General features: G+C 46.0%; 56 protein-coding genes (2 of these 56 running past the window's edge). 5 read left to right on the top strand and 51 right to left on the bottom strand.

Going from position 1 to position 57,671, the window contains the following annotated elements; translation table 11 throughout:
• The 5 genes in view from KRX19_00735 to KRX19_00755 are tightly spaced (at most 30 nt apart) and all read right to left on the bottom strand, a layout consistent with a single transcriptional unit that may run on beyond the window.
• Positions 1 to 3,886, bottom strand: partial view of a hypothetical protein gene (locus KRX19_00735; GenBank protein MBV7433540.1) — the 5' portion only. 377 nt of this gene lie to the left of the window's left edge; 3,886 of the gene's 4,263 nt are visible here — the first part of the coding sequence; the start codon lies at positions 3,884 to 3,886; its stop codon lies off the left edge, out of view.
• A 30-nt stretch (positions 3,887 to 3,916) separates the two neighbouring features.
• On the bottom strand, positions 3,917 to 4,543 hold the full coding sequence (locus KRX19_00740) for a pilus assembly PilX N-terminal domain-containing protein (GenBank protein MBV7433541.1): 627 nt from the start codon (positions 4,541 to 4,543) through the stop codon (positions 3,917 to 3,919).
• A gap of 11 nt (positions 4,544 to 4,554) precedes the next feature.
• Positions 4,555 to 5,664 (bottom strand): prepilin-type N-terminal cleavage/methylation domain-containing protein, encoded by a 1,110-nt coding sequence (locus tag KRX19_00745; protein ID MBV7433542.1) that lies wholly within the window; start codon positions 5,662 to 5,664, stop codon positions 4,555 to 4,557.
• Positions 5,664 to 6,242, bottom strand: a complete 579-nt coding sequence (locus KRX19_00750; protein ID MBV7433543.1) for a prepilin-type N-terminal cleavage/methylation domain-containing protein — start codon at positions 6,240 to 6,242, stop codon at positions 5,664 to 5,666. The genes KRX19_00745 and KRX19_00750 overlap by 1 nt, the downstream gene beginning before the upstream one ends.
• Positions 6,229 to 6,759: a GspH/FimT family pseudopilin gene (locus KRX19_00755; protein ID MBV7433544.1), complete on the bottom strand. Its 531-nt coding sequence runs from the start codon at positions 6,757 to 6,759 to the stop codon at positions 6,229 to 6,231. The genes KRX19_00750 and KRX19_00755 overlap by 14 nt, the downstream gene beginning before the upstream one ends.
• A gap of 154 nt (positions 6,760 to 6,913) precedes the next feature.
• Here KRX19_00755 and KRX19_00760 point away from each other — a divergent pair, with 154 nt between their 5' ends.
• Positions 6,914 to 7,618, top strand: coding sequence for a 5'-methylthioadenosine/adenosylhomocysteine nucleosidase (locus KRX19_00760; protein ID MBV7433545.1), 705 nt, complete (start codon positions 6,914 to 6,916; stop codon positions 7,616 to 7,618).
• Between the two features lie 167 nt (positions 7,619 to 7,785).
• Here the strand turns inward: KRX19_00760 and KRX19_00765 are convergent, their stop codons facing one another.
• Together KRX19_00765 and KRX19_00770 are read right to left on the bottom strand one after the other, a co-directional pair.
• Positions 7,786 to 9,024: a mechanosensitive ion channel family protein gene (locus KRX19_00765; protein ID MBV7433546.1), complete on the bottom strand. Its 1,239-nt coding sequence runs from the start codon at positions 9,022 to 9,024 to the stop codon at positions 7,786 to 7,788.
• A 45-nt stretch (positions 9,025 to 9,069) separates the two neighbouring features.
• Positions 9,070 to 9,951, bottom strand: a complete 882-nt coding sequence (locus KRX19_00770) for a DUF368 domain-containing protein (GenBank protein MBV7433547.1) — start codon at positions 9,949 to 9,951, stop codon at positions 9,070 to 9,072.
• A gap of 56 nt (positions 9,952 to 10,007) precedes the next feature.
• On the opposite strand from KRX19_00770, the gene KRX19_00775 reads away from it, so the two are divergent.
• Together KRX19_00775 and KRX19_00780 are read left to right on the top strand one after the other, a co-directional pair.
• A complete protein-coding gene (locus tag KRX19_00775) occupies positions 10,008 to 10,313 on the top strand; it encodes a hypothetical protein (protein ID MBV7433548.1) in 306 nt (101 codons plus the stop codon).
• A 599-nt stretch (positions 10,314 to 10,912) separates the two neighbouring features.
• On the top strand, positions 10,913 to 11,983 hold the full coding sequence (locus KRX19_00780) for a TRAP transporter substrate-binding protein (GenBank protein MBV7433549.1): 1,071 nt from the start codon (positions 10,913 to 10,915) through the stop codon (positions 11,981 to 11,983).
• A gap of 182 nt (positions 11,984 to 12,165) precedes the next feature.
• On the opposite strand, the gene KRX19_00785 is transcribed toward KRX19_00780, so the two are convergent.
• The 3 genes from KRX19_00785 to glnE all read right to left on the bottom strand — a co-directional run bounded on the left by KRX19_00785 (position 12,166) and on the right by glnE (position 22,251).
• Positions 12,166 to 12,942, bottom strand: a complete 777-nt coding sequence (locus KRX19_00785) for an OmpA family protein (GenBank protein ID MBV7433550.1) — start codon at positions 12,940 to 12,942, stop codon at positions 12,166 to 12,168.
• A gap of 45 nt (positions 12,943 to 12,987) precedes the next feature.
• Positions 12,988 to 19,257, bottom strand: coding sequence for a YadA-like family protein (locus KRX19_00790; GenBank protein ID MBV7433551.1), 6,270 nt, complete (start codon positions 19,255 to 19,257; stop codon positions 12,988 to 12,990).
• A gap of 183 nt (positions 19,258 to 19,440) precedes the next feature.
• Entirely contained in the window at positions 19,441 to 22,251 is a 2,811-nt protein-coding gene (gene glnE, locus KRX19_00795; protein ID MBV7433552.1) for a bifunctional [glutamate--ammonia ligase]-adenylyl-L-tyrosine phosphorylase/[glutamate--ammonia-ligase] adenylyltransferase, read from the bottom strand.
• 104 nt (positions 22,252 to 22,355) lie between these two features.
• Between glnE and KRX19_00800 the strand changes: the two genes are divergently transcribed.
• Positions 22,356 to 22,916: a DNA-3-methyladenine glycosylase gene (locus KRX19_00800; GenBank protein ID MBV7433553.1), complete on the top strand. Its 561-nt coding sequence runs from the start codon at positions 22,356 to 22,358 to the stop codon at positions 22,914 to 22,916.
• Positions 22,917 to 23,020: 104 nt separating this feature from the next.
• Here KRX19_00800 and KRX19_00805 read toward each other — a convergent pair whose 3' ends face one another.
• Genes KRX19_00805 through lptD form a run of 4 tightly spaced genes read right to left on the bottom strand, consistent with a single transcriptional unit; the run spans position 23,021 to position 28,063 of the window.
• Positions 23,021 to 23,761: an SDR family NAD(P)-dependent oxidoreductase gene (locus KRX19_00805; GenBank protein MBV7433554.1), complete on the bottom strand. Its 741-nt coding sequence runs from the start codon at positions 23,759 to 23,761 to the stop codon at positions 23,021 to 23,023.
• Entirely contained in the window at positions 23,758 to 24,543 is a 786-nt protein-coding gene (gene rsmA / locus KRX19_00810) for a 16S rRNA (adenine(1518)-N(6)/adenine(1519)-N(6))-dimethyltransferase RsmA (GenBank protein MBV7433555.1), read from the bottom strand. Before rsmA ends, KRX19_00805 begins: the two co-directional genes overlap by 4 nt.
• 35 nt (positions 24,544 to 24,578) lie before the next feature.
• Positions 24,579 to 25,862: a peptidylprolyl isomerase gene (locus KRX19_00815; GenBank protein MBV7433556.1), complete on the bottom strand. Its 1,284-nt coding sequence runs from the start codon at positions 25,860 to 25,862 to the stop codon at positions 24,579 to 24,581.
• Positions 25,862 to 28,063, bottom strand: a complete 2,202-nt coding sequence (gene lptD / locus KRX19_00820; GenBank protein MBV7433557.1) for an LPS assembly protein LptD — start codon at positions 28,061 to 28,063, stop codon at positions 25,862 to 25,864. The genes KRX19_00815 and lptD overlap by 1 nt, the downstream gene beginning before the upstream one ends.
• Before the next feature lie 334 nt (positions 28,064 to 28,397).
• Between lptD and purH the strand changes: the two genes are divergently transcribed.
• Positions 28,398 to 29,975, top strand: a complete 1,578-nt coding sequence (purH, locus tag KRX19_00825) for a bifunctional phosphoribosylaminoimidazolecarboxamide formyltransferase/IMP cyclohydrolase (GenBank protein MBV7433558.1) — start codon at positions 28,398 to 28,400, stop codon at positions 29,973 to 29,975.
• A gap of 48 nt (positions 29,976 to 30,023) precedes the next feature.
• Here the strand turns inward: purH and KRX19_00830 are convergent, their stop codons facing one another.
• The 37 genes from KRX19_00830 to rpoB all read right to left on the bottom strand — a co-directional run.
• Positions 30,024 to 31,559: a phospholipase D family protein gene (locus tag KRX19_00830; protein MBV7433559.1), complete on the bottom strand. Its 1,536-nt coding sequence runs from the start codon at positions 31,557 to 31,559 to the stop codon at positions 30,024 to 30,026.
• 43 nt (positions 31,560 to 31,602) lie between these two features.
• Positions 31,603 to 32,484, bottom strand: coding sequence for a DMT family transporter (locus KRX19_00835; GenBank protein ID MBV7433560.1), 882 nt, complete (start codon positions 32,482 to 32,484; stop codon positions 31,603 to 31,605).
• Positions 32,481 to 34,325 (bottom strand): GDYXXLXY domain-containing protein, encoded by a 1,845-nt coding sequence (locus tag KRX19_00840; protein MBV7433561.1) that lies wholly within the window; start codon positions 34,323 to 34,325, stop codon positions 32,481 to 32,483. The genes KRX19_00835 and KRX19_00840 overlap by 4 nt, the downstream gene beginning before the upstream one ends.
• A 415-nt stretch (positions 34,326 to 34,740) precedes the next feature.
• Complete coding sequence (gene rplQ / locus KRX19_00845) at positions 34,741 to 35,127, bottom strand: 50S ribosomal protein L17 (protein ID MBV7433562.1); 387 nt, start codon at positions 35,125 to 35,127, stop codon at positions 34,741 to 34,743.
• A gap of 30 nt (positions 35,128 to 35,157) precedes the next feature.
• Positions 35,158 to 36,120, bottom strand: a complete 963-nt coding sequence (gene rpoA, locus KRX19_00850; protein ID MBV7433563.1) for a DNA-directed RNA polymerase subunit alpha — start codon at positions 36,118 to 36,120, stop codon at positions 35,158 to 35,160.
• A gap of 40 nt (positions 36,121 to 36,160) precedes the next feature.
• Positions 36,161 to 36,781 (bottom strand): 30S ribosomal protein S4, encoded by a 621-nt coding sequence (gene rpsD, locus KRX19_00855; GenBank protein ID MBV7433564.1) that lies wholly within the window; start codon positions 36,779 to 36,781, stop codon positions 36,161 to 36,163.
• Positions 36,782 to 36,804: 23 nt separating this feature from the next.
• Positions 36,805 to 37,203, bottom strand: coding sequence for a 30S ribosomal protein S11 (rpsK, locus tag KRX19_00860; GenBank protein ID MBV7433565.1), 399 nt, complete (start codon positions 37,201 to 37,203; stop codon positions 36,805 to 36,807).
• A 15-nt stretch (positions 37,204 to 37,218) separates the two neighbouring features.
• A complete protein-coding gene (rpsM, locus tag KRX19_00865; GenBank protein ID MBV7433566.1) occupies positions 37,219 to 37,575 on the bottom strand; it encodes a 30S ribosomal protein S13 in 357 nt (118 codons plus the stop codon).
• A 97-nt stretch (positions 37,576 to 37,672) separates the two neighbouring features.
• Positions 37,673 to 37,786 carry a 50S ribosomal protein L36 gene (gene rpmJ, locus KRX19_00870; GenBank protein ID MBV7433567.1) on the bottom strand — a complete coding sequence of 38 codons (114 nt, stop codon included), beginning with the start codon at positions 37,784 to 37,786 and terminating at the stop codon, positions 37,673 to 37,675.
• Positions 37,787 to 37,808: 22 nt separating this feature from the next.
• Positions 37,809 to 39,134, bottom strand: a complete 1,326-nt coding sequence (secY, locus tag KRX19_00875; GenBank protein ID MBV7433568.1) for a preprotein translocase subunit SecY — start codon at positions 39,132 to 39,134, stop codon at positions 37,809 to 37,811.
• A 39-nt stretch (positions 39,135 to 39,173) separates the two neighbouring features.
• A complete protein-coding gene (rplO, locus tag KRX19_00880) occupies positions 39,174 to 39,611 on the bottom strand; it encodes a 50S ribosomal protein L15 (GenBank protein MBV7433569.1) in 438 nt (145 codons plus the stop codon).
• Positions 39,612 to 39,613: 2 nt separating this feature from the next.
• Positions 39,614 to 39,799 (bottom strand): 50S ribosomal protein L30, encoded by a 186-nt coding sequence (rpmD, locus tag KRX19_00885; protein MBV7433570.1) that lies wholly within the window; start codon positions 39,797 to 39,799, stop codon positions 39,614 to 39,616.
• Positions 39,789 to 40,304, bottom strand: a complete 516-nt coding sequence (rpsE, locus tag KRX19_00890; protein MBV7433571.1) for a 30S ribosomal protein S5 — start codon at positions 40,302 to 40,304, stop codon at positions 39,789 to 39,791. Before rpsE ends, rpmD begins: the two co-directional genes overlap by 11 nt.
• A 9-nt stretch (positions 40,305 to 40,313) precedes the next feature.
• Entirely contained in the window at positions 40,314 to 40,670 is a 357-nt protein-coding gene (gene rplR / locus KRX19_00895) for a 50S ribosomal protein L18 (GenBank protein ID MBV7433572.1), read from the bottom strand.
• Between the two features lie 9 nt (positions 40,671 to 40,679).
• Positions 40,680 to 41,213, bottom strand: a complete 534-nt coding sequence (gene rplF / locus KRX19_00900; GenBank protein MBV7433573.1) for a 50S ribosomal protein L6 — start codon at positions 41,211 to 41,213, stop codon at positions 40,680 to 40,682.
• Positions 41,214 to 41,222: 9 nt separating this feature from the next.
• The gene (gene rpsH / locus KRX19_00905; GenBank protein MBV7433574.1) at positions 41,223 to 41,612 is read right to left on the bottom strand and encodes a 30S ribosomal protein S8; all 390 of its coding nucleotides are present in this window, start codon (positions 41,610 to 41,612) and stop codon (positions 41,223 to 41,225) included.
• A gap of 297 nt (positions 41,613 to 41,909) precedes the next feature.
• Positions 41,910 to 42,218 carry a 30S ribosomal protein S14 gene (gene rpsN / locus KRX19_00910; GenBank protein ID MBV7433575.1) on the bottom strand — a complete coding sequence of 103 codons (309 nt, stop codon included), beginning with the start codon at positions 42,216 to 42,218 and terminating at the stop codon, positions 41,910 to 41,912.
• A 2-nt stretch (positions 42,219 to 42,220) separates the two neighbouring features.
• Positions 42,221 to 42,760: a 50S ribosomal protein L5 gene (rplE, locus tag KRX19_00915; protein ID MBV7433576.1), complete on the bottom strand. Its 540-nt coding sequence runs from the start codon at positions 42,758 to 42,760 to the stop codon at positions 42,221 to 42,223.
• A gap of 8 nt (positions 42,761 to 42,768) precedes the next feature.
• On the bottom strand, positions 42,769 to 43,083 hold the full coding sequence (gene rplX, locus KRX19_00920) for a 50S ribosomal protein L24 (protein MBV7433577.1): 315 nt from the start codon (positions 43,081 to 43,083) through the stop codon (positions 42,769 to 42,771).
• Between the two features lie 9 nt (positions 43,084 to 43,092).
• A complete protein-coding gene (gene rplN, locus KRX19_00925) occupies positions 43,093 to 43,461 on the bottom strand; it encodes a 50S ribosomal protein L14 (protein MBV7433578.1) in 369 nt (122 codons plus the stop codon).
• Positions 43,462 to 43,472: 11 nt separating this feature from the next.
• Positions 43,473 to 43,736, bottom strand: a complete 264-nt coding sequence (rpsQ, locus tag KRX19_00930; protein ID MBV7433579.1) for a 30S ribosomal protein S17 — start codon at positions 43,734 to 43,736, stop codon at positions 43,473 to 43,475.
• Between the two features lie 2 nt (positions 43,737 to 43,738).
• Entirely contained in the window at positions 43,739 to 43,933 is a 195-nt protein-coding gene (gene rpmC, locus KRX19_00935) for a 50S ribosomal protein L29 (GenBank protein ID MBV7433580.1), read from the bottom strand.
• Entirely contained in the window at positions 43,933 to 44,346 is a 414-nt protein-coding gene (gene rplP / locus KRX19_00940; protein MBV7433581.1) for a 50S ribosomal protein L16, read from the bottom strand. Before rplP ends, rpmC begins: the two co-directional genes overlap by 1 nt.
• Before the next feature lie 9 nt (positions 44,347 to 44,355).
• A complete protein-coding gene (gene rpsC, locus KRX19_00945; GenBank protein ID MBV7433582.1) occupies positions 44,356 to 45,063 on the bottom strand; it encodes a 30S ribosomal protein S3 in 708 nt (235 codons plus the stop codon).
• 10 nt (positions 45,064 to 45,073) lie between these two features.
• Positions 45,074 to 45,406 (bottom strand): 50S ribosomal protein L22, encoded by a 333-nt coding sequence (rplV, locus tag KRX19_00950; GenBank protein ID MBV7433583.1) that lies wholly within the window; start codon positions 45,404 to 45,406, stop codon positions 45,074 to 45,076.
• 9 nt (positions 45,407 to 45,415) lie between these two features.
• A complete protein-coding gene (gene rpsS, locus KRX19_00955; GenBank protein MBV7433584.1) occupies positions 45,416 to 45,688 on the bottom strand; it encodes a 30S ribosomal protein S19 in 273 nt (90 codons plus the stop codon).
• 2 nt (positions 45,689 to 45,690) lie between these two features.
• The gene (gene rplB, locus KRX19_00960; protein ID MBV7433585.1) at positions 45,691 to 46,524 is read right to left on the bottom strand and encodes a 50S ribosomal protein L2; all 834 of its coding nucleotides are present in this window, start codon (positions 46,522 to 46,524) and stop codon (positions 45,691 to 45,693) included.
• Positions 46,525 to 46,535: 11 nt separating this feature from the next.
• A complete protein-coding gene (gene rplW / locus KRX19_00965) occupies positions 46,536 to 46,838 on the bottom strand; it encodes a 50S ribosomal protein L23 (protein MBV7433586.1) in 303 nt (100 codons plus the stop codon).
• Complete coding sequence (rplD, locus tag KRX19_00970) at positions 46,832 to 47,440, bottom strand: 50S ribosomal protein L4 (protein MBV7433587.1); 609 nt, start codon at positions 47,438 to 47,440, stop codon at positions 46,832 to 46,834. Before rplD ends, rplW begins: the two co-directional genes overlap by 7 nt.
• Positions 47,441 to 47,449: 9 nt before the next feature.
• Positions 47,450 to 48,088 (bottom strand): 50S ribosomal protein L3, encoded by a 639-nt coding sequence (gene rplC / locus KRX19_00975; GenBank protein MBV7433588.1) that lies wholly within the window; start codon positions 48,086 to 48,088, stop codon positions 47,450 to 47,452.
• A 118-nt stretch (positions 48,089 to 48,206) separates the two neighbouring features.
• Positions 48,207 to 48,521, bottom strand: a complete 315-nt coding sequence (gene rpsJ, locus KRX19_00980) for a 30S ribosomal protein S10 (protein ID MBV7433589.1) — start codon at positions 48,519 to 48,521, stop codon at positions 48,207 to 48,209.
• 11 nt (positions 48,522 to 48,532) lie between these two features.
• On the bottom strand, positions 48,533 to 49,723 hold the full coding sequence (gene tuf, locus KRX19_00985; protein ID MBV7433590.1) for an elongation factor Tu: 1,191 nt from the start codon (positions 49,721 to 49,723) through the stop codon (positions 48,533 to 48,535).
• A gap of 20 nt (positions 49,724 to 49,743) precedes the next feature.
• The gene (gene fusA, locus KRX19_00990; protein ID MBV7433591.1) at positions 49,744 to 51,840 is read right to left on the bottom strand and encodes an elongation factor G; all 2,097 of its coding nucleotides are present in this window, start codon (positions 51,838 to 51,840) and stop codon (positions 49,744 to 49,746) included.
• 33 nt (positions 51,841 to 51,873) lie between these two features.
• Entirely contained in the window at positions 51,874 to 52,344 is a 471-nt protein-coding gene (rpsG, locus tag KRX19_00995) for a 30S ribosomal protein S7 (protein MBV7433592.1), read from the bottom strand.
• 19 nt (positions 52,345 to 52,363) lie between these two features.
• Positions 52,364 to 52,738, bottom strand: a complete 375-nt coding sequence (rpsL, locus tag KRX19_01000) for a 30S ribosomal protein S12 (protein ID MBV7433593.1) — start codon at positions 52,736 to 52,738, stop codon at positions 52,364 to 52,366.
• A gap of 125 nt (positions 52,739 to 52,863) precedes the next feature.
• Complete coding sequence (gene rpoC / locus KRX19_01005; protein MBV7433594.1) at positions 52,864 to 57,072, bottom strand: DNA-directed RNA polymerase subunit beta'; 4,209 nt, start codon at positions 57,070 to 57,072, stop codon at positions 52,864 to 52,866.
• Positions 57,073 to 57,093: 21 nt separating this feature from the next.
• Positions 57,094 to 57,671, bottom strand: the final stretch of a protein-coding gene (rpoB, locus tag KRX19_01010; protein MBV7433595.1) for a DNA-directed RNA polymerase subunit beta. 3,496 nt of this gene lie beyond the right edge of the window; the window shows 578 of its 4,074 coding nt (coding positions 3,497–4,074); its start codon lies off the right edge, out of view; it ends in the stop codon at positions 57,094 to 57,096.

Consider the following 57,671-nt stretch of genomic DNA (forward strand, 5'->3'; position numbering starts at 1 on the left):
CAGTGAATCTATCAAGCATATAGAAGCGAGCGATCCCTGTCTCGCCCCCCTGCACTTGAATTTCAGTGCCACCACAACTACTTTGCTTCCTAACTCTTTGCCCTTGTCTTGGGCTAAATGAAATGAAGTAAAGCTCATCATCAATAATTATTGACTGATTGACAACGCGCTCTCTGTAACCATTTTTAGAATGAGAGTTTCCATCAGGATCAGAAACAGTATAGTTCTCCTTCGGAAAATCCAGCACCCATCCAAAATAATTACCTGACTGTCGGCCTCTTAAATCAATATTTGCATAATCTATCCGAGAGAAATCAGAGTTTATTCCATTATCTGTACTTTTCGCATCCCTAATGCCACGAATTTCACCAAAATTAGTGACCAGTTTTTTACGCTCTGAATCATTATCAATATTAGGATTCTCTATATTAAATGCTTCCTTAGCAAAAAGATTTGCACGCTTCAATGGTAATGATGTACTTCCAGTAGTTCCATTCGCCATAGAAGTCATAAATCTAAAATTATCCATTACAACATAAAATGACTGTGGATCAGAATTCAGCGCATCGTCTGTAGAAAATAGCTTACCAGTTCCAAAATAAAGCATAACGCCTTCACCATCAGGACTATCCGCAATAGTTATTTGCGAAGTAATTGGCTGTGCTTTACCATTCACATCCTCAGCTGTAAACAAAGGCGTAGCTTTTGGGATAGCTGCATATGCAGCATCCATAGCTATTTGTGCAGATGCGAGCTCTTGCTCAAGTAATTGTTTTTCTTTTTCAAGGGCTTCTTTTTGAGCCTGTGTTTTAGCGTCTGCTATTTTTAAGCTAATAGCAAATACAGACTCTTGTGCCAATATAAATTCATCTCGCTTTCGATAGAAGTTAGTTAATTTATCTGTATATACCTGATCCTGATAAGACAAAGTAATTTTTTGATCTTTCCATCCGCCAAGATCAAACTTCCAAACATTGCCCTGCAAATCTCCAGCGTAAACGAAATCTGCACCTCCATCAAAATCTACATCTTGCACAGTCAAAGGACCTAAACCGTTGCCTTCTCCTTTTGGCGCAATAGCTTTCGTGTCAACTTGCGAAATCACCCGACCAGTTTCTGCATCAAGTACAAGCAGTGATGCTGAGTTACTACTACTGTTGTAACCATTTGCAATCAACACCACCCACTTTCCATCACTCTTTTCTGGCGTAGAAGTATCCGCTAGCCATACGATCCGTGGTTTGGACATAACATTACCGAGCATTAATGGTAAATCTTCCCCGGTCTTTTCCCAACGAATTAATTCTTGGGGCTTATTTAAGCTATTTTTGTTCAAATCGAAAGCAAATACTGATTCACCACCGGCCCCCATGCTACCGACAGCCAAAGTATGCCAACTGCCATCAGTAAATTGGATGTCTTTCACATCGAATTGCCCACCAACCAAAGTACCACCTTTATATCCAGGTCTAGTGGTAGCTGCTAATTTGGTGAAGGCGCCACGAGGTATATACTGAAAAATAGCATCACCAGTATTACCATTCAATGCGTAGACTTTTCCATCATCACTTCCAAAGAGAACTAATGGTTGCCGGCCACCAGAATAAGTATAGGTAGGGTTATGTTTATCATCTCCAAACTTCCCTGTAACTTCGGCCGTTAAAAAGTTTTTATACCCTTTACTGTTATAGAGCGGATGAAAATTACTTAGTGTTCCTCGATTACCAACAAAAACAGGAGGGCTATAAATAACTTCACCAATAAATCCCGGTACGCTAGATGAAGAACTCTTCTCGCCAAGTTTCCCACGTACACGATAAATAGCTGGATCCAACGTATTGGCAGTTACGGTCTTATCCGGCGTATCTCCAGCTATATCATTATTACTACGGACAAACTTACCACGGATATAATCAACCCTACCTTTCCCGATTCCTTCACCATCTCCATCCTTAAGGGCTTGCTGCTGACCTACGTCAAGATTTTCCCACAAAAATTCTACCGCTTGCTTATTCGCAGACCCGCTTGATGCAAGTGTATATATCTTATTACTAACATCTGCATAGCCTTTGTTGCCATTTTTGGAAAGAAGATCATATCTTTTTTGTGCAGCATTCCACTCAGGATTTTTTTTAGTTGCCCCGCTACAATCAGATTTAGTAAGCCCTTTGGCAGTTGTACTGATCTTTTGGGTGGAATTCGTACATAACTGATAGCCTTCAATATCACCCGTGTGCTTTGAAACATCCACCACAGCAGAATACATCATTGCCCCACCAACTTGAGTACTGGTAATATTAGTATTACTAACCGTTCCAGATATTTTACTTTTCAGTGGCAAAACTGATGCAGCCTTAATCCGAGCAGCTATACGATCTATAACCTTCTGAAACGATGCAGGATCATCAACAGGTAATGCTTCACCTCGACCCATTTTTGCTGCTTTAGCAAAATCTCTTTCTACGCTATTAACCGACCCACTTCGAATAGTTCCATCTTCGACGGCTCTAAAATAGCCTTCAATATTATCTTCATTAGCTAAGTCTGGATATTTTTTATTATACTTGTCTCGTAAACCTTTCCAAGCCGGAAGCCCATCAATTAGACCAATAGAATAAAAGGTTAAATGTTGCCAAGTGGCTGGATCATTCTTCCTGTCCCACATAATAGGGATTTCGGCACCATTTTTCCCTTGGGCACGCGGTATTGGATCCCCATTTTCATCGCGATAAGCGTATTGGTCTGTTTCATTTCCATGAGCATCTTTAATTTTCTCAGCATTCCAAAAAGGTGCAACATCATTTTCCAAATCAGGCCGCAAGTCAGTAACCCAACCATAGAATGCAAAATCAGAAAGCTTTATCCCATATGCTCTATATTTTCCATTTCCTCTAGAATACCTGAAATCATCAGAATAATTATAGCCATACTCCAAGTCTGCCGGGTCATATTCAGTGAATGTTTTATTGTGAATCAATAAAGGTGCACCAAGCTTACGCTTTTTATCTGAAAATTGAGGGGTGTTATTCTGATTATGAGCATCTCGCCCATTATCAATCACGTCCCCATCCACACCTTGAAAACTTGTATAGGCCCCTCCATTATAACCACCATCCGCGATTACAATCGCAAAGTTAGGGCGACAGCTCTTTATGTTACTTCCATCTCTTGCTTTTATTGGATAACCATAATCTTCATTCTTAACAGAAACAAACTCATCTGCAAAAAAATCCAGCTCTTTGCCTAATGGAGATGTTGCCGCTGAGTAGTGAGGCCGGTATTGACCATTAACATTATGGATTACCGATTGAATTAACTCTACCACTGCCTCAGTCAGTGGTGTCCCTCCTGACGGGTGCAACTTAGAAACCCATGAATAAAACTGCTGAGCATAATCATCTGAAAAATCGCGAGGAATTAAATTCAATCGATTTCTTTGGTTTTTAGTCAATGGAGGGTACAAACTATAACCGGGATAGTCATGCTCGTAAGCACTTTGAAGCGATGGATACCCCCCATTCCATTGTGGATTATTTATAGAAGAAAAGCCTAACCTAACCTGCCCTTCGAGCTGCTTTAACCCATTAATGAGGCCTGCAGCAACAACTTGCATTCTGTTAAACCCACCAGGGTCTGTGAAAGTTTTCCCATTAACAGTTAATGATTTTGCACTATTAACTCTCCTTCCCATACTGCCTGAGTTATCCACCACAACAAAAATATTTGGCTTAATCGGCTCAGGAGTCGTATCGTTAATAAATTCACCACCGCCAGTAACAGGAGGATACCGATCAATTTTTACTACCGCGTCTGCTGCAAGCGCATGTTCTATGCTCCATAGCACTAAAACACCTATAACAGCCTGGCTGATTTTATTTCTTAACATATTTCCCCCTACAAAGATCCAATGCAATCTTTAAATATACTGAACACCGGTAACACCTTGCACAATGTTACGCCCCGTCAAAAATCCTTTTCCCAAAATAGTAATGCGGTAAAAGTAAGCACCACGCATACTATCTATATCCGTTACTGTCTGTGATTTTGTTATAAATTCAATAAAGATTTTTGGCTGCTTTTCGATATCTGCTCCAAAAATACCCTCACACGATAAATCTACGCTACTATTATTTCTCTTCAACCAAATACTTAGCTCTGGACACGTCAATGCCTTACTACTTTTCCCATCCCATGGGAAATCTGGCTGCCCGTAAAGTGGCTCATTAATACCACTCTTTACAGTTGCGCCAACAGTTTTAGCAGCCAGTTCAGGGGTTGTCCAAATTACAGTTTCTTGATAGTCAGGTTCTTTACTAATTGCGATACCCGGCGGTAAAGCAACCTGTTCCAAAGCAAAACGGACGCGCCCTAACATAGCTTCAGCCTGATCAAATGCCTCAACTTGTTGTGCCTGAGACAAACCAATAACCATATTATTTTTCGAACGATTCACGCCTACTATAACGAGAATTGACATAATAATCAGGATCATCAATACAACGAATAGAATAGCACCAGTTTGTTTTTGTTTTGATCTATACATTTTATTCTCCATTAATTCCGTGGATCAATGACACGAACGAATGGACGCCGACCATTATCATCAGCCATTATTAAAGTTATTTTTACTGGTAAATTTTTATTCCAATTATTTACCATATTACGCTCATCTGTTGTATGCCAAGCAGTCTCTCCGCTAACGGGATCTTCATATAGATACTCTATATTCATGCTTGCAACTCCATCGATTAGTTCATTTGTTGCATTATTTGTATCATCAGCTAACAAATCTTTCTCATACAACGCCAATCCGTCGCTACCTTTAGCCACAAAATATATTTTAGAAGCCAATCCAGATACTAGCCCAACCTGACCTGTATGGTAATGCTTATGCATAAATTGAGCACTACCACCACGTTTGTTATTTGGAGCAGGCAATATATTCTTACTCAGTTTATCGCTAGACAATACTGGGTAATATACTATCTCTGTATAGTCACAATCTGACACCATCAACCATTGATTTTCACCAGCCACTGACTTTTTGTCACCTGAAGTCGAGCCAGAAACTCCCTTAGTTTCCTTTGTTTTTATAATTGTTGACAATGGACTAGATAAAACCAAATCATGAAAGCGACTAGTCGACATCTCCTCTTGCATCGAACGGTTTTCTTTAGTAGGGATATCTCCTCCTCCCAGTGGATTCGGGCCGCTAACATCCAAGATTTGGAGTGTTGTAGGCAGAGAATATGTCATCAATAATGCTTCAGATCCATTTGGTAACTCTAGCGATGTATTTAAGTCATTATCAGTCATATTTGCAAAAGAACGCAGCCTCATGTCACTATACGTCCTATTATTTTCCAATAATGGTAATTTGCTATACAAATTCTTATCTACCGCGTCAAAACTGGGATTCATTAGCAACTTTTCCCCCACAGGCTTGACACAAAGCCCTGCACCAGACATACGAATTTGCCGCGATAGCTCATTCAACGCAAAATTTGCTTTATCCTGAGTACTACTCAAAATATTTTGCTCTCTATTACTTGAGTAGAAACCAGAATACAAATTCATAATTGCAATCATAATTACACTACTTACTAGCAAGGCAATCAATATTTCAATTAAAGAAAGGCCTTTATAAGAGTTCATTTTTTTCATTAGAATATCCTCGTAACTTCTACTGTATCGATATTCCATTTTGTCGCGAGTGGATCAAGATTTGCACAATCATTTTTACTGAAAGGCATAGTTTGATTATTGTCACCATCATTATCCACACTACCTCTTCCTGCACTGAACCACCACAATTTCACATTCATTGTGATAGAATTGCCAGCTACGGTAGTTGTATCTCCATTGATACAAACAAGACTACTGCCGGCATTTGGCAACGCATCTATCAGTAAGTTGTTAATCATTTTTGCTCGCCAATCACACTTAGCACCCTGTAAGTCACACTCTCCAGATACCAAATTTATCACCCAGCCTTTTTTATTAGCATCCGCTGATATAAGGTCCATAATAGAAAGTGCTATAGCATTATGTTCAGTCTTTGTGTAAGAAGCTATAACGCCTCGATCTGCACGTACTTGCAAAAAAACCAAAGGCAGAACCGCAACTCCGACGATTAGCATCGCAACAATAACTTCTAGCATTGCCATACCTTTATTTTTTAATGCATAAATTGACAGCCCCTTATTTAGCCTATTTTTTAGGCAAATTTTATTTGCATTCATTATAGACAATCCTACCTAATTTATTTATTTTAAAGCATATTTTATAGCCATTCTCTGACTTATCCGCTATCGTAATACTAGGAGGAACCCCTGTAGAAAATAGAACCTTAGACCCACCACCTAGATAACTTATATATTTTATCGGTTTACCATTACCTATCGGACGTATTGTTACAGCACTATCATCTATATCGAAATAAGAGATGAAATCTTTGGCCTCAAAAGTAGCATCACCACTAGAATCTACAAAAGCTACGATCCCATTTCCCCATTTACCTGCTTCACCACAAGAGTCACGTTCATTTTTTTTTGCTGGGCAAATCGTCACACGTATATTACGCTCGATTGCTGTAATGCGCGCCATATTAAGTGCATTCTCAAAACTTGCCACCACTTTCTGTACATTTGCACGCTGAATGCTCCTTTGAAAGGAAGGGTAAGCCATAGCAGATAAAATACCGATCAAAACCAGCACCACCATAGCCTCCAAGAGGGTAAATCCTTTTTTATATTTCACAATTTTATGCCTTAAACACTTCAGCTTTAAATATATAAGCAATAAATGTGCCAAGCAATCAAGAGTACACGTCCGGCTCCATTTAAAATGGCTAATATTTTTGAAAGAAAATTTTCACTGCTACAATATAAAGTTTTGAAAACAATGGATACCCATGAAAAAACAAACATTTGCAGTTATTGCAGCCATGGAACAAGAAATCAAATTACTACAATCAACTCTTAAATGTACCAAAATCCATAATATTGCAGGCATAAACATACACGTTGGCGGTGTGGGAAGCAGAGAAGTACTTTTGATGCAATGTGGTATTGGTAAGGTCAATGCCGCAATTGGCACAACGCTACTGCTTGATCGCTTTGGTGTAAGTGCAATAATCAATACCGGTTCAGCTGGCGCACTAGCCGATCAACTCAATGTTGGCGATGTTGTGATTGCTGAGACCCTTTTGCATCATGATGTAGACGTGACAGCTTTTGGCTATGAAGCAGGACAAATGGCGCAAATGCCAGCACGCTATACCAGCGATACTGGCTTAGTTGCAGCTGCCATGGAAGCGGCGGTTAGCTTTCCGAGCGCAGCGATTAATCGCGGGCTAGTTGTCAGTGGTGATCAATTTGTTCATAGCCAAACCGAGAGAAGCAATATCACGAACATATTTCCAGACGCAATGGCTGTTGAAATGGAAGCAGCTGCGATTGCACAAGTTTGCTATCGCTTTGAGGTGCCGTTTGTGGTCATTCGCGCCATTTCAGATAAAGCCAATGGTGAAGCAGAGACCTCTTTTGATCAGTTTCTAGCTACGGCGGCCAATCATTCAGCACAGATGGTACAAAGCTTACTGAAAAATATTCCTTAATATAGCCACATAACCTTGGCTAGTGCTATAGCCTTGCCAAGGTTTCTCTACTTAGTTCGAAAGAAAAGGCGTTACTTATGAACTTTATGAGATACCAGTTATTTACTCACATAATCAATTAGGTATTACCCCCCTTCATCCGTACTATCCTAGTCTTGCAATTTAACCTAACTACCATCTTGAATATCCAACGCATAGTGCGGCAATGGGTAGCCAATATTCTTCTGATTTAGTGCATTTTTGGCTTGCTCAAGCAGCTCCATTTTCAGGAAAGGGTAGCGCCCAATCTCGTCTTCAGGCAACCATATCCGCATCCAAAATTGCAGAGCATTATTTTGTATTTCGTGTACAACAATCATTGGTGCCGGGCGTGCTAATACAGCATCGTGGCTTTCAACAACACCAAGCAAGATTTCACGCACCTGCGCGATATCAGCATGATACGGTGTCGCTATTTCAATATCGATACGCAAAGGCCCACCATGAGATAGGTTGGTCACAACCGAGCCAGCCAAGTCTTTATTTGGTATCGAGACATACTCATTACTACGAGTACGGATGCGCGTTGTACGTAAAGTAAGGCCTTTTACTCGCCCTTCATGGTCATTGGTTCGTATCCAATCTCCTATTTTAAATGGCCGGTCTATCAGCAATGTAATACCGCTGATAAAATTAGCAAGGATATCCTGCGCAGCAAAACCAACAGCCAAACCAAGGACCCCCAAGCCACCGAGAATAGGCAAAAGGTTTACTCCAAACTGCCTGAAGATTAGATAAATACCAACCAAAAGCAAAAGAATACGTACGATATTTTTCATTAACAAAGTCAGGCTTTCATCAAGCTCTCTACGCCGCGCTTGCACTCGAATGAAGTAATGCACGCTTGCCCAAGTAACAAGCAAGATCAGCAACAAAATGTAAGCACGCACAATTGCGCCTATATAGCCTTCAATAAAAGGCATAAAAGCCAATATCGTCACGGCACAAACCATTAGCCACGTCAGCCGAACAAGAAGTTTTACCACTTGCTTGGCGACTTTACGTTTATCACGATCATTAATCACGCGCTTCATGACTGCATTCAAGCCATGGCGAATAACCCAAAAGACGACTGAGTACACAAGTACCAGAATGACAGATGCAATCATAAAAGGCAGATAGGACCAAAAATGATCAATTAACGGCTGTATCTGCTCGGACCATAAGCGGTTAAGCGTATCAATACCAAGGATCTGATCTACATCAGTAAAATCAATCTCTCTAACGACACTTTCGGCGCTGGTTGTGCTGTTATCCAAGTCAGCAGAGACTTCCTGCATTTGCACACCAGCATCAGTTGCACTACCGGGAGCGGCATCTACTTGATTATTTTCTGTGGATGCTTGAGGAACCAAACTACCAGCCATAACCTACCTCTATCGTTTTTAATACCTTAATCTCTGATCTATTATTCAGGATTCATGCTTCGCATTTCGGCCTAACCAGGTCATCACCAAAACTAAAGCAATACCGGCACCAATCAAAAGTAAGCCTAGGCCGACATACTCAGATGCATCAGCCCACGGTGCAAGATGGGCACCATTCACTTGCCATGGCCAGATTTTATACAGCGAACCGGCGACGAACCCGGTAAGTAATGCCATCATCGCACCATAATAATGCGCAAACAGCCATTTGAGTACATGGGTAAAGGTCAGTAAGCCGACAACTGCACCAGCACCAGTCACAGCAAGAACAGCTAGATCAAATTCATGCACCGCAGCAAGCACCTGATGATAAGCACCCAACAGCAGTAGAATAAAAGCACCGGAAATACCAGGCAGAATCATGGCACAAATAGCCAATGCACCGGCAAAGAACATAAACCAGAGACCATGCGAACCTTGCAAGCCCGGAGCTATCGAAATCAGCACTGTGGCAATAATACCGATGATCAGCAATATATACGATGCGATATTCCAACGCGGCACTTCTCGCAATAGAATGACGACGCTCGCAGCCACCAAGCCAAAGAAGAAACTGCCAATCAGCACCGGCTGGTTCTCAAGCAGATATTTCAGAATACCGGCCAAAGTGACGACGCTGGTCAAAATACCGGCAAATAACGTCACAAGAAATGTGCCATCAATCCTGCGCCATACACCTGCCATACCCTGCTCACGCCACACACGCAATAAATCAGGGCCGATTGAGCCAAGTGCATTAATCAAGCGAGTATAGACGCCAGTAATAAACGCAATGGTACCACCCGAGACCCCCGGCACGACATCAGCCGCGCCCATCGCCATACCTTTAAAGAAAACCATCGCATATGCCTGCCAATTTTTTATCATGCTTTTTCCCTGCATTGATTGTGCTAAGATTCGGCATTTTAGACTAAAGCAAAATCATGAGTGACTTTAATAATATTGAGCAGATAAATGGCGCAGAAATAATTGAAGAGCATCAATTTCCGCTCTATGAGTTAACTGGCCTTTTCCAGCGCTTACGCGTTGCTGAAAAAGGCATCACAGTAGAAAGTATTGTTGTCAATCTGGCTGAAGCCAAAGGCAAGAGTGATGAAGAAATACTCAATCTCGTTGCCGCATCAGGCTACGTCAAGGAAGACAGCGACATCACCTTCCGCAGCTCAACCGGACACGGGTATTTTTATACTTATTTCAATTTTGTTGAATCCACAGAACATTCTGACTAACACAAGCAGCAAGATAATCGTAGAGCGGCTACGACAACGTAGCCCGCCAAGCGGCCAGCAAGCATAAAGTACTCAAGGTATCCAAAGTACAACTCGCAGCGCTGTTAGCTCAGAAAATATACCTTAAAAATAGAGCTTTCCAAATTGAATTCAGTAACTGCGGTAGATGCCATCCACATGTTCTTTACCCCCTTGCGAGTACAAATGTACTTTGGATGAGTGCGGTCTGGACTCTTCTGAATTTGCTAAGTATGAACCACTATTACTCAAAACGCCCCAAATAAACGGCTGACGCTCGGCTATATGTATTCAGCAAAAACAAATCCACCTGTAAAAATCAGCAGGAGCTGACCTACTCCCAGTTCTCAAGAGACACATGCGGCTGGAGGAAACTTACAATACATATATTTTCATGCACGCAAAAATAATTACAGCATTTATTGCCATTTCCCGCCTCCCCTCCATATGCCACACCGCAATCTATACCATTACTGAACACCGCTACCACTAAATAAATAAAATACTTGTACATCACCCGTCAATTTTGTAAGCTGAGATAATATTAACTAATCACAACAAAAGAAGGATAGGACATTTCAATGAAAAGAAGACATCTCATCAAGGCTGGAGGAGCTAGCGCGCTGGCATTAGGGGCTGCTGGAGTCGCACATGCCGAAGAGAAAAAACAATACAACTGGAAAATGGTCATGTCCTGGCCTAAAGGTTTTCCCGGTCTTGGCACTGGAGCACAATGGTTTGCCGATGAACTTCGCCGCGTTACTGATGGCCAAATTAATCTCACTATTTATGGTGGCGGGGAACTCGTTCCTGCACTGGAAGTGTTTAATGCCGTAAGCGATGGTACTGCTGAAATAGGCCATGGTGCTAGTTACTACTGGAAAGGAACCGTTCCCGAGGCTGAACTGTTCTGCTCCGTACCATTCGGTATGATTCCAATTGAGCATACTGCTTGGTATAACAATGGGGGTGGTCGTGAATTACAGGCCGAGCTCTACAAGCCATTTGGTGTGATCCCGATGCTGGGAGGAAACAGTGATTCACAAATGGGTGGGTGGTTCAATAAAGAAATTAATTCAATTGACGATTTCAAAGGCCTAAAAATCCGCATCCCAGGTATTGGCGGTGAAGTATTACAACGTGCTGGCGCTACCACTGTCACTATGCCGGGTAGCGAAATTTTTACTTCCATGCAAAATGGTGTCATTGATGCAGCTGACTGGGTTGGACCTTGGAATGACCTTGCCTTTGGTCTACACAAAACAGCAAAATACTATTACGGTGGCTGGCATGAGCCAAGTGCTGGTATCGACTTACTCATCAATGAAAAAGCGTGGAATGAACTAACACCTGAATTACAAGCGCAAGTAGAAGCTGTAGCCCAAGCCATGAACCAAAACATGATCAGTGAATTCCGCATCAACAACGGCAAGTCACTTGATACACTGGTTAATGAAAATGGCGTAGAAGTACGCTACTTCGATAAAGAAACGCTCAAGCATCTTCAGGACATCACAGATGAATACTTGGAAGAATACGCACAACAAAGTGATATCGCCAAACGCATCAAAGAGTCCTACCAAACATTTTTGAAACAGCAAATAGCCGTATCAAAAAACAACCAACAGATTCTGGACGCTCGTGCTGAATAGCCCAGAACCTTTAAGATGAAAAGAAGCCGCATTTATGCGGCTTCTTTTCTATCTTGCCCCAAAAACTAAGCAATAAAAAGCTCCACTAGTGTTTACTAGCGGAGCTTTTAGCGTTAATCACCTGATAATAATTCTATATAAAATAACCTAAAGTGGTACCTCATATGGAAAATCAGGCATCATCAACGGTTAATCTCAACTTCTACTCGACGGTTAGGCTGTAAACAAGCGATCAGCTCATCACGGCTTCCTTGATCCGAGCATACTTTCACAGGATCAGCCTCACCCTTACCGACTGCTGAAATCAACGAAGCGTTTACACCATGATTAACCAAATAGGCTTTGACCGTCTCAGCGCGCTGCTGAGATAGCTTCTGATTGTAAGCATCCGAACCAAGTCTATCCGTATAGCCATAAATATTCACCGACTGAATACTTTTATCAGTCAGTGTATTTGCTAGCATTTCAAGCTCCGCACGCCCTTTGCTCAACAAATCAGCCATACTGCCACCATCAAATCTGAACAATGCGTCAGCTGAAAGTGTCACATTTTGCTGAGGTGGGCAAGAATAGTCGGCATCTTCAAATGCAGGCTTCCAATAAAATTCACGAGCAATCAAGTTATTGTCAAACAAAATTTTGTATTGACAGGTTTGCTCTGCGCCGTCTTTATTATGGAAATAGAATACATAATCCCATTCACGGACGCGGAAGCCCTCACCAAATTGAGGACGCCCTATAAGTTGATAAATATCATCACGTGTCGCGCCACTACGAATAAGGCTGATACGATTCATATCACCATAAGTACCGCGGTCATTATCCAGCGTAATCGCTCTTCCAACTTCTGGCCAAACCAGTTCACCTTCCGGCTGACCAGCGCTATCTACGCTGGTCAAAGTGGAACAACCACCAAGTGCTATCATCGCCAACCCTATGGCGGCTATTTTCATTTTCATGTTCATTCCTATCTGAATATTCAAATTATTTGTTACTTGGCTTCATTACCATTGGTAACCAACACCAACACTTACACCCAGATCATTTCTGTTAGCGTTAGCTGTGCCTTTCAAGATCCATTTACCATTATCACTGATACTGGAAACCCCGATAGCGATCGCAGTCTCACCACGATAGGTACCCGCACTTGCTGAAATCATGCTCTTGCCTGGGAGGTACGCTTGTGGCAATCCTGCCGAAGCCATCGCAGAAGCAATACCGCCTCTAGCACGATCATCAACTTGATTGATATGGTTATTGATACCATTGGCTAAGTCATAGATTTGCCCACCATTCACAGCGTCTCGACTATTTGGAGCAATAAGCCCGTTAGCTACACCAGTAATACGCTGATTGCCAGCATTAATGCCATTTTTGGTTAAGCTTGGGCCATTATGGATAGAAACGCCTTCATTATTAACCACAGTATCACCGGCTTTTACGCTATCTACCTCGAGGTTATTAGCAAGTTTGATCTTGATCGTACTACCAGAAACTTGGGTCTGGATATTTTTATCCGCACCTTTAATTTGGACGGTAGAACCAAGCTGAGCATTATGAGTCGAGCCTGTATCGCCACTAAAGTTAAGACCTTCATTGACCTTACTGATACTTGCATTCAAGCGTTGGTTTGTTTCGTACAACTGGCTGCCATTAACTGCATCTGTGCTGCCTGCCGCTACGTTACCACGAGCCACATTGGTGATTTTCTCACCACCGGCATCAAAGCCTTTAGCTGTTACTTTACCCTTAAATTCCGGAGCATCTGCGAGTAATATCTCAATATTGCCTTGATCATCTGCTTCTGTGCGAATATTACTGCTTGAAGCCTTTTCACCATCAGCTAAGCTTCCCTTGATGGTGACTTTATCACCAAGCTTACGGTTAAACTCGCCTTTATTACCGGCGAAGTCCATACCTTTATTTAAGGTAGTTGTATTATTAGCAATGTTACCTGCGTTAGTGGTTACACGCTCGTTAGTTTCATGCAACTGACTGCCATTGACCGCATCTGTACTTGAAGATGAAATATCTCCATCTTCCAGATTGGTAATCTTACCACCAGAGGAAGAAGTCCCACTAGAGATTTGGACACCACCGATATTGGCACTGTTAAATGTAACATCGTCTTTTATTTTCACAGTGTAGATAGTATGGCCATCACTTGCAGTAGTAGTATCAGGAGTAACAGTGATGTTTCCCTCTCCCTTCACTTCCGTTTTAGCTGCCGCCGCACTCGTTTTTACTGCAGCAATTGCATCATTAATGTTACTTTCACCAGTACCACCAATATCAGTATTTTCGTATTCACCGGTTAGTGGATTATACGTAGTACTACCACCAATGATATTTTGAACGCCTACACCTTGAGCGTGGAGCTGGCTACCATTGATCGCATCCGTACTTGTAGCTGACACCTCGCCGTTTTTGACATTAGTAATCGTTACAGGGCTTGCACCTGCACCACCCAAGGTTATCTTGTCTTTAGCATCACTATCATAAGCAACAACGTTATCAGCCTGAATAGTAATCTCTGTACCATTTTGGATCAACTTGATGTTGTCCCCAGCGATGTACTTAACTTCAGCATCTGGGCCGACTTTAGTTGAGGCATTGCCTTCAACTTTACCGGTACCAGTACTACCGGTATTTAGCTTCCAGCCTTTATTTACAGTCGTATTTACATCTTCAAGCTTATTAGCTACTGCTTTTAGCTGGGCTACGTTAACTGCATCAGTATCGTCTGAACCTGCGGCCAAGCCAGTAATTTGACGTGTCTTCCACTGAGTCTTATCTGAACTAGAAGTATCACCAACAGAAACTGCGGCCAACTCACCTTTTACAGTATCAACAATAGCCTGCTTATCACCATCAGTTGCAGTACCAAGAGCATATACTTGATTGATCGCAGAGCTGGCATTAGATACTACAGCTGATATATCAGTTACGCTCAATGCTGCACGATTCACCACAGATTCAGCACCAAGTGCTATAGCACCGGTAAGTGCTTTATCATCCTTATCTTTAGTAATCTTCGCATTATCACCTAGCAAAACACCTTTGGTTGTGCCTTCGGCTACAGTGACATTTGAACCAATGATTTGGTTATTACTGATATTTTTGCCAATGAGGTTTGCATCTTTATCCTGGAAGCCCAAGACGACGTTGCGCTTCGCGTCGCTGCGGTCTTCAGCATCCCCGGCCAGCTCATTATAGTTACCCATAATGATGTTCTCTTCGCCATTGGTTACCTTGTTGAAGCTACCAAAGTTCATCAAGTGCTGAACATTTTTTAGCTGGTTACGATAACCATCAATCGATACATACTGGCTGGCACTATTTGCCCCCCCTTTCAAAGCATTATCGATACCCTGAACGTTAGAATAGTACGCGTAATCTACTTCGTTCCCCCCACCAAAGATACCTACTGAGCCTAGCTCCGGCTTTTTACCGTTAGTGTCACGTTTATTGAGGATTTCATTTAGTTTGTTAGGGTCTGTAATATTACCAAATGTCGGTATATCGTTTAATACAAGCTCTTTACGAGAGTTAGAAATTTTGTTACCGGCCCCCATGATCAAAGCACCATTACTGTGCTCAATTACGTTAGCCGTACCGGTTATAGCATTAGCTACACCATCATACAAAACACCGTCACCTGAATCACCATCAGCAATGATACTGTTCAAGCTACCATTGATGGTCGATGCAAATCCCTGAGTTTGCAAGCCTCCACTAATGGTTTTTTTAGCATCACTAACAATGGTTGAGTACGATCCGGTGATCGTTGAGAAGTGCGCAGCCGCAAATGCATCGGCGCCAACAGAGGTCACACCTCTGCGGTTCGCACCTTTAGTCTGGTTATTGACCGATTTAGCACCAATATCAACAGTACTTTCATTGGCATAGGTATCTTTACCAATCGCAATCCCTTTGGTGCTACCAGGTATATATCTTCCAAGGAGGGTTTGGACGAATCCTCGTCTGCCCCCTTGTACTGAGCGAGCATTCGATCCAATTGCAATACCATCAGAGCTTTCACCAAGGTAATTTTCAACATACGCACCTTTACCAATGGCTAGAGCATTAGGGTCATAGGCTACTGCTCCATTACCAAGTGCAATACCACTTTCTCCATTAGCTCTTGCTCTACCAATCGCCATGGCATTTACACCAGTTGCACCATTATTATTATAGTTAATGCCGCCAGATGAATTGACATGGAAGTAATGCGTTTTTTGTGCATTTAACTTGCTGTTAAGCTGACCAAGATTAACTGCATCACTATTTGCTGTACCATCTACCAAACCAGTTATTTTTGTATTACCCATACTAATGCCACTAGCATTAATGGTAGGCCCATTGGTGACAGCTACGCTTGTCAATCCAGTAAGTGCTTTATTTAGGGTAACTTGTACTCCGTCTGTCGTAGCTTTGGTTGTGATATTGCTATCGCCCGTAACCGCAACTTCACTACCTAGCTTTTTAATACCTGTACTTGTACCACCATCTGCATTAAAGGTCAGGCCTTTATTGTCAACGGTATCTTTAGCTGCTGCGCCTTTTGCAATCTTATCTTTAGTTGTCTGACTTAAATCAACTACATAGTCAGTTGTATCGTTAGTTTCTGCACCTGGTGTGACATCTACATCAGTTGAACCCGCTGATACTGTGCTCTTCTTAGCATTGACGGTATATTTCTTATGACCATCGTTCGAGTCATCTTCTTCATCAATAGTAACATTATTACCAGCTATAACTTCCGTCTTAGCTGCTTTAATTTCGTCAGTTAATTTATAAGCTACATGATAAAGCTGGCTACCATTAATCGCATCTGTACTATCATCACTGATTTTACCAGCCGCAACATTGATGATTTGACGTTCACCACCAGCGTTACCAACACTGACTACACCATTTTCCGAAGAACCGAGCCCTACAAAGCCACTATAAGTAATGCCATTAACTGTTGCATCATTCTCTGGTGTCGCCTCACGATCAGTAGACTCATTACCAAGTATGACACTATTTTTTTGGCTAGTAGTTACGCTATTACCCAAAACAAAAGTATTATCTTGAGCAATTTTGTTGTTATTACCGAAAGCATAAGAGTTACTACCGCTAATAATCGTTGGGTCACCAAAAGCACCTGAATGCTCACCACTTACACGGTGACCTTTACCAACAGCAATAGATTCTGTGCCACTAACAATGTTCTCGTTACCAAAAACAAAGCTATCTATAGCATTTTTCTGGATATTATTTTTATATCCAACTGCAACTGATTTACCTGCATAAACTCTATTCGACTCACCTATTCCTACAGCATAATGAGCATTATTATCTATTTTTAGTACTTTTTTTCTTCCAACAGTCTCGTATACAGAAGCATCACCAATCTTGTTTGTATGTCCCAATGATACACTGCCTTTCCCCCAAGCACTGTTACCACTTCCAATAGCAACAGAATCAAAACTATTAGCTTGAGAAGAAAAGCCAACAGCTGTTGCTCTCATTGACGCCTCAGTCTTATACCCTACTGCTGTACTAGCAATTCCGATAGCTTGTGCACTGTCACCAATTGCAACTGCTTCATGGTCACGTGCAAATGCAGCCCTACCAATTGCAATTGCGTTAGCACCATTATTATGAACTTCCGCTTCGTCACCAATTGCAATGCTGGACTGTTGTCTTGCAATCGCACCATTACCAATAGCTACTGCATTATCATGAGTAGGATAAGGAGTAGTCTTGTCACTCCCATACGCATTTACACCAAGACCAATACCAGCAACGCTACCATTACCGATAGCCACATTGTTACTGCCATAAGATTTGGTGCCATAACCTAATGTCGTATTGTATTGTTTCTTAACCGCTGTGTCATTAGGGTCTTTTGGAAGCTGACCTGCTTTCAAGACAACACCAGACTCTGCACCAAGGCTTACATTTCCGGTTAAATCATAATTTGCAACATTGGCTTCTGCGGAAGTCCGAGTTTCTTTAAAAATCCCAGTACCTCGACCAATAGTAATGGTGTCTGTCCCGTATGCTTTTGCACCCACACCAGCAGCAAGAGCATTAGCACCGATAGCTCCTTTATTTGACTTGTTATGATCAGTATCACTGCCAAGTGAGCCTTCTGTGCCATCATTCACGCTATAATACTTAACTGTACTATTAGCTACGCTACGCAACTGTGCCACGTTAACGGCGTCCGTATCTAAAGAGCCTGCAGCAAGATTAGTAATTTGACGAGTTTGTTTTTCATTACCTACTGAAAATTCACCCAGATAGTTACCGTTATCGTCTTTTTTCAGAGTTTTCAGTACATCATCAGCATTGCCTACTGCATAAACCCTATTTGCATTTTCGTGCGCTTTTTCTGTAGTGATTTTCTCATCACTGCTTGTAACAGTACTATTAAATAAGCCACGTCTAGCTTCTGATTTAGCACCAACTGCTGCTGAACTATCAATAACTGCGAATGAATCCCTACCAAAAGCGAGGCTATCGTCAGACAGCGCATAAGCTAACGTACCAATTGCTATAGTATTATCGCCTGAACGACTATTGAATTTTTCTACTCCTTTAATACGTTCTAGTGGCTGTGATCCATACAACTCAAAACTCGCATCGCCAGCCGTTGCAGTTAATCCCATAGCAATCGAGTTATTACCCAACGACTGAGCATGTGTACCCCATGACTGAGAATTATGACCTATAGCGGCATTACGACGGAATGCTTCACTACCATATTGTGCATAAACACCAACTGCTGTTTTTGTACCATCACCATTTATATCTTTCGTTGGTGCTGAGTATTCGGGATCATAGGCGGGTGCTGTATCACCAAATTTATTATAATAAGGTGCATCAGTACCTCCCGAGCGATTACCACCGTTGGACATCGATGCATAACCATAAGCTAATGAATCATTACCCAAAGCCGTAGATTGCGATCCTTGAGCTGTTGCTCGTAGACCTACTGCGACTGACTCTGATGTTATTGCTGTAGCATCTGGGCCACACTGAAAGGCATTTCCTGATACAACTTGACATTCAGTAGGAGCAGCAAATGCCTGCATGCTAAGCACATTCATCAATGCAATTGTCAGCCCTGACAGCATTAATTTAGGTAAAGAAGTTGTAGAAGTCGCTTCAACTAACTTTCGCCCCCCTGATGAAGACTTCCCTCTTCCCTTGGCAATCTCAGGTACGGCTACCCACGCTCCAAGTGACTCATTGTATTTCGTTTTATAAATATTATTCATAGATCCATCCGATTATGTCTTTGCAAACTAACTCACAACCTTTGTGAGTAAACTTGTTTGTAAAGCATTAATCATGCCATTATAAATAGAATGTAATCAAAAACAATACTTAAATCAGGCTGGATTCATAATATTTTCTATTATATTCAAAATAATAAAAAATTATTTAACAGGAATATTAGCTCAAAAAACATTACGCCATAGTATTTTTACTCTATTTGCAGTACGTGCCCAATCTTCATTGGGTATAACACTGTTGCTATTATTAAGGTATTGACGATGCGCTTCCCCCCGTAGCTTACGATACGCATCACGCAATGTCATAGCCATAGATGAAGTGATAATGCCAGTCGCCTCTAATGCTGCCAACTGACGAATATTGTCACTCATTCGAGCAATGACAGGTTCTTCACTGGCATGAGCAAGCAAGAGGTACTGAACGATAAATTCAATATCAACCAACCCACCCGGAGACCGTTTTAAATCAAACAAGCTAGCATCGTGCGGTCTATGATGCTCACGCATTTTAGCGCGCATCTGTGCAACTTCATCACGGAGAGAGTCGTTCCGCGGTTGAGTTAATATATTGAGGCGCAAGCGCTCAAATGCAGCACCTAGTGAATCACTGCCACAAATATAGCGCGAACGGGTGAGTGCTTGGTGTTCCCACGTCCATGCTTCATTTTGCTGGTAGCGGGCAAATGCCTGAATACTGCTGACGACAAGCCCTGATTTTCCACCGGGACGCAATCGCGTATCGACTTCATAGAGTACGCCACTGGTTGAGGGTGCAGAGAGGTAGTTATTAAGCCGCTGCACTAAGCGGGTGAAGAATTGCTCATTGGCGATGGCTTTTTTACCATCGGTTTCCCCTTGCTGCCCTTTTTGATCGTACAGAAATAAGAGGTCAAGGTCTGAGCCATAGCTCAGCTCAAGGCCACCTAACTTACCATAGCCAATAATGGCAAATTCTGCGAGTGTGCCATCCGGCAGCCTGGGTTCTCCGTAGCGTGCACTCAGGGTTGAGTAAGCGCGCTGATAGGCACTACTCAGAACAAGTGTAGCGATGTGGCTTAAATAATCGCTGACTTTCATGAGCGGCAAATCGCCATGAACGTCCGCCCAAGCGATTTTAAAGACTTGCGCGTGCTTGAAGTCACGCAGTGCATGCAGCCAGTCCTCGTCATCTTCACAGCGTTCAAGCCGCGCTGCAAGGTCTTCGGCCAGCTGTGCAGGATCTGAGATAACTGTGCGTTCGCCGAGGACGTCATCAATGACTAATGGATGCGCGCAGATAAATTGCATCAACCAAGTCGAGCTTGCTGCAATGTCGAGCAGGTGACCTATCAAGCGTGGCTGCTCAGCCAGCATGTCGATATAGACGCCTCGACCACAAACGGCCACAATTAGATCCAGCACCCCAGCGATGCCTTTGGTGCGTGACTGTTGAGCTGTGGCAAGCTGCAATACTTGCGGGAGCAGTTTATCGAGGCGCTGCAGCGTGCTTTTGGGCAGCCTTGCCCAAGGCACTTGCCGGGCAAATGCTTCAATTTGCTTACTTAGTGCTTCGGCCTGCTTTTCTTCGCTACCTTGGTTCAGAAACCATGCTGTGGTTTGTTCTGCATCCGGATTTTGCCAATCAAAATACATGGTGTTTTGCTCTTCACAACCATCTTCTTCGGCAAATATTTGGCTGAATATGTTGTAAACCGTTTCGCGTGCCTGATTAAGCTCGGATTGTAATGCCTCAATACTCAGACCTCCGCATGCCAACGCCAGACGTGCCCAGGCTTTTTTGTCCGTACCGTCGGGCAATTGGTGGGTTTGTTGTTCGCGGTCAAACTGCAGTGCATTTTCTACTTCGCGCAAGAAGAGGTAGGCTTGGCACAATGCTTCCGCATCTTGGCGGTTCCAGAGTTCAAGCTTGGCAAGGTCGGACAGGACGTGCAGAAAGTTTTGCTCTTGTAGGCGCGGATACTGCCCACCGTAAATCAATTGCATCGCTTGCACGGAAAATTCTGCTTCACGTATGCCACCACGACCAAGCTTGACGTGATTTTGCAGGCCGTCTTCCCGTATTTGGCGATTGATTTCCTGCTTCATTTCTATGATTGCATGTAGTGCTGCATAGTCCAGATAGCGGCGATACATGAATGGCCGCAATACTTTAAGCAGCTGATAACCTCCTTCAACGTCCCCGGCGACAGGGCGCGCTTTCATCATGGCGTAACGTTCCCAGTCCCGCCCATGCAGTAGGTAATATTGCTCACACGCGTTGTATGAGAGTGCTAATGGGCCCGTCTGCCCAAATGGGCGCAAGCGCATATCCACGCGATAAACCATGCCATCTTCCGTGACGTGATCGAGTAAGTAGATAATTTTTTGCGCCAACTTACGGAAAAACATTTCGTAAGCAATGGATTTACCGCCATCACCACCATCAGTTTCGCCTTGGCAACGATAAGCAAAGATCAGGTCGATGTCCGAAGAGAAATTCAGCTCTCCACCACCAAATTTACCCATTGCAAGAATAGCCATACCAAATGGCTTGCCATACTCATCTTTCGGCTCGCCATAGCGCTTACTCAATTGCTGATAGGCATAACTGTGTGCAGCATCCACCAAGGCTGAGGCCAGCGCCGAGATGGCGATGAGGAAGTCATGCTGTTCGATTTGCGCATTAACTACAGCATGGATTAGTGCAACTTGATGGCAGTGCTTGAAACGACGCAACAGTTGCATAAACTCGGCTCCGCCACACTTTCCACCTGCTGCGGGCTGCTTCCACTGCTCAAAGGCTGCGGCAAAGTCATATTGTGCCCAGCCTTCTTGTGCTGCCAGTAGTTCATAGGCTTGCGGCCTGCGCTGTAGCTGTTGGGCTGCATATTCACTTGCGGTAATGGTTCGCTGTACGGCGGCATCGTTGGCCCATTGCGGCACATCTTCTCCCCAGGCATCTTGCCAACGTGCTACCCTGCTTTCAATACTGGCCATGATTATTCTCCGCAAATGTTAGACTGTTATTTTGCTTATTGTAGCCTATGAAACCTAAATACTGGCCACAAGCCACCGCTGAACTGAGTAGCGCAGATGCTGTTATGGCATCACTTATAGAGGCTTACCCAAATAGTTACGTTAAGAGCCGCGGCCGCCCTTTTGAGACGCTGATCCGCGCTATCGTTGGTCAGCAAATTTCCGTCAAAGCCGCTGATGCTATTTGGGCACGGCTGACGACACATACACCGATCGAGGTGAAGCACATTCAGGCCATCAATGAAGAGCAGCTACGCAGCTTGGGATTGTCACAGCGAAAAGCTGAGTATATTCATGCGGTCTGCGCATATTTTGCCAACAATGACATCCACGATAGCTACTTTACCCAGCGCAGTGATGAGGAGATTATTACCGAGCTTTCTTCCATTCGCGGCATTGGCCGCTGGAGTGCAGAGATGTTTTTGATTTTTACCTTGATGCGCCCCAATGTATTTCCGGTGGATGACATCGGCCTGCTGCGAGCACTTGAGCGCCACTATCATCACGATGAGCACCTGACTCCTGCAAAAGCGCGCAATCTCTATCGCGAGCGATTTGAGCCGTGGTGTAGCGTCGCGACATGGTATCTGTGGCGCAGCCTTGATCCAGCTGAAATCCAGTATTGATGCTTGATGTCATACCTCAGAAGACACATACAATTAAGCCCCGAAAAAATCAATATATGTATTTTGTCGGGGCTTTTGATATAGCGTTCCAATTCGCTATAAACTTAGCTGGAGCTTAAATCACGCAGATCAACGACTGGCTGCTTGCCAAAACGCTCACCCAAGCAATATTGCAAGATAAGAGCCGCAGTTTCAGCAGGGCTTTGGAGCTGCTTTTGCGAATGCAGATCTATAAAGCGCTCCTGATTAGGAAAGTCTTTACTGCTGCGGAGGTGTGCCTGCATGGCAGTATCAACCACACCCGGCGCTATACTGATAACGTCAACGCCATTGCGCTCTGCATTGGCATTGCGTGCATGCTGGTCAAGCGCTGCCTTACATGCACCGTAAACAGACCAACCGGGATAAGGTTTGTGCGCTGCACCACTCGATATATGGACGATATTACAGCCCAATGAAGGTGAACGCTGCGCTGCAACCGCATCGGACAGGATCAGTGGCGCCTGCACGTTCAACGCGACTGCCTTGGCAACAGCTTCGCTACCTTGATTACCGAGCAGCAATGAGGGAGAGACCGTGCCTGCATTATTAAACAACCACAAGATGCTTTGCTCTGCACACCACTCATCCCATGAGGCATCATTTTTTAGCCACTGGCATAGTGCATCGGTATCCATCAGGTTGAGCGAAACTTCAATTAAGTTTTCTGGATACTGGGCACGTAATGCAGTATTACTGCTACGCGATATTCCCACAACGCGAGCCCCTTTGCTCAACCACTGTTCAGCTAGTGCCGCACCAAGGCCTTGGCTATGCCCGGTAATTATTACAGTCGTTTTTTTCATGTTGCCTCCGAGAGATGATTTGCAAGCCGGGCAAAGACTTCACCACCAAGTGATTCCGGGCGTGCAGTTGGGTCAATTTCCAGCGCTACAAAATCTGCAGCACTGAACCATTGGCTCAATGATTTACGCAACATTTTTCGTCGCTGCCCAAATGCCGCACGAACAATTTGATCAAATACAGCAAAATCAGCTACAGGCCAAGCCGGTTCTGCAAGAGGCGTGAGCCGCACGACCGCAGAATCAACTTTTGGCGGAGGATCAAAGGCGTCCGGCGGTATTTCAAATAATGCTTCTGCCTGACACCACAATTGCACCATAATACTGAGCCGCCCATAAGTCTTGCTACCCGGCACAGCACACAAGCGCTCAACGACTTCTTTCTGCAACATAAAATACATGTCTTGAATTAACGTTCGCTGAGCAAGGCAGTGAAAAATGATCGGCGAGGAGAGATTGTAGGGTAAGTTCCCAACAACCTTTAATGGCGATTTCAGATTAAGCGATGCAAAATCAACGCTAAGAATATCTGCATTGATGATTTCAAGCTGACCATATTGCGCAGCATCACGCGCTAGTGGCGACAGCACACGACGATCAAATTCAATTGCCGTGAGTTTAGCGCACTCTTTCAGCAACGGTAGCGTCAGTGCCCCAAGCCCCGGACCAATTTCCACAATATCTACGCCTTGCTGTGGCTGGATGGCTGCAACAAGGCGAGAAATGACTGACTCATCGGTAAGAAAATGTTGCCCAAGATGTTTTGCTGCTTTAACTTCAGCCATGGGTCAACACCACCGTACTGTATTCAATATCAAGATCAACGGAATTCAACATAAGCCTGCTGGCGCAACTGGATAAGGCGCTGTTGCCAAGCATCTTCCAGATATTTATTGAACAGGCTTTCGCGGATACGTGCACGCAATACATCATCTGCACGATCAACTTCTCGACGATCACTGACGCGTACAATATGCCATCCATAAGGGCTCAGGAATGGCTGGGAAATTGTATTCAATGGTACATTGAGCATTGCATTGGCAAAAGCTGGAACGACTTGGTCCGCACTCATCCAGCCTAAATCCCCCTGACGTACGGCTGACCCTGGATCTTGCGAATACTTGCTTGCCAACGCTGAAAAATCAGCACCTTGCTGCAAGAGATGATAAATTTCATCAATCATAACTTTTTGTGCAGCAATATCTTCTTCACCGTTAACCCGCAGGAGAATATGCTCAACTTTTGCTTCCGGAATCAGTAGATTGCCATCACTTTGACGCGTCAGTACTTTGAGGAAGTGCATCCCATCCTGATCAACAACTGGCTCACTAAGCACTTCACCGATAGGTAGCGTGGCGATGGCTTGCGCAAAGCGTGGTGGGATCTGCGCCATACTGACAGTACCAAGGTTAACCAGACGTGCTTCAGGCATTGCAGCGGCAACCTGCTGCAAGTCACTATCAGCATCTTTTAATGCTTGTGATAGTGCGTGCATTTGCTTTCGGACAATTTCTCCACGCTCTTCTGCACTGCCAGAAGGCGTAGGCAACAGTAAATCTTGTAGCTCTATAGCAATATTGCTTTGCCGAGCAATTTGTGCAATTTGTGCATCAATATCCGCAGGCGTGACATTGATATCGCGCCCAACTAATCCTTGTTTAAGCTTATTTTCCACGATGGTACCAGCAATCTGCGCCCGATAAGCTTGCTCATCTAATCCTGTATCACGACGAACGCGATTCAGCAGTTCACTGGGAGAGACGCCGTTCTGTTGAGCAACGCTTGCGATAGCACCTGAGATTTCTTCTTCGCTCGCCGTCACATTCAAGCGCTCTTTGAGCTGCTGAATTAAGTGCGCCATAACGACCCGCTCAGTAAGCTGCTGCTCTAGTGCAGATGCAGGTACGTTAATATCTGCTGGTAATAAACGACGCTCACGTGCGATTTCTGCGGCCAGTTGGCGGCGAGAAATACTCTCGTTATTTACTACTACGGCAGTTTCGTCAATTCCTTGTAAAGGGCTTGTATTTGCAGGTCCAAACTGCTGAGCCGAAGCTCCCATAGAGGTACTTAATAACAAAGTTACCAAAATCCATTGTCGCATTAAAAACTCCTATCTTCTGCCAGTGGTCGATAACCACTGATCTCATTTATGAGCACTGAACCTGAGCCATTCCCGATTCTCCCAAGCCCTTTTAAGACAAATTCCAAGTATAGCGCATTACGCAAATTAGGCTCGGTGGGATCATCTCGATAACGTTTACCTAATAATCTCCATGCCCAGCAACAATCGTTATACTCAATCCCAGCCAAACTATTGATTGAACGATCATGGCGCAGCGAATAATCCTGACGTAAGAAAGCCCGCCAACGGCTATTAAACCGCCACAATGCATACAGTGACAATTGATCATAATCATTTTCTTCATAGCGGTGGCTAAAACCTGCAAACCGGTCTGTATCGAGATTGTAACGTATATCAACAATACTGCGCCGATTTTGTCGCTCATCCATATCCCAGAATGAAAGCCCGCGAATGTTCCAATGGCTATCTACTTGATAGGCTGCATCGATAATCAAATCTGAACGACCACGATTCCGTACTGTCTTCCCGGGCAAAGCCACGCGACGATCGGCAAAATACTGCACTTGCCCTAAAGACAAGTGTAGCTTCTCTTGGCCATCTTCATTATCAAAAAATCTCGTTGTTATTGCCGTCGTCAGCTGGTTAGCATCACCGATTCGGTCTCCGCCCACAAAGCGATTACGTGCGAATAGCCAGTCCCATGATTGTGAACGCAGGCTGCTATCAAAATTAGGCACACTACTTTGGTCTTTATACGGCGTATATAGGTAAAACAAACGTGGTTCAAGCGTCTGCCGCCAGCTTTTATCCAGCATTTCAAATGAACGTTCAAATTCCAACTGCCCATCTAAGCTCAACGTTGGTAATGCGCGTGTAAATGAGTTCTCCGGATAGGCGGCATTGGTATGGTCAAAACTATAGTGCGCCATATTCACACTTATTTTGGGCTCAAAATAGCCATAGTCTCGTGACACTCGATAAGATGCTTCTGCATCGATACTATTGCGCCAACCATCGACGGCTTCACGTTTATCAAAACGGACAGACTCAGCTGTCACACCGTAACGCCAGCCATCTTGCAGCCAGTTCTTGTTGTAGAGTAACTGCGGTTTTCTCGCATACGGCACATCACTTCCCGTAACATTATTACTCACCCGCTCATAATCCTGCACACGCAACATAAGATTGCCATAGCCGGTATTACCAACCAAAGAAGCATTGCGTTCCAGATACCACTGATCGTAGATGGACAAGGTATTGGAAAAATCTTCAATATAGTTTAAGTCCGATACCTCTTGCAGCAAAATATTTGCTTGCCATTGATCATTGAAGCGATAATTGTAATCTGCACGCCACGACCAACGATTGGCATTCTCAGCATTTTTATCATGAGGAAGAAATGCACCACTTAAAACCGCACTTTGTCGCTCGCCAAGATAGCGGTACTCACTACCAAACATAAAGCCGCGCTTAGTCATCGGGCGTAGATTAAATGTTGCATCCTGATTTGGCGCAATGTTCCAGTAATATGGAATGTCCAGCTCTAAGCCACTTCCCTCACTTAAGCGTGCAGATGGTGTCAAGAAACCGCTAGCTCGCCTACTATCAATAGGAAAAGAAAAGTAAGGCACATAAAAGACCGGTACATTTTTGATCCTGAGCGTCGCATTATGCGCAACAGCTCGCCCTACTTTACGATCAATAGAGAGAGTCCCCGCTTTTAACGACCAAACTTGATCATTGCGCGGGCATGTGGACCACGTTGGGTCAGCAAAAGTTGATACATCATTATCCAAATCAAATTTCGCCAATTTAGCCTTACCGACTGCAGCAAGGTTTCCAGATTTTAGATAATATTGTGCTTCTCTTATCGAAACAAAGCGTTGTGTTAAATCATAATCAGCATCGGCACCTGTAACAGCCACTTCTCCATTAGCAAATATAGTGCTTCCCTCTGTCTGAACAGACTCATTCTCACGCTGATAGGTGAGTTTAGGTGAGAATAGATGCTTATCGCCCTGTCGCATCTCTACGCTACCTGTAAATATAGCGCTACCATAATTTGCCTCAGAGTTATCCGCTTCTACATCAACACGCTCATTTTGAGGGTCTCCACCCAAAGTGGTATAGCGATCCAGCTGATCCACCGGACACTGGACACCCGATGCAGTCAATGGGACTAACAGTAAACTTACCCATCCTCGGTGCAATATGGTCAACTTCTATTCCATACGTTACATAAGTAGTCGGCTATTCTAGCAAAGCTGAGTAATAGTCTTGCAAATAAAACTTCTCGCCATAGAATATCGAGCTGCTTTAGAGCTTACCATTGTTTTATACGTGTTTATTCTTTAAACAAGGCCAACCGATGCAGTAAGAAGTTTACACTCAAATCCACCATACTCATTTCATACTTGTCTTTGTTTAGACATGGCTTTCCCCAATATAGGTACAAAAACGACCATAGAGATTTTGCTTACTCAAGATACACACAAATAACCTGCATCTTGTATGATGCACACCTTAACACCTTGAATGAAACTGGAGACCCTCATGACTTCCTCTTCTGCCAAACCACTTCGTGCACTAATTAGTGTTGCCAACAAAAGCGGACTGATCGACTTTGCCAAACGCCTTCAACAAAGCGGCGTGGATATTCTTTCAACCGGTGGTACGGCCAAGGCACTGCGTGAAGCAGGTATTGATGTGACCGACGTCAGTGAGCATACGGGTTTTCCAGAGATCATGGCTGGCCGGGTAAAAACACTGCACCCAAATATTCATGGGGGTATCCTCGCACGCCGTGGTACAGATGAAGCTGTCATGGCCGAGCACGGTATCGCCGCTATTGATTTGGTTGTCGTGAATCTTTACCCATTCCGTGAAACCATCGCTAAACCTGACGTCACTCTTGAAGAGGCGATCGAAAATATTGATATTGGTGGGCCAACCATGGTGAGAGCTGCAGCAAAGAATCACCAGCATGTTGGCATTGTTGTTGACCCAACTGACTATCCGCGTGTCATTAGTGCAATCGAGCAAAATCATTTTGATCTTAATCTGCGCCGTTCATTGGCAGTAAAAGCATTTGCTCATACGGCTGAATATGACAGTGCCATTACTGATTATCTGTCACGTGCTTTTGATTCCAAGGCGGAGGACACAAACGACTTCCCCACTCAGCTACATCTAACCTATACGCTGGTTGATACGCTTCGCTACGGCGAAAACCCTCACCAGAAAGCTGCTTTTTATAAGAGTAACAAGCCTGTTGGCAACAGCCTTGCAACAGCGAAGCAGCATCAGGGCAAAGCACTTTCTTACAACAACATCGCAGATGCAGATGCGGCGTTAACGACAGCACTGCGCTTCACTGAAGACACAGCTTGCGTTATCGTCAAGCATGCAAACCCTTGCGGCGTAGCGACCGGTGAAAGCGTGATGCAGGCATACAATTATGCTCACCGCTGTGATCCAACTTCTGCATTTGGCGGTATTATCGCGTTCAACCGTGGCCTTGACGAAGAAACCGCACAAGAGATTATCAGCCGACAATTCGTCGAGGTAATTCTCGCACCAGCATATAGCGAAGCTGCACTGAAAGTATTAACCCAGAAGCCCAATATCCGTGTGTTGCAAATTGATGGCAGCGGTCACGGTAAAGAGGGGCGGCAACTCAGCAGCGTTCGTGGCGGATTGCTGGTTCAGGACTGGGACAACGGCAGTATCAGCAAAGAAGACTTACAAGTGGTTACAGCTCGTGAGCCTTCACATGATGAACTGGAAAACCTGCTGTTTGCTTGGCGTGTAGTTCAATCAGTTAAATCCAATGCCATCGTGCTTGCCAAAGACAACGCAACCATTGGCATTGGAGCTGGGCAGACTAGCCGGGTTTACTCTTCACAAATTGCTGTACAAAAAGCGGCCGATGAAGGCCTTGATGCAGCTGGCTCAGTACTGGCCAGTGATGCGTTCTTCCCGTTCCGTGATGGCGTCGATGCAGCCGCCAAAGCAGGCGTCAAGGCTATCATTCAGCCAGGTGGCTCAATGCGCGATCAAGAAGTTATTGATGCCGCAAATGAGCATGGTATCGCCATGATCTTTACCGGCATGCGCCATTTCCGCCACTAAGTAACTACTCTTAGATTGCCCCTAACCATTTAGGGGCAATCTAAAGCATCACAGTAGCCATTCAATTGGCAACCACGAAAAGATGGTTACCTGTATTTTTTTCCAAGTACTGCTTTCAGGCTCCTGATCAAAAATAGTCTCCCGGCCATGATCATAGCTGCGCCACACCAATTCACCATCTGAAAAGCCAACTTGATAGGCATGCTGAGATATATTTTCAGCCAATGCTGTTTCCAGCTTTTGCGTCAACTCAGGGCTATCAATCAAAAAGCCCATTTCCGTATTCAAATGTGCCGAGCGTGGATCTAAATTAAACGAGCCAATAAATAAACGTTCTCCATCTATGGCAAACGTTTTAGCGTGTAAGCTTGAGCCACTGTGCCCGGTCAGGCCAGTATCCTGCGCATTTTCAATCGTACTGTCTGATTTCAATTCATAGAGCTTTACACCACCACGCAGCAGTGGTTTGCGGTATTTCGCATAGCCCGCATGAACCACAGCCACATCAGTTGCCGAAAGTGAATTCGTCAGTACTTCGACATTGATATTGTCTTTTATCAAACCAATCAAGGCAGCCGTACCCTCTGCTGTTGGCACAAAATATGGTGATACCAACACTAACCGTTCTCGAATATTCCCAACTTGTTGGCGTAATTTTTCCGATACCGTCCGCCCTTCTTTAGCAGCGCCCAACCCTTTTGCCGGATCATCACTAATCAGGCGTACGGACGTCCATACTAATGGTAAATTTTGTTCGGTCAGGATGTAGCGCATAACGTCTGTATTGGCTATTTCTTCAAGGTACGCCTGTGCTTCTACGGATTCATCTACGCTAGCCAAAGGATCAGCCGACTCTCCCTGATCAGGTATAATTGCTGAAAGTGGATACACGGATTCAGCTGACCAATAACGCTCAAAGTCCTGCTCAACATCATCAACAACCGAGCCAACGGCCAAGACATCCAAATCAGCAAACATCACTCCATCACCAACTTCGAAGTATTCATCACCAATATTACGTCCTCCAATTACGGTCGCAACGTTATCAACGGTGAAGGATTTATTGTGCATGCGGCGATTAAGGCGAAAAAAGTCATTGAGATAGCCCATGGCACGCCACTTGCGGTGCATGAATGGATTAAACAAGCGGATTTCAATCATCTCATGCGCATTTAATGAGGTCAGTAGCTCATCCATACCTCGAGTATTATTATCATCTAGAAGCAGGCGTACACGCACACCTCGATCAGCTGCATCACGCAATGCCGCAAAAAGCAACTGACCGGCTGTATCGTTATGCCAAATATAATATTGTGCATCTATGGTCTGCCCAGCCGAAGCGGCCAATACAGCGCGCATGGCAAATGCCTCACGCCCAGCAGACAATGCTTTGACACCACTTAATCCGTCATGAGCCGTTGTCATCCTGCTGACTAACGCAGACAACGGACTGGCATGATCTGGCACCGGTATATTTTTCCAGTGTAAATGTGCACGCTCCGGTAATGGGCGATAGCTCCCCCACGCTAACAAAGCCACCCCAATTAGCACAGCCAGAAAACCAATACCCAACTTAACCCACATAAGCCCAAATCTTCTCAAAAAATTAGAATTTATACGGACTTTACTAAGCCCAAATAACCAATATTGCACCAATAACGATGAGCAATAAGCCCAGCTTATCGGACAGATGCAATGGCTCTTTAAATAATCGAGCTGAAATCAGTAAGGTAAACCACACTTCAATCTGTCCCAGCGTTTTGACCAAAGCAACTGATTGCATACTCATTGCACTGAACCAGCCCACTGATGCGGCAAACCCGACTATACTCACTGCAAGTACCAGCCCGATACGCTCATACAACCCGCGTAATGACGCACGATCGAACAAAGCCAACCACATCAATAGCACTAAAGATTGCAACAATAGCACCCACATCAGTACCCAAGCAGCACGTAGCATATGCGGTAAAGTGTGCAATAATCCCGTCGCCTCACGCACCAGGAGTGAGGTCAAAGCAAAAAATAGGCCGCACGCCACACCGATTAGTAGCGTTTTAGCATCCAATACAACGCCACGCCGGACGCCACTGAGTAAAAATACTGCGATACCACCAATTAAAACCCCAAGCCAGCCCAACAAAGACAGTGATTCGTGCAATAGCCATACCGCCAGTAAAGCGGCAATAATCGCCTCACTTTTTGCCAATCCAACCCCAACTGCATAATTACGCCGCCGGAACAGCACCACCATCAGTGCCGTGGCAATAATCTGGCTGATAGCCGCAACCATGATGAGCAACGCAAACTGCCATCCAAATGATACAGGTGAAGCCTCATACGTCCATTGTAAATAACTTACATAAAATACAGCCAGAGGCGCGGCAAAGATAAACCTCGCCAGCGTTACGCCCAATGGGCGTACCGATGTACTCAGGGATTTCTGCCATGCATTACGCCAGGACTGCATAAAGGCCGCAAACAGCGTTAGAGTAATCCAGTTAATCACTTACCCACACCAATTTCGAGGTTCTCTGGCACTGCATAATCACCACGGATCCGCACCACCAAATAGCTATTATCACTATGCTCTCGCGCCTGAGCTTCAAGTTCTGGCGCGAGAAGCTCATTGGCATAGAAACGGTGGAATGGCAGGTTGATATAAATACCATCCTGCCCACATTTTATCCCGGCCAAGCGTAGTGCATCTGTACTTTTCGGCTGTTCCATCGTCAACTCTGTGATTGAGGCAATCCCCTCAGCATCACGACTTAGCACGCCATACAAAGCTGGCGCCAATCTCCACTCGGCACATGTTTTACCGTCTGACATGAATAATTCATCTTCTAGCGCAAAATTCAGCCATACATAACGCCCACGAAATGGATCATATGGATCAACTGGCTGTGTTTTAAAGCGGTAAGTAGAACCTTCTGACAGCGTCAACTCAGCCTGGACAATAGTATTCAATACATAACCAACTTGAGCCATACACAATAGCAACATCACAACCCAAAATATGGTGTGATGGCGCACAGTCCGAGGAGGCCTTACAGCAAAAACCGGCTCAATGACCATCTGATGCCGAGCACGACGCCTGAGTAGCAAAATATTGATACCCAACAACATCACACCACAAACAATAAAACCAATACCACGCGACAATAATGACCACTCACTATCAAAAAACCTCATCAAAAAATGGGTTACCAAGAGTATGAGGCCGGCATTGGTGACCAACAAGCGCGATAGTGCCAACCCACCGGCAACCAGAATCAGCCCAGCCAGCAATAAAAAAAGCTGTAGCAAGCCAAAGTTGACGACTGAGTTATATTCAAACAACGTGCTGAATGCCCACATAAAGAACGGCGTTCCCAACAGCACCCATCTATATGGCAAGCGTAACCTTTGCCTTGCATTACGCATCGCCATCCATACAGACATACCAGTAAGCCCGACAGATAATAGTACTTCTTGCCAACTCACCTCAGCCAATTCAAGCTGCAACTCCGGCGCCAATACCACTGCCAATAGGGACGCATAAATCCCCACCCCACCAAGCCAACGCATTGCATTACGCCAACCGTTCTCCCGTTGCGCAAGCCCAGCTGCATAAAGCACAGGAAACGCATAATAAAATGCCTCACCAACACTGTGCGCTAGTAGCCAAATAAAAGTACAAACCAAAAGTGCCAATAAAAATGCCCATCTGCACACAATTTGCCGCATATAAAAAGCATAACTACCAGCACCTAACAACGCCACAGCAGTGCCCCACCAGATCTGAGTAGGAATGAGGATTGTGTTCTCGGTATAAACCCATGGCGCACTGACTAGGACTGAAGGCAATAAAACCATTGCCGCGACAAAAAGGGCTTGTGACTGCAATAGTATCGCCGACGGAAAAACCATCAAAAACCATAATGCAATAAATTGCCACTGCTCACCGTATAAGTGATAGGTTTGGCTCACCAAAGCCAACGCAGCCCCTTGTGCGGCACCCAGTAGCAAGGCAGCCATCTCGCCGGCAAGGCCGGTCGTGCGCCTTCGCCAAAGTAACCATAAGCACCCACCTTGCAATAACAACAACGGCGATACTGCAATACAAGCGCGTGTCAAATGCGTCAATTCATACCAGTTATAAGCCAGCAAAAGTATCACGCCACCGCCAATAAGCATTGCAGCAAGCAAGCCAAGCACCCACCCTAACCACAAGCCATCTTGCTGAGCCATATAGCGCGACTCAAGCCTTGCCGCCTGTGATGCATCGACGATACCTTCACTCAACCAGTCATCAATCGCACCTTGCAACCAAGTAAAAATGCGTGAAGGAATAAAATCTTGTTTCATATTCAGCTCTAAAAGACAATTTCATGCAAAAGCGCCCATCATACGCTCCATGCTTAAAGGTAATACCAAATCTTACGGTGTTACGCGGAGATACATTCTTACGTCAACCCAACCTATTCTATAACTACCAGTCAAAGAAGTACTCGTGGTCATCATCTCATTCGGGATATCATCAAGTAATACAGCAGCAATCGATTGTGCATCTCAATTTGGTTAATTTAATAAAAATCACCCTACCACTGCGGATGATTTAAGATTACAAAATGCTTTTATCAATCGTATTTCAATAATGAGTCCTGCACGACAAAGCACACAGCACCTCAACTCATCCTTAAAAGAAATGGATAAATAAGGTTACATATATTGGAGGCATAAAAAAACCGCCTTACGGCGGTTCTTTTACACAAGATGCTGATTACTCAGCGTCTTGATGATCAGGCAGTGGGCGATCGACCAGTTCAACATACGCCATAGGCGCATTGTCACCAGCACGGAAACCGCACTTAAGGATACGTATGTAGCCACCTGGACGCTCTTTATAACGTGGTGCCAACTCGGCGAACAGCTTTTGTACCGCAGCGCGATCACGCAGGCGAGCAAAAGCCAAACGGCGTGCTGCAACAGTGTCATTGTTCTTAGCGTGAGTAATGATTGGTTCGATTACTCGGCGGAGGTCTTTTGCTTTAGGCAAAGTGGTTTTGATCAGCTCGTGCTCGATCAGTGAAACCGTCATGTTTTGAAACATGGCTTTGCGGTGTGAGCTAGTCCGGTTCAGTTTACGACCGGAAAGTTTGTGTCTCATGGTTATGCTCCCAATTCGTGCCTGACCGGTTTATTGATCTACCGGCCAGTTTTCAATGTCCATTCCCAATTCCAAGCCATGGCTGGCCAGAACTTCTTTAATCTCGTTCAGCGATTTCTTGCCGAGATTTGGTGTTTTAAGCAGTTCAACTTCACTGCGGCGAACCAAATCGCCAATATTGTTGATATTCTCAGCTTTGAGGCAGTTTGCACTACGCACTGTCAGCTCAAGATCATCAACTGGACGAAGCAAAACAGGGTCAACTTGAATTTCTTCAACTTCTTCCTCTTCAACTTCGGTCGACTCAAGGTCAACGAAGAATGCTAACTGCTGATGCAAGATTGTTGCTGCATCACGAATAGCTTGCTCTGGATCGAGTGCACCGTTGGATTCAATATCAATAATCAATTTATCCAAGTCCGTACGCTGCTCAACACGCGCTGCTTCAACACGGTAAGCAATACGCTTGACCGGAGAAAAGCTTGCATCAAGTCGCAGAACGTTCGGTGAGGTGCCTTCCGCTTCTTCTTCCGGATTGACAACCCGGTAGCCACGCCCCTTTTCAACAACAACCGTCATTTTAAGTGGTTGATCTTTAGTCAGGTGTGCAATGACATGCTCAGGATTACAAATCTCTATATTCGAGGGCGCCTGAAAATCTTTGGCCTTCACTTCACCGGCTTTATCGACCGATAAATGCATTTCAGCACGTTCGCCTTCATGCATGATCATCGACAATCCTTTCAGATTGAGCATGACATCAATTACATCTTCACGAACACCTTCGATGCCTGAATATTCATGCAGCACACCCTCAATTTCACATTCCGTTGCTGCTGCACCTTCAATTGAAGAGAGCAGAACACGACGCAATGCTGTACCAAGTGTGTAACCGAATCCACGCTCGAGTGGTTCAAGAGTGACACGCGCCGTATTTGGCGCGATGTCCTTGATTTGCACAATGCGTGGCGTTAAAAGTTCTGTTAATGCCATAGAATAACGCCTCTCGTATATCGTTTATCGCCGTCAAACTTTACTTAGAGTAAAGTTCGACTACCAGTGATTCGTTGATGTCTGCTGACAGATCAATACGCTCTGGAATGCGCTTGAACTGACCGCTCATTTTAGCGGTATCTACTTCAACCCAATCAACAAAACCACGCTGAGCGGCTATTTCCAAAGCACTTTGAATACGAACCTGCTTGCGTGATTTCTCACGAACAGAAACGACATCATCAGCCTTTACTTGGTAAGAAGCGATGGTTACACGCTTGCCATTGACTTCGATTGCACCGTGAGATACCAACTGACGCGCTTCAGCACGAGTAGCACCGTAGCCCATACGGTAAACAACGTTATCGAGACGCTGCTCGAGCAGCTGTAACAGGTTTTCACCAGTTGAGCCTTTCTTCTGTGCAGCTTTTTTGTAGTAGTTGCGGAACTGACGCTCAAGCACACCGTAGATGCGCTTTAGCTTCTGCTTCTCACGCAGCTGACCACCGTAGTCAGACAAACGACCACGACGAGCGCCGTGCTGGCCAGGAGCCGCATTGAGGTTACACTTTGACTCTAATGGGCGCACACCTGATTTCAGTTCGAGGTCTACACCTTCACGACGTGCCAAGCGGCACTTAGGTCCAATATATCTTGCCATAAATTATTTCTCCCAATACTCTCTTAAACGCGACGCTTTTTCGGCGGACGGCAGCCGTTGTGTGGAATAGGTGTCACGTCGGTAATGGAATGAATATTGAAGCCGCTTGCATTCAGTGCACGCACGGCTGATTCACGCCCCGGTCCAGGTCCTTTGATGTTGACATCAAGATTTTGCACACCGTATTCTTTGGCGGCATTTCCTGCACGCTCTGCAGCAACCTGTGCTGCGAAAGGTGTTGATTTTCTTGAGCCACGGAATCCTGAACCACCGGCAGTTGCCCAAGAAAGCGTGTTACCCTGACCATCAGTAATGGTCACGATTGTGTTGTTAAATGACGCGTGGACGTGCGCAACGGCGTCCACCACAACACGCTTTGCTTTTTTTCTAACGTTTTTTTGTTTACCAGTAGCCTTAGCCATAGTTCTCTCTCTTAATTAGCGTTTGATTGGACGGGTAGGACCTTTGCGTGTACGCGCGTTGGTCTTAGTCCGCTGACCGCGTACCGGCAATGAGCGACGGTGACGCAGACCACGGTAGCAACCGAGATCCATCAGACGTTTAATGTTCATGGAAACCTGACGACGCAGATCCCCTTCCACCTGATACTCAGCAACTGCTTGACGCAAAGCGTCAACTTCAGCATCACTAAGATCACGAATTTTTTTGGTTGGTTCGACGCCAGACGCAGCGCAAATATCGCGTGCGCGGTTAGGGCCGATGCCATAAATAGAGGTCAATGCCACAACAGTGTGCTTTTGTGTCGGGACATTAATACCAGCAATACGAGCCATGTCGTTTACTCCTAAAACAAAGGTGCAGGATTCTAGCGAGCTAAGCGCAAAAAGTCAATGACTATCGCAGTTTAGCTTGCTGAATCAATTGCACAGATTAGCCCTGACGCTGCTTGTGACGCGCGTCAGTACAGATTACCCGAACACTACCATTGCGACGAATGATGCGGCAATGACGGCACATTTTTTTAACAGATGCACTTACTTTCATCTTTATAACTCCTAATTTTGGCTTAGCGGCGGTATTGCCCGCCACCGAAGCCTGATAAATTGGCTTTCTTCATCAGTGATTCGTACTGTTTGGACATCACGTGTGACTGAACTTGAGACATAAAATCCATAGCAACCACAACTGCGATCAACAATGACGTACCGCCGAACAAGAACAATATTTGCCCTTGAGCCGAACCGAGGTTCATAATCGACGGAATAATACAGACAAATGCTACATAGAACGCACCGACCAAGGTCAAGCGCTCTTGCACCATATCCAAATAGTCTGCTGTCTGACGCCCAGGTCGGAAGCCTTGAATAAACGCATTGGATTTTTTCAGATTGTCAGCCAATTCACGATTTTCAAACATCATTGCAGTATAGAAAAACGAGAACAAAACGATCAACAAACTGAATGTTGCGATATACAACCAGTTACCGGGCTGGAAAGCGCCAGTTACGTCTGCGATATAGCGACCAACAGTTCCTTCGAAGCCTGACAGCAACGAGAATGCAGAAACCAATAGCGTAATAATTGCCGATGCAAAAATAGCCGGAATAACGCCCGCCATATTGATCTTGAGTGGCAGATGTGACCGCTGCCCCATGGCTTGCTGATTCATGCCCTGGCGTTTTGCATAATGAATTGCAATACGACGCTGAGCACGCTCAACAACCACAATCAGAGCAAAGAGGGCTACAATCACACCGATGATCAAGAAAAACTGACCATACTGATCATTTTCCTTGGTCTGAGCGATCAAACCACCTATGCCAGCAGGCATATTTACTGCGATACCAGCAAAAATCAGCATTGAAATGCCGTTGCCAATACCGCGCTCAGTTATCTGCTCACCCAGCCACATCAAAAAGAGTGCCCCTGCAGCCAAAGCAATCGTACCCGTAAGTAGAAAGCCTGGACCTGTTGTCAGCGACATCCCTTGAGCCATGACGGTTTTTGATATCGCGAAGCCTTGTATTAGCGCCAAAGCCAGAGTCAGATAGCGGGTATAGAAGGTGATCTTCTTCTGCCCACTACTACCCTGTTGGCGCAGTTCTTTCAGCGGCCCATACATATGGGACAACAACTGCATCACAATCGAGGCTGAAATATAAGGTGCGACACCAAGTGCCAGTAGGGAAGCATTACTTAAAGCACCACCAGAGAACATATTGAACAACTGAAAGATTGAACCCTCGCCTTGCTCAAACATTCTTCTAACTTCCGCTAGGTCAACACCCGGCACTGGAATATGTGCACCCACACGGTAAATGACCAATGCGAGAACCAAATACCACAGGCGAGATGTCAGTTCCTTATACGGATTTGCCGTTGGCTTTGCCATCATGCTCCCCTTATTACTGTTACGCTATTTACTATCAGCTTACGCTTCGATTGAGCCACCTGCGGCCTCAATTGCTTCGCGTGCACCTTTAGAAACGCTGATACCTTGAAGTTTTACAGCAGCAGTGACGTCACCGCTAAGGAAAACTTTCGCACTCAATGCTGAGACAGGTACGATGCCAAGCTGCTTGAGCAGAGCCAAATCAACCACCTGCGCATCAGCGAGCTTATTCAACTGAGCTGTGCGGATTTGAGCAGTATCACCTTTGGTGCGGCTACGGAAGCCACGCTTAGGCAAACGACGCTGCAAAGGCATCTGACCGCCTTCGAAACCAACCTTGTGATAGCCGCCTGAACGTGCTTTTTGGCCTTTGTGACCTTTACCACTGGTTTTACCCAAGCCTGAGCCAATACCACGACCCAAACGCTTAGGCGCAGAGCGCGAACCAGCTGCAGGTTTTAAATTATTTAAACGCATTATTACACCTCTTCAACTTTGAGGAGATAGGACACTTTATTAATCATGCCGCGATTCTCCGGTGTATCTTTGACAACACGCGACTGGTGCATACGGCGCAAGCCCAAACCATTCACACATTGCTTGTGGCTTTCGAGACGACCATGCTTGCTCTTAACCAAAGTAACTTTTAATTCTTTAGTGGACATTAGCAACTACCTCTTCGACCGATTTACCGCGCTTGGCAGCAACATATTGCGGGCTGTTCATCGCTTTCAGACCATTGATGGTTGCGCGAATGACGTTACCGGCGTTACGTGTACCCATACACTTGGCCAATACATCCTTGACGCCCAGCACTTCAAATACTGCACGCATCGCACCGCCGGCAATAATACCGGTACCTTCAGATGCAGGCTGCATGTAAACTTTAGCTGCGCCGTGCTTACCAATGATTGGGTGCTGCAAGGTATCCTGGTTCAGATCAATACGAACCAGAGTCTTCTTAGCTTGATCCATCGCTTTTTGGATTGCTACAGGGACTTCTTTAGCCTTACCATAGCCATAACCAACGCGGCCTTTGCCATCGCCAACCACTACCAATGCAGTGAATGCAAACTGGCGACCACCTTTAACAACTTTGGTTACGCGATTAACCGCAACCAGCTTTTCTAAAAATTCGTTGTCTTGCTGACGTTCTCTTTGCTGTGCCATAACTACCTCTTAAAACTTCAAACCAGCTTCGCGCGCAGCATCAGCAAGCGCTTTGACTCGACCGTGGTAGCGGAAGCCACTGCGGTCAAATGCGATATCTTCAAGCCCAAGCTCTTTTGCTTTTTCAGCGATGGCTGTACCAACTTTAGCTGCAGCTTCGATGTTACCGGTAAATGAGAGACCATCACGGACACTTGCCTGTACAGTAGAGGCTGTTGCCAAAACCTGATCACCAGTACCACTGATGATTTGGGCATACATGTGACGAGGTGTCTTGTTGACGACCAGACTTGCTTTGCCTTTGCCGCGGATATTAGCACGGGTCTTCTTGCCACGGCGGATACGATTAATTTTCTTTTGATTCATGATCTCACCTTACTTCTTCTTGGCTTCTTTCATGACCACGCGCTCATCAGCGTAGCGTACACCTTTACCTTTGTAAGGCTCTGGCGGACGATATGCACGGATTTTGGCAGCCACTTCACCGACCAACTGCTTGTCACTGCCTTTAATGTGCAGTTCAGTTTGGCTCGGTGCTTCAATTGTGATCCCTTGAGGAATCGCGAACTCGACCGGGTGTGAGAAACCAAGTGATAAGTTAAGCTTCTGACCTTGCACCTGCGCGCGATAACCGACGCCTACCAGTTGCAATTTTTTGACAAAACCTTCGCTGACGCCAATAACCATATTATTGACCAGTGAACGCATAGTGCCACACATAGCCCAGTGATCACCGCTTTCCTTGACCGGCTTAACGCGAATTTCACCGTCAGCTTCTTCAACTGTGGTATATGGATGCAAATCCATAGTCAATTCGCCTTTGCTACCCTTAACGTTGATGTTTCCACCATTAATAGAAACGTTAACGCCAGAAGGGATGGTGACAGGTTGTTTACCAATTCGTGACATATTCCCCCCTTATGCGACTACGCAAAGAACTTCGCCGCCAACACCAAGCTCGCGTGCTTTGTGATCACTCATCACGCCACGGGAAGTTGAGATAACAGCAATACCCAAGCCGCCTTGGACTCGTGGTAATTCGTTTTTGCCTTTAAAGATACGCAGGCCTGGACGGCTCACACGCTTGATCATCTCAATAACAGGACGACCCTGATAATATTTGAGATGGATAGTCAGTTCAGGCTTAACATCACCTTGAACTTCATAAGACTGGATATACCCTTCTTCTTTAAGCACTTTAGCAATTGCTTCTTTGTGCTTAGAGGCAGGCATAGTCACCAGCGAACGACCGATACGCTGCGCATTACGCACGCGAGTCAGCATATCTGCAACTGGATCAGATAACATAGTTTTACCTCGATAGTCAGTATCAGACCAAAATGGTCCTGGAACTTAAAAACCTGAAAACCATTGGTGGCAATAAAGCCAAATGGGTGATTTTTCAACCAAATTCAGGGAATAAAAATGATGCAAAGCAGCCAAATTCAGCCAACCTCGCAGCAGGGCGAAGTATTCTACCGAAATTTTAGGCAAAGTCAATGCAATTTAGCTGCTTAGCTTATGATCAAGTCACAAGCTAAGCAGCTTTGGTTTGGTAATACAAAAATCGAGCCGTACTGACGTACGGCTCCACTTAAGCAAATATTACCAACTTGCTTTTTTAATACCTGGCACTTCACCACGCATTGCCAGCTCACGCAATTTGATACGTGACAGACCGAACTTGCGGTAAACCGCATGTGGACGACCTGTGATACGGCAACGACGTTGTACGCGTGCAGGTGAAGCGTTACGCGGAAGTTTTTGCAGTTTTTCCTGCGCTTCCAAACGTTCTTCTTCTGAATACTGATCAACCTTACGGATGATCTCTTTCAATTCATGTCGCTTAGCGGCGTATTTTTGAACAGTCTTGATACGCTTCGCTTCGCGATTGATCATGCTTTTTTTAGCCATAATTAACCTCTAAATGGGAAACCGAAGGCTTCGAGCAATGCTTTAGCACTGGCATCATCTTTGGCAGTTGTGGTGAACGTAATGTCCATACCGCGTACCGCGTCGATTTTCTCGTAGTCGATTTCCGGGAAAATGATGTGCTCTTTCACACCAAAGGTGTAGTTACCACGACCATCGAATGACTTCGGGCTAAGGCCGCGGAAGTCACGCGTACGTGGCAATGAAATATTGATCAGGCGATCAAGAAATTCATACATCTGCTCACGGCGCAAAGTGACTTTACAGCCGATTGGCCAGCCGTCACGAATCTTAAAGCCCGCAATAGACTTCTTTGACTTGGTGACGAGTGGCTTTTGACCACTGATCAAAGCCAGGTCACGCACAGCGCTGTCCATGATTTTCTTGTCATTGACCGCTTCGCCCACACCCATGTTAATGGTGATTTTTTCGAGCTTCGGTACTTCCATGACGTTGCTCAGGCCCAGCTTTTCTTTCAGCTTGAGCGCGAGTTCGTCACGATACTGTTGTTGTAATCTTGCCATGTCAGACCTCAATCTACGCGTTCGCCATTGGATTTGAACACGCGGAACTTCTTGCCGTCTTCAATTTTGAAGCCGACACGATCACCTTTACCGGTAGCCGCGTTGAACAACATCACATTGGAAATGTGAACGGCAGCTTCTTTTTTAATGATGCCACCTTCGATACCAGCCTGTGGGTTCGGCTTGACGTGCTTGGAAACTTGGTTGATGCCTTCAACAACAACGCGCTCGCCACGCACTTCTTTGACCGTGCCACGCTGGCCTTTGTCTTCTTTTTTGCCGGCGATGACAATTACTTCATCGCCCTTTTTAATCCGCTTCATTTTTCCTCCTTAAAGCACTTCAGGTGCGAGTGAGATGATCTTCATGAACTTCTCACCACGCAGCTCACGTGCAATGGGGCCAAACACGCGGGTACCGATTGGCTCAAGCTTTTGATTGAGCAAAACCGCAGCGTTGCTGTCAAAGCGAAGTACAGAACCGTCACGACGACGAACACCCTTACGAGTACGTACGATCAGTGCGTTGTATACATCACCTTTCTTAACACGACCACGCGGCATGGCTTCTTTAACTGAAACCTTGACCACATCACCGATACCGGCGTAACGACGGTGTGAACCGCCAAGAACTTTAATACACTGGAGCTCACGAGCACCACTGTTATCCGCCACTGAGAGGCGTGATTGCATTTGAATCATGGATAGCCTCCTTAACCTTCAGCGCGCTCTACGATTTCCACCAAACGCCAGGTTTTGGTTTTGGAAATCGGGCGGCTCTGATTGATGCGCACGGTATCACCGATATTGCACTCGTTGTTTTCATCGTGTGCATGGCACTTCAAAGTGCGCTTAACATACTTACCGTAGACAGGGTGCTTTTCATAACGCACAACATGAACAGTGATTGATTTATCACCTTTGTTGCTCGCTACTGTGCCCTGCAACACGCGTTGAATAGATTTTTGTTCGCTCATATTCACACCTTAACGTTGTGTTGTGCCAGCAGGGTCTTCACACGGGCAATATCACGACGCACTTGACGAATCTGGTGCGTCTGCTCTAGCTGTCCACTGGCTTTTTGCATGGTTAATTTCATCTGAGCCTGACGCAGAGAAAGTAATTCCTCGCGAAGGCCGTCGACGTCTTTTTCACGTAATTCTTTCACACTCATCACATCACCTTGCGGGTTTCAAACACTGTTTGGACCGGCAACTTGGCAGCTGCGAGGCGGAACGCTTCACGCGCCAGCTCTTCACTCACACCTTCCATTTCGTAAAGGACAGTGCCAGGTTGTACCTTGGCTACCCAATACTCAACGTTACCTTTACCTTTACCTTGACGCACTTCCAATGGCTTGTTGGTCACTGGTACATCAGGGAAGATACGGATCCACACTTTACCACCACGCTTGACGTGACGATTAATTGCACGACGTGCAGCTTCAATTTGACGGGCTGTAATACGGCCACGAGTGGTCGCTTTCAAGCCATATTCGCCAAAACTGACGCTGTTACCAGCCTGTGCTAGACCGCGGTTACGGCCTTTATGCTGTTTTCTGAACTTGGTTCTTTTTGGTTGTAACATGACTTCACCTTAATCCTTGCGGCGTCCGCGCGGTTTGCGGCGGCCACGTTTATCGTCTGGCGCTTCGCGAGCGGCATCAGCTTCGATACCTTCGAGGTTTTCACCCTTAAAGATCCATACCTTGACACCGATAACGCCATATGTTGTATGCGCTTCAGCGAGGCCATAATCAATATCAGCACGCAGAGTATGGAGTGGCACACGGCCTTCACGATACCATTCTGTACGGGCAATTTCTGCACCGTTCAGACGACCTGAAATGCTGACCTTGATACCAGCGGCGCCAAGGCGCATGGTTGAAGCGACAGCACGTTTCATCGCGCGACGGAACATGACACGACGCTCTAATTGCTGAGCAATATTCTCGGCAACCAAATACGCATCAAGTTCTGGACGACGAATCTCTTCAATATTGATTGAAGTAGGTACGCCCATCAACTTGCTGACTTCTTTCTTCAGCACTTCAATGTCTTCGCCTTTTTTACCGATCACAATACCCGGACGAGCAGTGAAAATGGTAATTTGCGCACCATTGCGCGGGCGCTCGATTTGAATCTTGCTAACTGAAGCGTGAGCGAGTTTTTTACGGATGAACTCACGGACTTCGTGATCTTTTTCCAGGAAATCTGCATAGTCACGGCCTTCCGCGTACCACTTAGAAACCCAGTCTTTAGAGATCCCAAGTCGAAAACCAATTGGATGTACTTTCTGACCCATAGTATTCTCCTTAGCGCTCTTCTACGCGAATCATAATGTTGCTGGTACGCTTCAAAATGCGCGTACCGCGACCCTTAGCGCGTGCAGCAAAACGCTTCATCGTCATACCTTCACCCACTTGGATTTCAGCGACGGTCAGCTCATCGATATCTGCGCCTTCATTGTTTTCAGCGTTGGCAATTGCTGAGTTGAGCACTTTAAGAATAATGCTCGCGGCTTTTTTCTGGCTAAACGTCAGAATCTCTACCGCTTCATCAACGTGCTTGCCACGGATCTGGTCTGCGACCAGGCGCGCCTTTTGCGCAGAAATGCGCGCAGCGCGTAATTTAGCTATAGCTTGCATCAATAACTCCTATCGACCTTTCTTGTCGGCAGTGTGGCCGCGGTAGTTGCGGGTCGGTGCAAATTCGCCGAGCTTATGACCGATCATGTCTTCGCTGACGAGAATTGGCACGTGCTGCTTGCCGTTGTGCACGGCAATAGTCAGTCCAATCATGTCAGGGGTGATCATAGAACGACGCGACCAGGTTTTAATTGGCTTTTTGCTCTTATTTGCAACCGCTTCGTCAACTTTCTTAGCGAGGTGCAGATCAATAAAAAAGCCTTTTTTCAGTGAACGTGCCATGATTAACCTCTCTTACTACGGCGGCGCGAAACGATCATCTTATCGGTACGCTTGTTCGAACGAGTCTTCTTGCCCTTGGTTGGCTTACCCCATGGGCTGACCGGATGACGGCCACCAGAAGTACGGCCCTCACCACCACCATGTGGGTGATCGACCGGGTTCATTACCACACCGCGAACGGTAGGACGAATACCACGCCAGCGAGTTGCACCAGCTTTACCCAGTGAACGCAGGCTGTGCTCGTGGTTTGATACTTCACCAAGCACCGCACGGCAATCAACGAGTACACGGCGACGCTCGCCAGACTTCAAACGCAGAGTAGCGTACTTACCTTCGCGTGATGCGAGGTAAGCTGAAGTACCAGCACTACGTGCAAGCTGTGCACCTTTGCCAGGCTTAAGTTCAATACAGTGAACTGTTGAACCGACCGGGATGTTACGGATTGGCAGGCAGTTGCCACGCTTGATTGGCGCATCGTCACCATTACGGATGATGTCACCAGCTTCCATACCGCGAGCTGCGATGATGTAAGCACGCTGACCATCGGTATAACGGATCAATGCAATGTAAGCTGTACGGTTTGGATCATACTCAAGACGCTCAACAACAGCATCAATGCCGTCTCTGTTGCGCTTGAAGTCGATGATACGGTATTTGTGTGCATGACCACCACCACGATGACGGGTAGTGATACGGCCCATATTGTTACGGCCGCTGCCACGCTTTTGCTTCTCAACCAAAGCCGCGTAAGGCTGACCTTTGTGCAGGTCAGGACGGGTCACATTGACCACAAAACGGCGGCCAGGAGAGGTAGGTTTATTGGTAATAATAGCCATTATTCAACTCCTCAGGCTTGCTCGGACATGAGCGCTTCCATATCGACGCTCTTATCCAGGCTTACATAAGCCTTTTTGTAATCACTGCGGCGGCCAACACGAGCGCCGAAACGCTTGGTTTTACCCTTGATGTTAACTGTACGTACCGCTTCGACACCGACTTCCATTAACTGTTCGACGGCTTCTTTAATTTCTTGTTTGCTCGCACGGCGATCAACCTTGAAGACCAACTGCGTGTTTTCAGCGGCCAAAGAAGATTTTTCAGTAACGTGCGGGCTTTTAATCACTTGTAACAGACGTTCTTGTTTCATGATAACCACTCGTTGATTTTCTCAATGGCTGCCTTGTCTACAGCGACATGCTCATGGCGCAGCAGCAATGCAGGATTAATGGCCTGTACGTCGACCACAGTGACGCGGGCAATATTGCCAGTCGCTTGATAAGCTTTGTCATTTGCAGACTCGCTAATCACCAGCAGGTCATTACCCAAATTGTTGTCTTTTGCATAAGCAATGAAATCTTTGGTCTTGTTTGACTCAAGCTCGAAAGACTCAATTACTTTCAGACGATCTTGGCGTGCCAATTCAGAAAGAATGCTGCGCAACGCCGCACGATACATTTTCTTGTTAACTTTTTGGCTGTGATCGCGTGGCTTAGCTGCGAAGGTAACGCCACCAGTACGCCAGATTGGCGAACGGATCGTACCAGCACGTGCGCGGCCAGTTCCTTTTTGACGCCAAGGCTTAGCACCGCCACCAGAAACTTCACTACGCGTCTTTTGCGCCTTAGTTCCTGAACGGCCGCCTGCTAAATATGCAGTAACGACTTGGTGTACGAGTGCTTCGTTGTAATCTACGCCGAACACTTCATCAGCAACACTGATTGAACCAGATGCATTTGTCATTTGAATATCCATGCTGCCTCCTTAAGCCTTAACCGACGGACGAATCATCACGAAACCGCCTTTAGCACCAGGTACAGCACCCTTGATCAAAATCAAGTTGCGTTCTGCGTCGACACGTGCAATTTCTAGATTTTGTACGCTGCACATTTTATTACCCATTTGTCCGGACATTTTCTTGCCCTTGAATACGCGACCTGGCGTTTGGTTCTGACCGATTGAACCAGGCACACGGTGTGACAGTGAGTTACCGTGGGTCTTACGCTGACCACGGAAATTGTGACGTTTAATGGTACCGGCAAAGCCTTTACCGATACTGCGTGCACGGACATCTACTTTCTGCCCCTGCTCGAACAGATTAACTTCAACAGCGCCACCAACCTCATAGTTAGCGATTTCTTCACTGTCCAAGCGGAATTCTTTGGTCAGCAAACCAGCTTGTACGTTTGCTTTAGCAAAGTGACCTGCCAAAGGTTTACTGGTACGACTTGCCTTACGCTCGCCCACAGAAACCTGTACAGCATCATAACCGTCTGTTTCGCGTGTTTTAATTTGTGAAATATAGTTTGGCTTAACTTCGATCACCGTTACGGCGCTCGCGTTGCCATCCTCGTCAAAGATACGGGTCATGCCAATCTTCTGACCCACTAGGCCCATTGTCATAAGCTTTCCTCAATAGAAAAAAGACGAGAGGAGGGCGGGTGACCCTCGTCGCCTCGATAAAGACAGCAAAAGCGGGAATGTGAATTCCCGCTTCTACAGTCACGAAAGGTGCGCGATTTTACTGCAATTCGATCTTGACGTCAACACCTGCGGCAAGATCCAGCTTCATCAGTGCATCAACGGTCTTGTCAGTAGGATCGACAATATCCATGATGCGCTTATGAGTTCGCATTTCATATTGGTCTCGCGCGTCTTTGTTAACGTGTGGAGAAATCAATATGGTGTAGCGCTCTTTTTTGACTGGCAAAGGAACCGGGCCCTTAACTTGGGCGCCGGCACGCTTTGCGGTTTCTACGATCTGCTTGGCTGACGCATCAATCAAGCGGTGATCGTAGGACTTCAAACGTATACGAATTTTTTGTGTACTAGCCATAATAAAACCCGTTACTCAATGATGCTGGCAACAACGCCGGCACCAACTGTACGGCCACCTTCACGGATCGCGAAACGCAGACCTTCGTCCATCGCGATTGGGTGAATCAGCTCAACAACTAACTTGACGTTGTCGCCAGGCATAACCATTTCAACACCTTCTGGAAGGATACATTCGCCAGTTACGTCCGTAGTACGGAAGTAGAACTGTGGACGGTAGCCTTTGAAGAATGGAGTGTGACGACCGCCTTCATCTTTAGACAGTACGTATACTTCTGCTTCAAACTTGGTGTGTGGTGTGATTGAACCAGGCTTGGCCAATACTTGACCACGCTCTACGTCTTCACGCTTGGTACCACGCAGCAATACACCGACGTTGTCACCAGCTTGACCTTGGTCGAGCAGCTTGCGGAACATTTCAACACCAGTACAGGTAGTCTTGGTGGTTGGACGGATACCGACGATTTCGATTTCTTCACCAACTTTAACAACACCACGCTCAATACGACCAGTTACTACAGTACCACGGCCAGAGATTGAAAATACGTCTTCGATTGGCATCAGGAATGGGCGGTCAATGTCACGCTCAGGCTCTGGAATGTAAGAATCCAGTGCTTCTACGAGCTTGATGATTGATGGTACGCCGATGTCTGATTCGTCGCCTTCAAGTGCTTTCAGTGCAGAACCAGTGATGATTGGTGTGTCGTCACCTGGGAAGTCATATTCTGACAGCAGGTCACGTACTTCCATTTCTACCAGCTCGAGCAGTTCTTCGTCGTCAACCATGTCTGCTTTGTTCAGGTATACAACGATGTTAGGTACACCAACCTGACGAGACAGAAGGATGTGCTCACGAGTCTGTGGCATTGGGCCATCAGCTGCTGAACATACGAGGATCGCGCCGTCCATCTGTGCAGCACCGGTGATCATGTTCTTAACATAGTCAGCGTGTCCCGGGCAGTCTACGTGTGCGTAGTGACGGTTTTCTGATTCGTATTCTACGTGGGCAGTTGAGATGGTGATACCACGTGCACGCTCTTCTGGTGCGCCGTCAATCTGATCATACGCTGAGAACGAACCACCAAAACGATCTGCGCCAACCTTAGTCAGGGCCGCAGTCAGTGTAGTTTTACCATGGTCAACGTGACCAATTGTGCCCACGTTTACGTGTGGCTTGTTACGGGTAAATTTTTCCTTAGACATAAAAACTCCAATTCACTTAATTAAGACTTATTCTTGACGACTTCTTCTACAATGTTGTTTGGTGCTTCATTGTAGCAGTCGAATTCCATTGAGTAGTTTGCACGACCCTGACTCAGTGAGCGCAGTGAAGTTGCATAACCGAACATGTTGGCCAATGGCACTTGAGCGCGAACAATCTTGTCGTTGCCCTGATCATCCATACCCTGAATCAAGCCACGACGACTGTTCAAGTCACCAATTACGTCACCCATGTAATCTTCGGGGGTAGTAACTTCAACTTTCATCATTGGCTCAAGCAATACAGGCTTCGCTTTACGTGCGCCTTGCTTGAAGCCTTCTGAACCAGCCATTTTAAATGCCATTTCAGAGGAGTCGACTTCGTGGTAAGAACCATCGTACAAGGTGACTTTTACGTCAACCAATGGATAGCCGGCCAAAACACCGTTCTGCATTTGCTCTTGAACGCCTTTGTCAACCGCTGGAATGTATTCCTTAGGAACAACACCACCAACGATCTGGTTAACAAACTCGTAGCCAAAGCCAGGCTCTTGAGGTTCAATTTTCAGCCAAACGTGACCGAACTGACCACGACCACCAGACTGACGGACAAACTTACCTTCTTGCTCAACTGCTTCGCGAATTGTTTCACGGTATGCAACTTGAGGCGCACCAACGTTTGCTTCAACTTTAAACTCACGCTTCATACGGTCGACGATGATCTCAAGGTGAAGTTCACCCATACCAGAGATGATTGTCTGACCAGTTTCTTCGTCAGTGTGGACGCGGAAAGAAGGATCTTCTTGTGCCAACTTGCCAAGTGCCATACCCATTTTTTCTTGGTCAGACTTGGTCTTAGGCTCAACAGCAACAGCGATAACTGGCTCTGGGAATTCCATACGCTCAAGAATGATAGGCTGAGCAGGATCACATAAAGTTTCGCCAGTGATAACGTCTTTCAAGCCGATACATGCAGCGATGTCGCCAGCATATACTTCTTTAATTTCTTCACGAGAGTTTGAGTGCATCTGAACGATACGACCTACGCGCTCACGCTTATCTTTAACTGAGTTAAGTACGGTCGAACCAGCTTCAAGTACACCTGAGTAGCAACGAACGAATGTCAGCGTACCGACAAATGGGTCAGTTGCAACTTTAAATGCCAATGCAGCAAATGGTGCATCGTCATCAGGCTTACGGCTATCAGTTTCTTCAGTACCAGGCAATACACCTTGGATCGCAGGCACTTCAACTGGGCTAGGGAGAAGCTCAATAACTTTATCAAGCATCGCCTGAACGCCTTTGTTCTTGAACGATGAACCACAAACAACCGGGACGATTTCGTTGTTGATCGTACGTTGACGCAGACCAGCAACAATTTCTTCTTCACTCAGCTCTTCACCGCCAAGGTACTTATCCATCAGCTCTTCATTTGCTTCAGCAGCTGCTTCAACCAAATGCTCACGCCACTCTGCACAGTCGTCAGCCATATCAGCAGGAACATCTGCGTATTCGAACGTCAAGCCGTTGTCTTCTTCATTCCAGATGATCTCTTTCATCTTGATCAAGTCAACAACACCTTTGAATTCGTCTTCCGCACCAACTGGTAATTGCAGAGGTACAGCAACAGTGTTCAAACGGGTTTTCATCTGCTCTACAACGCGCAAGAAGTCTGCACCAGTACGGTCCATCTTATTGACGTAGGCAATACGAGGAACTTTGTATTTGTTCGCTTGACGCCATACAGTTTCAGTTTGTGGCTGAACACCACCAACTGCACAAAGAACCAGACATGCGCCATCAAGTACACGCAGTGAACGCTCTACTTCGATAGTGAAATCAACGTGTCCCGGAGTATCAATGATATTGACACGGTGCTCAGGAAACTGCTGTGCCATACCAGACCAGAAACAGGTTGTCGCTGCAGAAGTGATTGTGATACCACGTTCTTGCTCTTGCTCCATCCAGTCCATAGTGGCTGCACCATCGTGCACCTCACCAATCTTGTGTGACAAACCAGTGTAGAACAGGATACGTTCTGTTGTGGTTGTCTTGCCGGCGTCAATGTGCGCCATGATACCGAGGTTACGGTACTTATCAATTTTCGTCTTACGCGCCATAAATGTGCTCCAATACGATTAAATGAATTGCCGTTACCAACGGAAGTGCGCAAATGCTTTGTTAGCTTCTGCCATGCGGTGTGTATCATCACGCTTTTTAACAGCGCTGCCGCGCTCTTCGATTGCATCGATGAATTCACCAGCCAGTCGTGCAGCCATTGACTTCTCGTTACGGCTGCGAGCCGCATCGATCAACCAACGCATTGCGAGTGCGTTCTGACGAACAGGACGTACTTCGACAGGAACCTGATAAGTTGCACCACCGACGCGGCGAGACTTAACTTCAACTGCCGGACGCACTTTCTCAAGCGCTTCTTCCAAGACGTCTACAGCATCCATTTGCTTTTTCTCAGCTGCTTTCTCAAGTGCTTGATAAACAACTTTCTCAGCTACAGATTTTTTACCTGCAACCATCACCATGTTGATGAATTTGGCGACCACCACATTCCCGAATTTAGGATCGGGCAAGATATGGCGGATTGGCGCCCTTACTCTTCTGGACATGAAACTATTCCTTCGTTAATTAGGATTTAGGACGCTTAGTGCCGTACTTAGAACGGCCCTGCTTGCGATCCTTGACGCCTGCTGTATCAAGGGCTCCACGCACGATGTGATAACGCACACCTGGTAAATCCTTAACACGACCGCCTCGGATGAGCACCAAGCTGTGCTCTTGCAGGTTGTGCCCTTCACCGCCGATATAGGCAGTTACTTCGTACTTGTTGGTTAAACGTGTACGTGCAACCTTGCGCATTGCCGAGTTTGGCTTTTTAGGCGTCGTAGTATAAACGCGAGTACAAACACCGCGTTTTTGAGGACATCCCTGCAGAGCAGGAACGTTGTTTTTCTCTTTCTGCTTCGTACGTGGTTTACGTACGAGCTGATTGATCGTTGCCATGAAAGCATTTCTCCAAAACTTTTATTAAAGTCAATTTTTTTACGCCTTTCCCCACCTGCACGCAGGCAGAGCGCAAGCGAGCTTGCGCCAAAGGTGAGGCATAGTACGTTTTAACCAAGCTATTGTCAAGCTTCGCCTTCTTCCTGCGACTCAACACCAACCGCTGCTTGTTCAGCTGAATCATCAGCTTCATCAGCGGTATCCGCAAGTGCAAAAAGTCCGTGCTCAGCAGAACGCATGTTTCGGCGCTCCTGGTGGTAGGCCAAACCAGTGCCTGACGGGACCAGTCGGCCGACAATAACGTTTTCCTTGAGACCGTGCAGATCATCAAAGCTGCCGTGAACGGCTGCTTCCGTGAGTACACGCGTGGTCTCCTGGAACGAAGCCGCAGATATAAATGAATCTGTGGCCAACGACGCTTTAGTGATACCCATCAATACAGGCTCATAACGCACTGGCAATTTGCCTTCAGCATTGAGCTTGTCATTGATTTCGAGCACACGGTTCACGTCGATTTGCTCACCAGCGATCAAATTCGATTCACCGGCATCAATTACGTTCACCTTACGCAGCATTTGACGCACGATCACTTCGATGTGTTTATCGTTGATCTTAACGCCCTGCAAACGGTAAACGTTTTGGATTTCGTTAACGATATGGTTAGTCAACTCATGCACACCGCGCAAACGCAGGATGTCATGTGGTGTTGGCTCACCATCAGCAAGCAATTCACCTTTCTTGACTTGCTCACCTTCAAATACGTTCAGACGACGCCACTTAGGAATCAGAACCTCAAATGACTCGCCATCTTCTGCGGTGATAACCAGGCGTTGCTTACCCTTGGTTTCTTTACCGAAGGAAACAGTACCTGTCATTTCAGCCAGGATAGCTGGTTCTTTAGGCTTACGTGCTTCAAAGAGATCGGCAACTCGCGGCAAACCACCTGTGATATCGCCCGTCTTACCAGACTCTTGCGGCATACGCGCCAATACGTCACCGATCTGTACTTCTGCACCATCGCTGAGGTTAATCAATGCACCGGCTGGCAAGAAGTAGTTAACCGGAATATCAGACCCGGCTTGAGTGATCGGATTACCCGACTCATCAAGCAGCTGAATCAACGGACGCTTATCTTTCGCAGCACTTGAGCGCTGAGCATTGTCCATGACGGTCTGAATGGTCAGGCCAGTTTCAGGGTCAGTTGAACTCTGAATCGTTACACCATCTTCAAAGTCGTAGAACGCTGCCTTACCAGCAACTTCCGCGATGATTGGATGAGTGTGAGGATCCCAAGTAGCGAGTGTCTGGCCTTGCTTGACTTCTTCACCATCTGCAACGTTAAGCATTGCACCATAAGCAAGCTTATAGCGTTCACGCTCGTGACCGTTTTTATCGATCACAGACAGTTCACCTGAGCGTGATACTGCGACCAACTTGCCATCTTTGTTAGTGACCGTCTTAATGTTTGACAAACGTACTGTACCGTTAGTCTTAACTTCGATACTGCCGATTGATGCAGAGCTCTGCGCAGCACCACCGATGTGGAACGTACGCATGGTCAACTGAGTACCCGGCTCACCGATCGACTGTGCTGCAATAACGCCGACAGATTCACCGACATTGACTTTATGCCCACGTGCCAAATCACGACCATAACACTGTGCACACACGCCTTGACGTGCTTCACAAGTAATCACCGAGCGAACCATGACACGGTCAACACCTGCTTTTTCAAGTGTTGCGATTTCGTGCTCGCCCAAAAGCGTACCTGCCTCAAGTGCCACTTCGCCGGTACTGAATTCAATAACCGGCTCAGAGAGTACTCGACCCAACACGCGATCAGACAGCTTTTCAACCACGTCACCGCCGTCTACAACAGCCTGAACCTCAATACCACGGGATGTACCGCAATCAAGTTCATTGATCACGACATCTTGCGCGACGTCGACCAAACGACGGGTCAGATAACCTGAGTTTGCCGTTTTCAGTGCGGTATCAGCAAGACCTTTACGTGCACCGTGGGTCGAAATAAAGTACTGAAGTACGTTCAGACCTTCACGGAAGTTTGCCGTGATTGGTGTTTCGATGATCGAGCCGTCCGGCTTAGCCATCAGACCACGCATACCAGCTAACTGACGAATCTGCGCAGCAGAACCACGAGCGCCTGAATCGGCCATCATAAACACCGAGTTAAATGAAGGCTGCTCGATGGTTTCGCCATCTTTGTTCTGCACTTCGATTTTACCCAGCTTGTTCATCATCGCCTTGGCGACTTTATCGTTGGTACGCGACCAGATATCGATCACTTTGTTGTACTTCTCACCTTGGGTTAACAAGCCTGAGCTGTACTGATGCTCAATTTCTTTGATCTCATCTTCCGAAGCTTGCAAAATGCCCGCTTTTTCATCAGGCACAACCATATCGGTGACACCGATTGACGTACCAGAACGCGTTGCATAACGGAAGCCGGTATACATCAATTGGTCGGCAAGAATAACGGTTTCTTTCAGACCAACCTGACGATAGCAAGCATTGATCAAGCCAGAGATCGCTTTTTTCACCATCGGCTTGTCGATCAGTTCAAATGGCAGGCCCTTAGGCAGAATCTGCGACAGCAATGCGCGGCCAACTGTTGTTTCTACACGCTTGACGTAAGGCTCTTCTTGATCAAAGAACTCCAAACGCACCTGAATTTTTGCTTGAAGATCAACTTTACCAGTTTGATACGCACGCTCAACTTCAGCGATATCAGCGAAACGCATCCCTTCGCCTTTCGCATTGATACGCTCACGCGTCATGTAATAAAGGCCGAGTACAACGTCCTGTGAAGGGACAATAATTGGTTCGCCGTTGGCTGGTGACAAGATGTTATTCGAGCTCATCATCAGCGCACGCGCTTCAAGCTGTGCTTCGAGTGACAACGGTACGTGTACCGCCATTTGGTCACCATCGAAGTCAGCGTTAAACGCCGCACAGACCAATGGATGCAACTGAATGGCTTTACCTTCGATCAGGATTGGCTCAAATGCCTGGATACCAAGACGGTGCAATGTTGGTGCACGGTTCAGCAACACCGGATGCTCGCGAATGACGAATTCCAATGCATCCCAGACTTCCGGCTCATCCCGCTCAACCATCAGCTTGGCTGCTTTAATGGTTGGTGCATGCTCATTCAAAATCAATTGCTGGAAAATAAACGGCTTGAACAGTTCCAATGCCATACGCTTAGGCAAACCACACTGATGCAGGCGCAGGGTAGGACCAACCACGATGACCGAACGACCTGAATAGTCAACACGCTTACCGAGCAAGTTCTGACGGAAACGACCTTGCTTACCTTTGATCATGTCAGCAAGAGACTTAAGCGGACGCTTGTTCGAACCAGTAACGGTACGGCCACGACGACCGTTATCAAGCAGTGAATCCACAGCTTCTTGGAGCATACGCTTTTCGTTGCGCACGATAATATCCGGCGCAAACAACTCAAGCAGACGCTTCAAGCGGTTGTTACGGTTAATGACGCGACGATAAAGATCGTTGAGGTCAGAGGTTGCAAAACGGCCTGAATCCAATGGAACCAATGGGCGCAGATCCGGTGGCAATACTGGCAATACTTCCAGGATCAACCACTCAGGCTTGTTACCTGAGGCAAGCAGCGCTTCCATCAGCTTAAGGCGCTTAACAATACGCTTGCTCTTGGTTTCTGAGTTAGTCTCAGCAAGTGCTTCGCGCAGGTCTGCAATCTCGGTTTCGAGTTCCATGTTTTTCAGGATGTACTGAATAGCTTCAGCACCCATCATCGCCTTGAATTCATGGCCGTACTCTTCGAGCGCCTGCACGTAAGTTTCTTCGGTCAGCAGCTGGTTCTTTTCCAGCGGCGTCATACCCGGATCGAGCACGATGAATGATTCAAAATACAGTACGCGCTCAATTTCACGCAAGGTCAAATCAAGCAACAAACCGATACGTGATGGCAGCGACTTCAAGAACCAAATGTGCGCAACTGGTGTCGCGAGGTCGATATGACCCATACGCTCGCGGCGTACACTGGATTTAGTGACTTCAACACCACACTTCTCACACACCACACCGCGGTGCTTCAAGCGCTTGTACTTACCGCACAAGCACTCGTAGTCTTTCATTGGGCCAAAGATTTTGGCACAGAACAAACCATCACGCTCAGGCTTGAACGTACGGTAGTTGATGGTTTCGGGCTTTTTGACTTCACCAAAAGACCACGAACGGATCATATCCGGCGAGGCGAGACCGATGCGGATACGATCGAAATCATCGACACCGTCTTGGGGTTTGAAAAAATTAACCAGGTCTTTCATCATGATTTCTTCTCCGTCGGATTATTCCTGTTCGAGCTCAATGTTGATGCCGAGTGCTTTAATTTCCTTGGTCAGGACGTTAAACGACTCAGGCATACCCGGCTCGATTTGCAGGTTGCCATCAACAATATTTTTGTACATCTTGGTACGCCCTTCGACGTCATCAGACTTGACCGTCAGCATTTCTTGCAAGGTGTAAGCTGCGCCGTATGCCTCGAGCGCCCACACTTCCATTTCCCCGAAGCGCTGACCACCGAACTGAGCACGACCACCAAGCGGCTGCTGAGTAACAAGGCTGTATGGCCCAGTTGAACGTGCGTGCATCTTGTCGTCAACCAAGTGGTTGAGCTTGAGCATGTACATATAACCAACGGTTACATCACGCTCAAATGCATCACCTGTACGGCCATCATAGAGGCGGGTTTGACCCGTCTTAGGCAAGCCTGCGAGTTCGAGCATACGCTGAACTTCTGATTCGTGTGCACCGTCAAAGACTGGAGTCGCCATTGGTACACCGGCACGCAGGTTTTCACACAGTACGCCAAACTCTTTGTCGTCAAGCGTATCAAGCGCTTCGCGCTGACCGTCGTGGTTATACA

This window comes from Cardiobacteriaceae bacterium TAE3-ERU3 (assembly GCA_019218315.1).
Taxonomy (GTDB): domain Bacteria; phylum Pseudomonadota; class Gammaproteobacteria; order Cardiobacteriales; family Cardiobacteriaceae; genus JAHUUI01.

What these genes read in the sequence shown, in the direction of transcription:
- KRX19_00750 (MBV7433543.1), bottom strand. Translation starts at nt 6,242, where the DNA reads ATGAATGCAAATAAAATTTGCCTAAAAAATAGGCTAAATAAGGGGCTG.
- rpsJ (MBV7433589.1), bottom strand. Translation starts at nt 48,521, where the DNA reads ATGGCTAGTACACAAAAAATTCGTATACGTTTGAAGTCCTACGATCAC.
- purH (MBV7433558.1), top strand. Translation starts at nt 28,398, where the DNA reads ATGACTTCCTCTTCTGCCAAACCACTTCGTGCACTAATTAGTGTTGCC.
- rplV (MBV7433583.1), bottom strand. Translation starts at nt 45,406, where the DNA reads ATGCAAGCTATAGCTAAATTACGCGCTGCGCGCATTTCTGCGCAAAAG.
- rplC (MBV7433588.1), bottom strand. Translation starts at nt 48,088, where the DNA reads ATGACAATGGGCCTAGTGGGTCAGAAGATTGGCATGACCCGTATCTTT.
- KRX19_00785 (MBV7433550.1), bottom strand. Translation starts at nt 12,942, where the DNA reads ATGAAAATGAAAATAGCCGCCATAGGGTTGGCGATGATAGCACTTGGT.
- rpsG (MBV7433592.1), bottom strand. Translation starts at nt 52,344, where the DNA reads ATGTCCAGAAGAGTAAGGGCGCCAATCCGCCATATCTTGCCCGATCCT.
- rpsE (MBV7433571.1), bottom strand. Translation starts at nt 40,304, where the DNA reads ATGGCACAGCAAAGAGAACGTCAGCAAGACAACGAATTTTTAGAAAAG.
- rplO (MBV7433569.1), bottom strand. Translation starts at nt 39,611, where the DNA reads ATGCGTTTAAATAATTTAAAACCTGCAGCTGGTTCGCGCTCTGCGCCT.
- rpsQ (MBV7433579.1), bottom strand. Translation starts at nt 43,736, where the DNA reads ATGAGCGAACAAAAATCTATTCAACGCGTGTTGCAGGGCACAGTAGCG.
- rpsN (MBV7433575.1), bottom strand. Translation starts at nt 42,218, where the DNA reads ATGGCTAAAAAAAGCATGATCAATCGCGAAGCGAAGCGTATCAAGACT.
- KRX19_00765 (MBV7433546.1), bottom strand. Translation starts at nt 9,024, where the DNA reads ATGGCTGGTAGTTTGGTTCCTCAAGCATCCACAGAAAATAATCAAGTA.
- KRX19_00830 (MBV7433559.1), bottom strand. Translation starts at nt 31,559, where the DNA reads ATGTGGGTTAAGTTGGGTATTGGTTTTCTGGCTGTGCTAATTGGGGTG.
- rplB (MBV7433585.1), bottom strand. Translation starts at nt 46,524, where the DNA reads ATGGCTATTATTACCAATAAACCTACCTCTCCTGGCCGCCGTTTTGTG.
- rplP (MBV7433581.1), bottom strand. Translation starts at nt 44,346, where the DNA reads ATGTTACAACCAAAAAGAACCAAGTTCAGAAAACAGCATAAAGGCCGT.
- secY (MBV7433568.1), bottom strand. Translation starts at nt 39,134, where the DNA reads ATGGCAAAGCCAACGGCAAATCCGTATAAGGAACTGACATCTCGCCTG.
- rpsL (MBV7433593.1), bottom strand. Translation starts at nt 52,738, where the DNA reads ATGGCAACGATCAATCAGCTCGTACGTAAACCACGTACGAAGCAGAAA.
- KRX19_00775 (MBV7433548.1), top strand. Translation starts at nt 10,008, where the DNA reads ATGAGTGACTTTAATAATATTGAGCAGATAAATGGCGCAGAAATAATT.
- rplE (MBV7433576.1), bottom strand. Translation starts at nt 42,760, where the DNA reads ATGGCAAGATTACAACAACAGTATCGTGACGAACTCGCGCTCAAGCTG.
- KRX19_00815 (MBV7433556.1), bottom strand. Translation starts at nt 25,862, where the DNA reads ATGCGACAATGGATTTTGGTAACTTTGTTATTAAGTACCTCTATGGGA.
- rplN (MBV7433578.1), bottom strand. Translation starts at nt 43,461, where the DNA reads ATGATTCAAATGCAATCACGCCTCTCAGTGGCGGATAACAGTGGTGCT.
- KRX19_00805 (MBV7433554.1), bottom strand. Translation starts at nt 23,761, where the DNA reads ATGAAAAAAACGACTGTAATAATTACCGGGCATAGCCAAGGCCTTGGT.
- glnE (MBV7433552.1), bottom strand. Translation starts at nt 22,251, where the DNA reads ATGGCCAGTATTGAAAGCAGGGTAGCACGTTGGCAAGATGCCTGGGGA.
- rplQ (MBV7433562.1), bottom strand. Translation starts at nt 35,127, where the DNA reads ATGAGACACAAACTTTCCGGTCGTAAACTGAACCGGACTAGCTCACAC.
- rplD (MBV7433587.1), bottom strand. Translation starts at nt 47,440, where the DNA reads ATGGATATTCAAATGACAAATGCATCTGGTTCAATCAGTGTTGCTGAT.
- rpmC (MBV7433580.1), bottom strand. Translation starts at nt 43,933, where the DNA reads ATGAGTGTGAAAGAATTACGTGAAAAAGACGTCGACGGCCTTCGCGAG.
- KRX19_00780 (MBV7433549.1), top strand. Translation starts at nt 10,913, where the DNA reads ATGAAAAGAAGACATCTCATCAAGGCTGGAGGAGCTAGCGCGCTGGCA.
- rpsK (MBV7433565.1), bottom strand. Translation starts at nt 37,203, where the DNA reads ATGGCTAAGGCTACTGGTAAACAAAAAAACGTTAGAAAAAAAGCAAAG.
- rsmA (MBV7433555.1), bottom strand. Translation starts at nt 24,543, where the DNA reads ATGGCTGAAGTTAAAGCAGCAAAACATCTTGGGCAACATTTTCTTACC.
- KRX19_00770 (MBV7433547.1), bottom strand. Translation starts at nt 9,951, where the DNA reads ATGATAAAAAATTGGCAGGCATATGCGATGGTTTTCTTTAAAGGTATG.
- rpmJ (MBV7433567.1), bottom strand. Translation starts at nt 37,786, where the DNA reads ATGAAAGTAAGTGCATCTGTTAAAAAAATGTGCCGTCATTGCCGCATC.
- rpsD (MBV7433564.1), bottom strand. Translation starts at nt 36,781, where the DNA reads ATGGCAAGATATATTGGACCTAAGTGCCGCTTGGCACGTCGTGAAGGT.
- rpsM (MBV7433566.1), bottom strand. Translation starts at nt 37,575, where the DNA reads ATGGCTCGTATTGCTGGTATTAATGTCCCGACACAAAAGCACACTGTT.
- KRX19_00790 (MBV7433551.1), bottom strand. Translation starts at nt 19,257, where the DNA reads ATGAATAATATTTATAAAACGAAATACAATGAGTCACTTGGAGCGTGG.
- rplX (MBV7433577.1), bottom strand. Translation starts at nt 43,083, where the DNA reads ATGAAGCGGATTAAAAAGGGCGATGAAGTAATTGTCATCGCCGGCAAA.
- tuf (MBV7433590.1), bottom strand. Translation starts at nt 49,723, where the DNA reads ATGTCTAAGGAAAAATTTACCCGTAACAAGCCACACGTAAACGTGGGC.
- fusA (MBV7433591.1), bottom strand. Translation starts at nt 51,840, where the DNA reads ATGGCGCGTAAGACGAAAATTGATAAGTACCGTAACCTCGGTATCATG.
- rplF (MBV7433573.1), bottom strand. Translation starts at nt 41,213, where the DNA reads ATGTCACGAATTGGTAAACAACCTGTCACCATCCCTTCTGGCGTTAAC.
- KRX19_00745 (MBV7433542.1), bottom strand. Translation starts at nt 5,664, where the DNA reads ATGAAAAAAATGAACTCTTATAAAGGCCTTTCTTTAATTGAAATATTG.
- rpoC (MBV7433594.1), bottom strand. Translation starts at nt 57,072, where the DNA reads ATGAAAGACCTGGTTAATTTTTTCAAACCCCAAGACGGTGTCGATGAT.
- KRX19_00760 (MBV7433545.1), top strand. Translation starts at nt 6,914, where the DNA reads ATGAAAAAACAAACATTTGCAGTTATTGCAGCCATGGAACAAGAAATC.
- rpmD (MBV7433570.1), bottom strand. Translation starts at nt 39,799, where the DNA reads ATGTCCACTAAAGAATTAAAAGTTACTTTGGTTAAGAGCAAGCATGGT.
- rpsH (MBV7433574.1), bottom strand. Translation starts at nt 41,612, where the DNA reads ATGTTATCTGATCCAGTTGCAGATATGCTGACTCGCGTGCGTAATGCG.
- rpsC (MBV7433582.1), bottom strand. Translation starts at nt 45,063, where the DNA reads ATGGGTCAGAAAGTACATCCAATTGGTTTTCGACTTGGGATCTCTAAA.
- KRX19_00800 (MBV7433553.1), top strand. Translation starts at nt 22,356, where the DNA reads ATGGCATCACTTATAGAGGCTTACCCAAATAGTTACGTTAAGAGCCGC.
- rpoA (MBV7433563.1), bottom strand. Translation starts at nt 36,120, where the DNA reads ATGGCATTAACAGAACTTTTAACGCCACGCATTGTGCAAATCAAGGAC.
- KRX19_00840 (MBV7433561.1), bottom strand. Translation starts at nt 34,325, where the DNA reads ATGAAACAAGATTTTATTCCTTCACGCATTTTTACTTGGTTGCAAGGT.
- rplR (MBV7433572.1), bottom strand. Translation starts at nt 40,670, where the DNA reads ATGAATCAAAAGAAAATTAATCGTATCCGCCGTGGCAAGAAGACCCGT.
- KRX19_00740 (MBV7433541.1), bottom strand. Translation starts at nt 4,543, where the DNA reads ATGTATAGATCAAAACAAAAACAAACTGGTGCTATTCTATTCGTTGTA.
- rpsS (MBV7433584.1), bottom strand. Translation starts at nt 45,688, where the DNA reads ATGGCACGTTCACTGAAAAAAGGCTTTTTTATTGATCTGCACCTCGCT.